This is a genomic window from Nonomuraea sp. NPDC050643 (genome assembly GCF_040654715.1).
Lineage (GTDB): Bacteria > Actinomycetota > Actinomycetes > Streptosporangiales > Streptosporangiaceae > Nonomuraea.
Window position 1 is genome coordinate 1 of record NZ_JBFAIM010000066.1, and the last position, 55,149, is coordinate 55,149.

At 71.0% G+C, this 55,149-nt stretch carries 51 protein-coding genes and 2 pseudogenes (1 of these 53 only partly in view); 29 read left to right on the forward strand and 24 right to left on the reverse strand.

From position 1 onward, the window contains the following. The coding region (locus AB0I15_RS52010; RefSeq protein ID WP_358114228.1) for a hypothetical protein at positions 1-203 on the forward strand (203 nt) is incomplete at its 5' end. 624 nt (positions 204-827) lie between these two features. Here AB0I15_RS52010 and AB0I15_RS52015 read toward each other — a convergent pair. Next, complete coding sequence (locus AB0I15_RS52015; protein WP_358114230.1) at positions 828-2,264, reverse strand: GAF domain-containing protein; 1,437 nt, start codon at positions 2,262-2,264, stop codon at positions 828-830. Between the two features lie 466 nt (positions 2,265-2,730). On the opposite strand from AB0I15_RS52015, the gene AB0I15_RS52020 reads away from it, so the two are divergent. The 5 genes from AB0I15_RS52020 to AB0I15_RS52040 all read left to right on the forward strand — a co-directional run bounded on the left by AB0I15_RS52020 (position 2,731) and on the right by AB0I15_RS52040 (position 6,712). Beyond that, positions 2,731-3,081, forward strand: a complete 351-nt coding sequence (locus AB0I15_RS52020; protein WP_139629532.1) for a YbaB/EbfC family nucleoid-associated protein — start codon at positions 2,731-2,733, stop codon at positions 3,079-3,081. A 2-nt stretch (positions 3,082-3,083) separates the two neighbouring features. After that, positions 3,084-3,683, forward strand: coding sequence for a recombination mediator RecR (gene recR, locus AB0I15_RS52025; RefSeq protein WP_358114232.1), 600 nt, complete (start codon positions 3,084-3,086; stop codon positions 3,681-3,683). After that, a complete protein-coding gene (locus AB0I15_RS52030; RefSeq protein WP_358114235.1) occupies positions 3,676-4,206 on the forward strand; it encodes a DUF5063 domain-containing protein in 531 nt (176 codons plus the stop codon). Before recR ends, AB0I15_RS52030 begins: the two co-directional genes overlap by 8 nt. 176 nt (positions 4,207-4,382) lie before the next feature. Then, positions 4,383-5,657 carry an aspartate kinase gene (locus AB0I15_RS52035; RefSeq protein ID WP_358114238.1) on the forward strand — a complete coding sequence of 425 codons (1,275 nt, stop codon included), beginning with the start codon at positions 4,383-4,385 and terminating at the stop codon, positions 5,655-5,657. Further along, positions 5,654-6,712, forward strand: a complete 1,059-nt coding sequence (locus AB0I15_RS52040) for an aspartate-semialdehyde dehydrogenase (protein ID WP_358114241.1) — start codon at positions 5,654-5,656, stop codon at positions 6,710-6,712. The genes AB0I15_RS52035 and AB0I15_RS52040 overlap by 4 nt, the downstream gene beginning before the upstream one ends. Positions 6,713-6,782: 70 nt before the next feature. Here the strand turns inward: AB0I15_RS52040 and AB0I15_RS52045 are convergent, their stop codons facing one another. Beyond that, positions 6,783-7,742: a hypothetical protein gene (locus AB0I15_RS52045; RefSeq protein WP_358114244.1), complete on the reverse strand. Its 960-nt coding sequence runs from the start codon at positions 7,740-7,742 to the stop codon at positions 6,783-6,785. A 174-nt stretch (positions 7,743-7,916) separates the two neighbouring features. Here AB0I15_RS52045 and AB0I15_RS52050 point away from each other — a divergent pair, with 174 nt between their 5' ends. The 4 genes from AB0I15_RS52050 (at position 7,917) to AB0I15_RS52065 (ending at position 11,472) form a co-directional block, all read left to right on the forward strand. Next, positions 7,917-8,585: a TetR family transcriptional regulator gene (locus AB0I15_RS52050; RefSeq protein WP_358114246.1), complete on the forward strand. Its 669-nt coding sequence runs from the start codon at positions 7,917-7,919 to the stop codon at positions 8,583-8,585. Between the two features lie 82 nt (positions 8,586-8,667). Next, on the forward strand, positions 8,668-9,627 hold the full coding sequence (locus AB0I15_RS52055) for an LLM class F420-dependent oxidoreductase (protein WP_358114249.1): 960 nt from the start codon (positions 8,668-8,670) through the stop codon (positions 9,625-9,627). Between the two features lie 3 nt (positions 9,628-9,630). Then, positions 9,631-11,049 (forward strand): amidase, encoded by a 1,419-nt coding sequence (locus tag AB0I15_RS52060; RefSeq protein WP_358114252.1) that lies wholly within the window; start codon positions 9,631-9,633, stop codon positions 11,047-11,049. A 57-nt stretch (positions 11,050-11,106) separates the two neighbouring features. Beyond that, positions 11,107-11,472, forward strand: a complete 366-nt coding sequence (locus tag AB0I15_RS52065) for a YkvA family protein (protein ID WP_358114255.1) — start codon at positions 11,107-11,109, stop codon at positions 11,470-11,472. On the opposite strand, the gene AB0I15_RS52070 is transcribed toward AB0I15_RS52065, so the two are convergent. The 4 genes from AB0I15_RS52070 to AB0I15_RS52085 all read right to left on the reverse strand — a co-directional run bounded on the left by AB0I15_RS52070 (position 11,469) and on the right by AB0I15_RS52085 (position 14,892). After that, a complete protein-coding gene (locus AB0I15_RS52070; protein WP_358114258.1) occupies positions 11,469-12,665 on the reverse strand; it encodes an amidohydrolase family protein in 1,197 nt (398 codons plus the stop codon). The two genes, AB0I15_RS52065 and AB0I15_RS52070, sit on opposite strands and share 4 nt — an antisense overlap. Positions 12,666-12,819: 154 nt before the next feature. Further along, the gene (locus AB0I15_RS52075) at positions 12,820-13,563 is read right to left on the reverse strand and encodes a tyrosine-protein phosphatase (protein WP_358114261.1); all 744 of its coding nucleotides are present in this window, start codon (positions 13,561-13,563) and stop codon (positions 12,820-12,822) included. Between the two features lie 9 nt (positions 13,564-13,572). Next, positions 13,573-14,373, reverse strand: coding sequence for an SURF1 family protein (locus AB0I15_RS52080; RefSeq protein WP_358114264.1), 801 nt, complete (start codon positions 14,371-14,373; stop codon positions 13,573-13,575). 51 nt (positions 14,374-14,424) lie between these two features. Further along, the gene (locus AB0I15_RS52085) at positions 14,425-14,892 is read right to left on the reverse strand and encodes a helix-turn-helix domain-containing protein (protein WP_358114265.1); all 468 of its coding nucleotides are present in this window, start codon (positions 14,890-14,892) and stop codon (positions 14,425-14,427) included. A 59-nt stretch (positions 14,893-14,951) separates the two neighbouring features. On the opposite strand from AB0I15_RS52085, the gene AB0I15_RS52090 reads away from it, so the two are divergent. The 3 genes from AB0I15_RS52090 (at position 14,952) to AB0I15_RS52100 (ending at position 17,138) form a co-directional block, all read left to right on the forward strand. Further along, positions 14,952-15,467: a GNAT family N-acetyltransferase gene (locus tag AB0I15_RS52090; RefSeq protein ID WP_358114268.1), complete on the forward strand. Its 516-nt coding sequence runs from the start codon at positions 14,952-14,954 to the stop codon at positions 15,465-15,467. After that, entirely contained in the window at positions 15,464-16,060 is a 597-nt protein-coding gene (locus AB0I15_RS52095) for a TetR/AcrR family transcriptional regulator (RefSeq protein ID WP_358114271.1), read from the forward strand. The genes AB0I15_RS52090 and AB0I15_RS52095 overlap by 4 nt, the downstream gene beginning before the upstream one ends. A 103-nt stretch (positions 16,061-16,163) precedes the next feature. Next, positions 16,164-17,138 (forward strand): NAD(P)-dependent oxidoreductase, encoded by a 975-nt coding sequence (locus tag AB0I15_RS52100; RefSeq protein ID WP_358114274.1) that lies wholly within the window; start codon positions 16,164-16,166, stop codon positions 17,136-17,138. A 3-nt stretch (positions 17,139-17,141) separates the two neighbouring features. Here AB0I15_RS52100 and AB0I15_RS52105 read toward each other — a convergent pair whose 3' ends face one another. Then, positions 17,142-17,444 carry a hypothetical protein gene (locus AB0I15_RS52105; protein WP_358114277.1) on the reverse strand — a complete coding sequence of 101 codons (303 nt, stop codon included), beginning with the start codon at positions 17,442-17,444 and terminating at the stop codon, positions 17,142-17,144. Positions 17,445-17,596: 152 nt separating this feature from the next. On the opposite strand from AB0I15_RS52105, the gene AB0I15_RS52110 reads away from it, so the two are divergent. Continuing rightward, positions 17,597-19,012 carry a class I SAM-dependent methyltransferase gene (locus tag AB0I15_RS52110; RefSeq protein ID WP_358114280.1) on the forward strand — a complete coding sequence of 472 codons (1,416 nt, stop codon included), beginning with the start codon at positions 17,597-17,599 and terminating at the stop codon, positions 19,010-19,012. Positions 19,013-19,284: 272 nt separating this feature from the next. Here the strand turns inward: AB0I15_RS52110 and AB0I15_RS52115 are convergent, their stop codons facing one another. The 3 genes from AB0I15_RS52115 to AB0I15_RS52125 form a co-directional block, all read right to left on the reverse strand. Beyond that, entirely contained in the window at positions 19,285-22,341 is a 3,057-nt protein-coding gene (locus AB0I15_RS52115; protein ID WP_358114282.1) for a BTAD domain-containing putative transcriptional regulator, read from the reverse strand. Between the two features lie 255 nt (positions 22,342-22,596). Next, entirely contained in the window at positions 22,597-23,241 is a 645-nt protein-coding gene (locus tag AB0I15_RS52120; RefSeq protein WP_358114285.1) for a GNAT family protein, read from the reverse strand. Between the two features lie 141 nt (positions 23,242-23,382). Then, a complete protein-coding gene (locus AB0I15_RS52125; RefSeq protein WP_358114288.1) occupies positions 23,383-24,669 on the reverse strand; it encodes a pyridoxal phosphate-dependent aminotransferase in 1,287 nt (428 codons plus the stop codon). Positions 24,670-24,748: 79 nt separating this feature from the next. On the opposite strand from AB0I15_RS52125, the gene AB0I15_RS52130 reads away from it, so the two are divergent. Genes AB0I15_RS52130 through AB0I15_RS52140 form a run of 3 tightly spaced genes read left to right on the forward strand, consistent with a single transcriptional unit; the run spans position 24,749 to position 27,513 of the window. After that, on the forward strand, positions 24,749-25,780 hold the full coding sequence (locus AB0I15_RS52130; RefSeq protein ID WP_358114291.1) for a LysR family transcriptional regulator: 1,032 nt from the start codon (positions 24,749-24,751) through the stop codon (positions 25,778-25,780). A gap of 36 nt (positions 25,781-25,816) precedes the next feature. Further along, positions 25,817-26,488 (forward strand): ribonuclease HII, encoded by a 672-nt coding sequence (locus AB0I15_RS52135; protein WP_358114294.1) that lies wholly within the window; start codon positions 25,817-25,819, stop codon positions 26,486-26,488. Positions 26,489-26,529: 41 nt separating this feature from the next. Further along, positions 26,530-27,513: an LLM class flavin-dependent oxidoreductase gene (locus tag AB0I15_RS52140; RefSeq protein ID WP_358114297.1), complete on the forward strand. Its 984-nt coding sequence runs from the start codon at positions 26,530-26,532 to the stop codon at positions 27,511-27,513. A gap of 33 nt (positions 27,514-27,546) precedes the next feature. Here the strand turns inward: AB0I15_RS52140 and AB0I15_RS52145 are convergent, their stop codons facing one another. Together AB0I15_RS52145 and AB0I15_RS52150 are read right to left on the reverse strand one after the other, a co-directional pair. After that, the gene (locus tag AB0I15_RS52145; RefSeq protein WP_358114300.1) at positions 27,547-27,933 is read right to left on the reverse strand and encodes an SCO5389 family protein; all 387 of its coding nucleotides are present in this window, start codon (positions 27,931-27,933) and stop codon (positions 27,547-27,549) included. Positions 27,934-28,056: 123 nt separating this feature from the next. Beyond that, complete coding sequence (locus AB0I15_RS52150; RefSeq protein ID WP_358114303.1) at positions 28,057-28,986, reverse strand: ATP-binding protein; 930 nt, start codon at positions 28,984-28,986, stop codon at positions 28,057-28,059. 62 nt (positions 28,987-29,048) lie between these two features. On the opposite strand from AB0I15_RS52150, the gene AB0I15_RS52155 reads away from it, so the two are divergent. Beyond that, complete coding sequence (locus AB0I15_RS52155; protein ID WP_358114306.1) at positions 29,049-29,528, forward strand: tetratricopeptide repeat protein; 480 nt, start codon at positions 29,049-29,051, stop codon at positions 29,526-29,528. Here the strand turns inward: AB0I15_RS52155 and AB0I15_RS52160 are convergent. Next, entirely contained in the window at positions 29,525-30,826 is a 1,302-nt protein-coding gene (locus tag AB0I15_RS52160) for an LCP family protein (RefSeq protein ID WP_358114308.1), read from the reverse strand. The genes AB0I15_RS52155 and AB0I15_RS52160 overlap by 4 nt on opposite strands. Before the next feature lie 190 nt (positions 30,827-31,016). On the opposite strand from AB0I15_RS52160, the gene AB0I15_RS52165 reads away from it, so the two are divergent. Together AB0I15_RS52165 and AB0I15_RS52170 are read left to right on the forward strand one after the other, a co-directional pair. Continuing rightward, positions 31,017-31,745 (forward strand): class I SAM-dependent methyltransferase, encoded by a 729-nt coding sequence (locus AB0I15_RS52165; protein ID WP_358114311.1) that lies wholly within the window; start codon positions 31,017-31,019, stop codon positions 31,743-31,745. Positions 31,746-31,786: 41 nt separating this feature from the next. Continuing rightward, on the forward strand, positions 31,787-33,220 hold the full coding sequence (locus AB0I15_RS52170) for an MFS transporter (RefSeq protein WP_358114314.1): 1,434 nt from the start codon (positions 31,787-31,789) through the stop codon (positions 33,218-33,220). On the opposite strand, the gene AB0I15_RS52175 is transcribed toward AB0I15_RS52170, so the two are convergent. Next, positions 33,198-34,172, reverse strand: coding sequence for a polyprenyl synthetase family protein (locus AB0I15_RS52175; RefSeq protein ID WP_358114317.1), 975 nt, complete (start codon positions 34,170-34,172; stop codon positions 33,198-33,200). The genes AB0I15_RS52170 and AB0I15_RS52175 overlap by 23 nt on opposite strands. Before the next feature lie 79 nt (positions 34,173-34,251). Between AB0I15_RS52175 and AB0I15_RS52180 the strand changes: the two genes are divergently transcribed. Together AB0I15_RS52180 and AB0I15_RS52185 are read left to right on the forward strand one after the other, a co-directional pair. Then, the gene (locus AB0I15_RS52180) at positions 34,252-34,764 is read left to right on the forward strand and encodes a flavoprotein (RefSeq protein WP_358114319.1); all 513 of its coding nucleotides are present in this window, start codon (positions 34,252-34,254) and stop codon (positions 34,762-34,764) included. A 45-nt stretch (positions 34,765-34,809) separates the two neighbouring features. Next, the gene (locus AB0I15_RS52185) at positions 34,810-35,754 is read left to right on the forward strand and encodes a serine hydrolase (protein ID WP_358114322.1); all 945 of its coding nucleotides are present in this window, start codon (positions 34,810-34,812) and stop codon (positions 35,752-35,754) included. 12 nt (positions 35,755-35,766) lie between these two features. Here AB0I15_RS52185 and AB0I15_RS52190 read toward each other — a convergent pair whose 3' ends face one another. Beyond that, entirely contained in the window at positions 35,767-36,720 is a 954-nt protein-coding gene (locus tag AB0I15_RS52190; protein WP_358114325.1) for a zinc-binding dehydrogenase, read from the reverse strand. Positions 36,721-36,806: 86 nt separating this feature from the next. On the opposite strand from AB0I15_RS52190, the gene AB0I15_RS52195 reads away from it, so the two are divergent. Next, positions 36,807-37,403 carry a TetR/AcrR family transcriptional regulator gene (locus tag AB0I15_RS52195; protein ID WP_358114328.1) on the forward strand — a complete coding sequence of 199 codons (597 nt, stop codon included), beginning with the start codon at positions 36,807-36,809 and terminating at the stop codon, positions 37,401-37,403. Here AB0I15_RS52195 and AB0I15_RS52200 read toward each other — a convergent pair. Continuing rightward, a complete protein-coding gene (locus AB0I15_RS52200) occupies positions 37,384-38,253 on the reverse strand; it encodes a LysR family transcriptional regulator (RefSeq protein ID WP_358114331.1) in 870 nt (289 codons plus the stop codon). The two genes, AB0I15_RS52195 and AB0I15_RS52200, sit on opposite strands and share 20 nt — an antisense overlap. A 71-nt stretch (positions 38,254-38,324) precedes the next feature. Here AB0I15_RS52200 and AB0I15_RS52205 point away from each other — a divergent pair, with 71 nt between their 5' ends. Beyond that, a complete protein-coding gene (locus AB0I15_RS52205) occupies positions 38,325-39,203 on the forward strand; it encodes a 4-hydroxy-tetrahydrodipicolinate synthase (protein ID WP_358114334.1) in 879 nt (292 codons plus the stop codon). Here the strand turns inward: AB0I15_RS52205 and AB0I15_RS52210 are convergent. Then, positions 39,165-40,310 (reverse strand): FAD-dependent monooxygenase, encoded by a 1,146-nt coding sequence (locus tag AB0I15_RS52210; RefSeq protein ID WP_358114337.1) that lies wholly within the window; start codon positions 40,308-40,310, stop codon positions 39,165-39,167. The two genes, AB0I15_RS52205 and AB0I15_RS52210, sit on opposite strands and share 39 nt — an antisense overlap. An 83-nt stretch (positions 40,311-40,393) precedes the next feature. Here AB0I15_RS52210 and AB0I15_RS52215 point away from each other — a divergent pair, with 83 nt between their 5' ends. Together AB0I15_RS52215 and abc-f are read left to right on the forward strand one after the other, a co-directional pair. After that, the gene (locus AB0I15_RS52215; protein ID WP_358114340.1) at positions 40,394-40,834 is read left to right on the forward strand and encodes a MarR family transcriptional regulator; all 441 of its coding nucleotides are present in this window, start codon (positions 40,394-40,396) and stop codon (positions 40,832-40,834) included. Between the two features lie 157 nt (positions 40,835-40,991). After that, positions 40,992-42,593, forward strand: a complete 1,602-nt coding sequence (gene abc-f, locus AB0I15_RS52220) for a ribosomal protection-like ABC-F family protein (RefSeq protein ID WP_358114343.1) — start codon at positions 40,992-40,994, stop codon at positions 42,591-42,593. 58 nt (positions 42,594-42,651) lie between these two features. On the opposite strand, the gene AB0I15_RS52225 is transcribed toward abc-f, so the two are convergent. From AB0I15_RS52225 to AB0I15_RS52235, 3 genes are read right to left on the reverse strand one after another with little or no spacing between them, the layout of a single operon-like run. Then, positions 42,652-47,553, reverse strand: a complete 4,902-nt coding sequence (locus AB0I15_RS52225; protein WP_358114346.1) for a DNA repair ATPase — start codon at positions 47,551-47,553, stop codon at positions 42,652-42,654. Continuing rightward, complete coding sequence (locus tag AB0I15_RS52230; protein ID WP_358114349.1) at positions 47,550-49,643, reverse strand: flotillin family protein; 2,094 nt, start codon at positions 49,641-49,643, stop codon at positions 47,550-47,552. The genes AB0I15_RS52225 and AB0I15_RS52230 overlap by 4 nt, the downstream gene beginning before the upstream one ends. Next, positions 49,643-50,194: a hypothetical protein gene (locus tag AB0I15_RS52235; protein ID WP_358114352.1), complete on the reverse strand. Its 552-nt coding sequence runs from the start codon at positions 50,192-50,194 to the stop codon at positions 49,643-49,645. The genes AB0I15_RS52230 and AB0I15_RS52235 overlap by 1 nt, the downstream gene beginning before the upstream one ends. 134 nt (positions 50,195-50,328) lie before the next feature. Here AB0I15_RS52235 and AB0I15_RS52240 point away from each other — a divergent pair, with 134 nt between their 5' ends. Then, the gene (locus AB0I15_RS52240) at positions 50,329-51,252 is read left to right on the forward strand and encodes an NADP-dependent oxidoreductase (protein ID WP_358114355.1); all 924 of its coding nucleotides are present in this window, start codon (positions 50,329-50,331) and stop codon (positions 51,250-51,252) included. On the opposite strand, the gene AB0I15_RS52245 is transcribed toward AB0I15_RS52240, so the two are convergent. Further along, complete coding sequence (locus AB0I15_RS52245; RefSeq protein WP_358114358.1) at positions 51,242-52,141, reverse strand: aminoglycoside phosphotransferase family protein; 900 nt, start codon at positions 52,139-52,141, stop codon at positions 51,242-51,244. The two genes, AB0I15_RS52240 and AB0I15_RS52245, sit on opposite strands and share 11 nt — an antisense overlap. Before the next feature lie 113 nt (positions 52,142-52,254). Here AB0I15_RS52245 and AB0I15_RS52250 point away from each other — a divergent pair, with 113 nt between their 5' ends. After that, on the forward strand, positions 52,255-53,100 hold the full coding sequence (locus AB0I15_RS52250; protein WP_358114361.1) for a hypothetical protein: 846 nt from the start codon (positions 52,255-52,257) through the stop codon (positions 53,098-53,100). A 16-nt stretch (positions 53,101-53,116) separates the two neighbouring features. Here the strand turns inward: AB0I15_RS52250 and AB0I15_RS52255 are convergent, their stop codons facing one another. After that, on the reverse strand, positions 53,117-53,995 hold the full coding sequence (locus AB0I15_RS52255) for a 1,4-dihydroxy-2-naphthoyl-CoA synthase (RefSeq protein ID WP_358114364.1): 879 nt from the start codon (positions 53,993-53,995) through the stop codon (positions 53,117-53,119). 36 nt (positions 53,996-54,031) lie between these two features. Further along, entirely contained in the window at positions 54,032-54,364 is a 333-nt protein-coding gene (locus AB0I15_RS52260) for a metalloregulator ArsR/SmtB family transcription factor (protein WP_043615149.1), read from the reverse strand. Positions 54,365-54,450: 86 nt separating this feature from the next. On the opposite strand from AB0I15_RS52260, the pseudogene AB0I15_RS52265 reads away from it, so the two are divergent. Further along, positions 54,451-54,552: pseudogene (locus AB0I15_RS52265) on the forward strand (DUF3073 domain-containing protein); the annotation flags it as partial. A gap of 115 nt (positions 54,553-54,667) precedes the next feature. Here AB0I15_RS52265 and AB0I15_RS52270 read toward each other — a convergent pair. Then, positions 54,668-55,149: pseudogene (locus AB0I15_RS52270) on the reverse strand (cytochrome P450); its annotated part runs 442 nt beyond the window's last position; the annotation flags it as partial.

Consider the following 55,149-nt stretch of genomic DNA (forward strand, 5'->3'; position numbering starts at 1 on the left):
GGGGGGGGGGGGGGGGGGGGGGGGGGGGGGGCGGCGGTGGCGCGGCATGGCCGGCCGCGGTCCCGGGCCGCAACAAGGGCGTCGACGTTGATGAGGTAGACCCGCTGAACGACGCCGACGCCGATGTGGACGCGGTCTCCGGCATGGCTCTGCTGGAACGGGAACTCGGCGCCCAGGTGATCGGCGAGATCGACCACGCCTGAGCCGGCCGTGCGCGGGCGGATGGCCAGGGGTATGGCGGGCACTGTGCTTGGACGGGCCTCCGACAAGAGGGCGGCACGTCAGGTGAGGGCAGGTCATCGGTCATGGGATCTGGCCTGCAAGGGGTGGCCGACGGTTACGCGGGCCGGTGGTGGGGCTGATCCCTTCTCCGGGCGGGCCACGCTGAAGGTGGACGGCACGGGTGGATGTGGTGCGCGAGGACGGCCGACTCGGCAGCAGCGTGGTGTGCGGAGGCCGACGACCCGGCAGGCGCGTGGTGCGCGAGGGCGGACGGCCCGGCTCGTGCTCAGTGGGCGGGAGTGGAGGCCCGGTAGGCGGGTGATGCGCGTGGGTGAGGGTCCGGGCAGGTGCGTGGGTGGGCGAGGGTCGATGGGCAGGGTGCGGTGTGTGAGGGCGTGGGACGAAGACGCTTGCGCCTGTCTCGGTCGACGATGGGGAGCGCGCTGAGGGGGCCACGGCACCACTCAGCCGGGCAACATGGCGACGTCACGGTCTCAGCCCGGGCGGCCGAGGGGCGTTGAAGTGAGGGCCGGTCGGGACGACGGCGGGGAGTGCCCTCCCGTGCACCGCCGTACAAGATGCTGTTAGAAGTGCGGTAAGAGCCGTTACGCGAGCAATCGAGAGCGGGCGGCGGCGGAGCGTGGGTCGGTCGGGGAGAGGGTAGTGAGGCGCTCCAGGACCTCGTAGTCGTCGCGCCCGTTGCACGTCTGCGCATACGCCCACAGATCGTCAGGCGCCCCCCGCCGCAGCAGGCACGCCCGCACCTGGGCCTCGAGTTCGTCCCGTTCGCGCCGGATCTCCGGCGACTCCGACCGCAGCAGCAGCGGCCCCGGGTAGGCGCGGGCCAGTGAGGCCGGGTCGTTCGCGGACAGCAGGCCGCGCAGCTCCAGGAAGTCGGCCTCGATCGGGCACGTCAGCCGGTACGGCTTGGCCGCGATCGCGTCCCCGAGCTGGGCCCGCAGCCGGTGGATCTCGGCCCTGATCGTCACCGGGTTGCCGTCGTCCCCGTACAGGTGGAAGGAGAGCTGCTCGGCGGTCAGGCCGTGGGGGTGCAGGGCCAGGAGGGCGAGGATCTCGGCGTGCCGCAGGGACAGCGGCCGGTCGTGGTCGCCGAACGTGGCCGAGGGCGGGCTCTCTCCGAGGAACGACAGCGTCAGGGTGGGCGGCTCGGCCGACGACGAGGGGCGCAGGAGGAAGCCGTCGGCGAAGGGCTCGAGCAGGGCGACGGTCCCGTCGCGCAGGATCAGGCGCCGGCCGGTGAAGCGCGCGTGCTCGCCCAGGTGGACGCGGGTGCCCAGCTCGCCTGAGGGGTCGCCCGAGATGATCCGGCCGGTCGCCGACAGCAGGATGCCGGGCCGGCCGCGTAGCGCCTCGTAGCGGCGCCTGAGGCGTTCGTCGCGTTCGTGCATGCGCAGGGCGAGCTGCGTCTCGGCCAGCTTGGCCGTGGCGGCGACGAGGGCGACGGTGGCGGGGTGCAGGCTGCTGGCCGTGCCGCTGACGTCCACGCAGCCGATGACCCGGCCCGAGTCGGGGTCGGTGATGGGCGCGGCGCTGCACGACCAGATGTGCAGCACCCGCATGAGGTGCTCCTCCGAGTAGACGTGTACGGGCCGGCCCGTCGCCAGGGCGGTGCCGATGCCGTTGGTGCCGACGCTGGTCTCGTTCCACTGGTGTCCGGCGGCCAGGCCGACCTGGTCGGCGCGCCGCATGATCGAGTGACTGCCCTCGCGCCAGAGCACCCTGCCGTCGCCATCGGTGACGATCATGACTTGGCGGGTCTCGCCCGCCAGTCCGGACAGCGTCTGGGCGAGCAGGGGCAGGAGCGGCTGCAGGGGGTGGGTCCGGCGGATGTCCCTGATATGCGAAAGGTCGTAGACGAGTGGGGCACTCTTGCCTTCTGGGTCGATCCCGGCGTCCAGCGAGCGGCGCCACGAGGCCTTGATCAGGTGGCGGGGAGACGCCGGCCAGGCATGGCCGGTGGCCGCGGCTTCGTGCGCTCCGCGTAGAAGGCGGGAGTACGCGTCGAGATGGGCGTAACTCATCGGTCACTCCAAGTAGTCAACTAGAGCATCCGTCGTGCGCGCCATCTGCGCAACCCGTTCGGGGGGATTGCAGAGGGTGATTGAATGAACGCAACGTGTGTGCAACGTTCCTCTGCGTAGCGTCCCGGATCAACGCGTCGGCGTGGTGCGGCCGCTCCGCCGACGTGGTGGCCGGGTCTCGGACGCTGGAGGGGGGCCGAGACCCGGCCAAAAACCGCGCCCGACCTGAAGGGCGCGGAAACGATGACTCTCCGGTGACAACAGACCTCGATCACGACATGAGAACCAGGCCAGGACAACCGTTCCGAGAGGGAAACGCGCGACCACGGGCGACGCGCGGGGTGGGACGAGCGTCCAGGACAGCCAGCCCGTGTACGAAACGTGGGGACACCCCAGTACATGACTCCGCTCAAACACCGTAGGCTCGTGGCAGTCAAGAACGCGGAGCCACGAGGAGCGCACGACGGTGAACCCAGGGGATGTCAACCTGCAGCAGCTGCTGGAGCAGGCCCAGCTCATGCAGCAGCAGCTTGTGAGCGCCCAGCAGGAGCTCAACGACGCGCAGATCGAGGGCTCATCTGGCGGTGGCCTGGTCACGGCCGTCGTCAACGGCTCTGGCGAGCTGCTGGAGCTCAAGATCGACCCGAGCGTGATCGACGCCGGCGACGCGCAGGACACCGCCGACACGATCGCCGACCTGGTGATCGCGGCCGTCCGCGACGCCGTGCGCGCGGCCGCCGACCTGCAGCAGGAGAAACTCGGCCCGCTCGCCCAGGGGCTGGGTGGCGGCGGCCTCGGACAGTTGCCAGGGTTCTAGGCATGTACGAGGGGGTCGTCCAGAACCTGATCGACGAATTGGGCCTGCTGCCCGGCGTCGGTCCCAAGAGCGCGCAGCGGATAGCGTTCCACCTGCTGGCGGCCGATCCGGCCGACGTCAAACGGCTGGCGCACGCACTGCTCGAGGTCAAGGAGAAGGTCCGCTTCTGCCGGGTCTGCGGAAACGTGGCCTCCGAGGAGGAGTGCCGCATCTGCCGTGACCCGCGTCGCGACACGCACGTCATCTGCGTGGTCGAGGAGTCGAAGGACGTCGTGGCGATCGAGAAGACGCGCGAGTTCCGGGGCACATACCAGGTGCTCGGCGGCGCGATCAGCCCGATCGACGGCATCGGCCCCGACGACCTGCGCATCCGCGAGCTCATGACCCGCCTGGCCGACGGCAGTGTCACCGAGCTCATCCTCGCCACCGACCCCAATCTGGAGGGCGAGGCGACGGCTACCTACTTGGCCCGTCTGGTCAAGCCGATGGGCATCAAAGTGACACGATTGGCCAGCGGTCTGCCTGTGGGCGGTGACCTCGAATACGCCGACGAGGTGACCTTGGGCCGCGCGTTCGAAGGACGGAGGCTGCTGGATGTCTGACCAGTGGAGCGCGCTGGCGGAGGAGATCGCCGGGCACGCGACGAACTACGTGGACGGCCTGACCAGGGTCGCGGGCGGCGAGGGCGGCGACGCCATCTGGTCGCTGCTGCTGGTGGAGGTCGCCCAGGTGAGTCTGGCGGGCGCCAAGCTCGGCGCCAACCAGGACGTCATCCTGGCCGGCAACTACGAGCCGCCGATGAGCGAGGACCCCGACATCGACAGCGTCCGCACGGCGCTGGCCGAGCGGCTCGAGGCCGTCGACGACTACGCCGAGGTGTTCGACCCGTACAAGGACACCGCGGTCACCCCCTACCGGCTCTCCGACGACCTGACCGCGGTCGCCGCCGACCTCATCCACGGGCTGCGGCACTATCACGCGGGCCGGCCCCACGAGGCGCTGTGGTGGTGGCAATACTCCTACTTCAACACCTGGGGCAACCACGCGGGCGCGGCGATGCGCGCGCTGCAGGCCCTCGCGGCGCATTCGCGCCTTGACGTGGCCGAGGAGACCACCACGGTTTGATCGTCCACATAGTGGTCCAGTGAGAAATCTGCCAGGCGGCCCGCCGCCATGGCCCCGACCTGGGAAAAAGCACAGGACGGCAGGTCGGAGCGCAGGTTTCTCGCTGGTACGTGCCATCAGGCGCATGAGAGGCCCCCAGTAGACTGGCACCTCACAGTCCAAACCGGGAGACTCTCGTGGCGCTCGTTGTGCAAAAGTACGGTGGTTCGTCCGTCGCCGACGCGTCCTGCATCAAGCGGGTCGCGCAGCGGATCGTCGCGACGAAAAAAGCCGGCAACAACGTGGTCGTCATCGTCTCCGCCATGGGAGACACGACGGACGAGCTGCTCGACCTGGCCGAGCAGGTGTCGCCGCTGCCCCCGGGCCGCGAGCTCGACATGCTGCTGACCTCGGGCGAGCGCATCTCGATGGCCCTGCTCGCGATGGCGATCGCCAACCTCGGCCACGAGGCGCGCTCGTTCACCGGCTCGCAGGCCGGCGTGATCACCGACTCCACCCACGGCAAGGCGCGCATCATCGACGTGACGCCCAGCCGCATCCAGGAGGCCATCGACCAGGGTCACATCGCGATCGTGGCCGGCTTCCAGGGCGTCTCGCAGGACACCAAGGACATCACCACACTGGGCCGGGGTGGCTCCGACACCACGGCCGTGGCGCTGGCGGCGGCGCTGAACGCCGATGTGTGCGAGATCTACACCGACGTCGACGGCATCTTCACTGCCGACCCGCGCATCGTGCCGGCGGCTCAGCAGATCCCCAGGATCTCCTACGACGAGATGATGGAGATGGCGGCCTGCGGCGCGAAGATCCTGCATCTGCGCTGCGTGGAATATGCTCGCCGTTTCGACCTGCCGATTCACGTACGCAGCTCTTTCAGCACCAAGGAAGGCACGTGGGTCGTCTCCGACCCTTACACCGAAGGAACCGAGATGGAGCAGCCGATCATCTCCGGCGTCGCGCACGACCGGAGCGAGGCCAAGATCACTGTTGTCGGGGTCCCCGACAAGGTCGGCGAGGCTGCCTCGATCTTCAAAACGCTGGCCGACGCCGAGATCAACATTGACATGATCGTGCAGAACGTCTCGGCCGCGGCCACTGGGCGCACGGACATCTCGTTCACGCTGCCCACGGCCGACGCCCAGACGGCGCTGACGTCGCTGAAGAAGATCCAGGCCCAGATCGGTTACGAGTCGCTGCTGTTCGACGACCAGATCGGGAAGGTGTCGCTGATCGGCGCAGGCATGCGCTCGCACCCCGGCGTCACCGCGACGTTCTTCGCGGCCCTCGCCGACGCGGGGGTCAACATCGAGATGATCTCCACCTCGGAGATCCGCATCTCTGTGATCGTCGGGCAGGACGGTGTGGACGTGGCCGTGGCGGCCGCCCACCGTGCCTTCGATCTCGACGCCGACCAGGTCGAAGCCGTGGTGTATGGAGGTAGTGGACGATGAGCAGGCCTACTCTCGCCCTGATCGGGGCCACCGGTGCCGTGGGCACCGTCATGCGCGACATCGTGTCGACGCGTGCGGACATCTGGGGCGAGATCCGTCTCGTCGCCTCCCCGCGTTCGGCGGGCAAGGTGCTCCAGGTCCGGGGCGAGGACATCGTGGTGCAGGCCCTCGCGCCCGAGGTGTTCGACGGCGTCGACGTGGCCATCTTCGACGTGCCCGACGAGGTGTCGGCCGTGTGGGTGCCGATCGCGGCCGAGCGCGGCGCCATCGCGATCGACAAGTCGGGGACGTTCCGCATGGAGCCGGACGTGCCGCTGGTCGTGCCCGAGGTCAACCCGCTCGACGCGCGTGAGCGGCCGCGCAACATCATCTCGACCCCCAACTGCACGACGCTGTCGATGATGGCGGCCATGGGCGCGCTGCACGCCGAGTTCACGCTCACCGAGCTGGTCGTCGCCTCCTACCAGGCGGTTTCGGGCGCGGGTGTGGCGGGTTCGGCGCGGCTCTACGACGAGATCGAGGCGCTGGCCGGTGACCGCACGGTCGGGCAGGCAGCGGGCGACGTACGCAAGGTGCTGGCCAACAAGCTGCCGGAGGAGTCGCCGTTCCCGGCGCCCATCGCGTTCAACGTGGTGCCGTGGGCCGGCTCCAACAAGGGTGACGGCTGGGCCTCCGAGGAGCTCAAGCTCCGCAACGAGTCCCGCAAGATCCTCGGCATCCCGGACCTGAAGGTCTCCGCGACCTGTGTCCGCGTGCCGGTGATCACGACGCACTCCCTGGCCGTGCACGCGCGGTTCGCACGCGAGATCACGGTCGCCGACGCGCACCGCGTCCTGGAGGCGGCGCCGACGGTGGTCCTGATGGACGACCCGGACAACGGGATCTACCCGACGCCTCTCGACGTGGTGGGCACGGACCCGACCTATGTGGGCCGTGTCCGTCAGGCGATCGACTTCCCGAACACGCTCGATCTGTTCGTGTGCGGTGACAACCTGCGCAAGGGTGCGGCGCTCAACGCGGCGGAGATCGCCGAGCTGGTGGCGGCCGAGTTCTGATCCTTGGTGGTGTGACGCCGTGCGTCTCGTGCGGCGTCACACCTCTTGCCGGTGCGGCGCCGTGGCCCTGTCACCGGAAGAGGATGTCCCAGTGGTCGCTCTCGTCGGCGAACGTCGTGCCTGAGGGCGATTTGTAGAGGGCGGCTCCGTCGCTGCGCACCCCGGCCTTGTCATGGTTCTTCATGATGTGCCGGTCGATGCAGGCGTTGTGGGAGATGTCGAGCTTGTAGCCGTTCCCGTGGCTGAAGTGGCCGGGAGCGTGGCCTCTCTCCGTGCCGCCCGTCACCATGATCGGACAGCCGCTCACCCGCTTCAGCTCGATGGCCTTGGCGACCGTCCTGGTCCGCACGGAGTCGAGCGACGTGCAGTGGTGCATGTGCTTGCTCGTGCAGTTGCCGGTCGACTTCGTCTTCAGCCCCGCGCTCTTCAGCCAGCCGTTGGCCGTGCGGTGGGACATGTGGACGGCCTGCCTGGGCATGACCCGCGTCAGATCGACGTGAGCGCGCTTGTGAGCGATGAGCGGCCGGGCCTGAGGCATCTTGGTGACTCTGGTGTGCACGGGGCTCCGTTGCGGCTTCTCGGCCGCTGAGCGGGCCTTGAGCCGCCGCTCCTCCGCCACGTCCGCCGAGTGGGCCGTGAGCCGCTGCTCCTCCACCAGGTCCGTGTGGTCCTCCTCGACGGCGTTGGGCCGTTCGCGGATCACCTGCGCCCGGTCCTCGCGGTACACGGGCCACTGCGAGTCGCTGATCGGCCAGTCCCGCATGGCCATGAGCCGCTCGCGGGCCTCCATGAGCCGCTCGAACGCCCAGGGTCCGGCCAGGCGGGGCCCGACCTCGTAGGCGTCGGAGAGCGCCGCGGCCATGGCCGCCCGCTCCCAGTACGCCGGGCCGTCGTCCCAGCCGCCGGGACCGGCCTCGTACAGGCTGCCCTGGACCGTCGACCCTTCGGGGTGGGTGGCGGCGGAGGCGGCCGAGGCCAGCGCGATTATGGTGATCTCAATGCCGAGGAGCGCGACTACGATGAGGCGCACTGTTCCACGTATCCACATGTCGATGCCTTTTCGCGGAAATAGCCCTTCCGCCTGAAACGACAATCCCACCTTTCACAGGAGATAACTCATGCCGCAGGTGCAACTTTGCCCTGTGGCGGTGATCACCGTGCGGCTCCATGACCTAACCTCACTCCACGACGTAAAGTGACGAGCGTGGCCGAAGCCCGGAACCGAGGAGCGGAGAGCACCCGAGAGGTCATCGTCGAGACGGCCTTGCGACTGTTCAGAGAGCGGGGCTTCGACGCGACCACGATGCGCGCCATCGCCGCTGAGGCCGGAGTGTCGGTGGGCAACGCCTACTACTACTTCGAGAGCAAAGAGGCGCTGATCCAGGCCTACTACGACCGTGCCCAGGCCGAGCACGAGGAGGCCTGCAGGGAGTTCCTGGCGACGGAGGCGGCGTTCGCGGCCAGGCTGAGCGGGGTGCTGCGCGAGTGGGTGCGCGTGTCGGAGCCGTACCACGAGTTCGCGGTGAAGTTCTTCAAGCACGCGGCCGAGCCGACCAACCCGCTGAGCCCGTTCAGCGAGCAGTCGTCGCCGGCGCGTGAGGCGTCCATCGCCATCTACCGCCAGGTCGTCGAGGGGTCGCGCGACCGCATGAACGCCGAGCTGCGCGAGGAGCTGCCCGAGCTGCTCTGGCTGCTGTCCATGGGGATGGTGCTGTTCTGGGTGCATGACACGTCGCCGGGGTGCGCGCGGACCTACCGGCTGATCGAGGTCACGGTGCCGCTCGTCGATCGGCTGGTCGGGCTGTCGCACCTGCCGGGGCTGCGCGGGATCACGAAGGACTTCATCGCCGCGGTTCATGAGTTGCGCGCATAGGAGAACATACCGAGCGGTTGGTACGGTGGGACGCGTGTGGCGGCCGGCCTCGGGTCGCCGTGTCAGGCGCTGGAGGGCGTGAATGACGCAGAACTGGGGGATGACCATCCCCTTCTACGACCGCTCACTGTCGAACTCACGGGAGCTGATCGAGGAGCTGCCCGGGCTCGGATACACCGACGTGTGGTCGGCCGAGGTCAACGGGGCCGACGGCTTCGTGCCGCTGGCCATGTCCGCGCAGTGGGCGCCGGGGGTGAGGCTGGGCAGCGCCATCGTGCCGGTCTCGACGCGCGGCCCCGGGCTGCTGGCCATGTCCGCGGCCACGCTGGCCGACCTGGCGCCGGGGCGGTTCGTGCTCGGCATCGGCGCGTCCTCGCCGGCCATCGTGGAGCGGTGGAACGCGGGCACGTTCGCCAAGCCGTACGCGCGCACCCGCGACACGCTGCGCTTCCTGAAGAAGGCGCTGGCCGGGGAGAAGGTCTCGGAGGCGTACGAGACGTTCGAGATCAAGGGCTTCAAGCTGGAACGCGCCCCCAAGACGCCGCCCAAGATCGTGCTGGCCGCGCTGCGCCCCAGAATGCTGCGCCTGGCCGCCGAGGAGGCCGACGGGGCCATCACGAACTGGCTCTCACCTGACGACGTGCGCAAGGTCCGGGCGGAGATCGGCCCCGGCACCGAGCTGATCGCCCGCCTGTTCGTCTGCGTCAGCGAGGACGCCGACCGAGTGCGGGAGCTGGGCCGGTGGATGCTGGCGAGCTACCTCACCGTCCCCGTGTACGCCGCCTTCCACGACTGGCTCGGTCGCGGCGAGGTGCTGCGCCCCATGCACGAGGCGTGGGCGGCCGGCGACCGGCAGGCCGCGCTCAAGGCCATCCCCGACGAGGTGGTCGACGCCCTGATCGTGCACGGCGACGCCGCCACCTGCCGGGCCAGGATCCAGGAGTACGTGGCGGGCGGGCTCGACACTCCCGTGCTCGCCCCCATCCCGGGCGGCGAGATCTCCATCGACCAGGCAGTCCGGGATCTGGCGCCGAAGGGGTAGACCATGGACGAGGTGCTGAGGCTGGACGCGGTCGGGCAGGCGCGGGCGGTCAGGGACGGCCAGGTGTCGGCCCGTGAGCTGGCCGAGACCGCGATCGCGCACATCGAGGCCCACGACGGCGACCTGAACGCGGTCGTCCACCGCCGTTTCGAGCGGGCGCTGGCCGAGATCGACGCCATCCCGCCGGACGCGCCCTTCCGTGGGGTGCCGATCCTGCTGAAGGATCTCGGGTGGCGGGAGGCGGGCGAGCCCTACAGCGCGGGCTCGCTCGTCCGCGACGGCGTCGAGAACGCGGCGGACGCCTATGGTGTCGTGCGGCTGCGGGAGGCCGGGTTCGTGCTGCTCGGGCGGACGAACACGCCCGAGTTCGGCAGCACGATCACCACGGAGCCGGTGGCGTTCGGGGCGACGCGCAATCCGTACGACGTGGCGTACTCGGCGGGTGGTTCGAGCGGCGGGTCGGCCGCCGCCGTGGCCGCCGGGATGGTCGCCCTGGCCACCGCCAGCGACGGCGGCGGCTCGATTCGCGTCCCCGCGTCCATGTGCGGCCTGGTGGGGCTCAAGCCGACGCGCGGGCGTGTGAGCATGGGGCCGGTCATGGGCGAGGGGTGGAGCGGGTTCTCGTGCCCGGGGTTCGTCAGCAGGACCGTACGCGACACGGCCGCGGCGCTCGACGTCGTCGCCGGGCCGTACCCGGGCGACCCGTACGCCGCCCCCGCCCTGCCCGGCCGGCTGGCCGACGAGGTCGGCAGGGACCCGGGCAGGTTGCGGATCGGGTTCCTGACCACGCACCCCCGGGGCGACGTGCCGGAGGTGCCCGAGCTGACCGAGGCCGTCACCGGGGCCGCCGCGCTGCTGGAGTCGCTCGGCCACGACGTCGCGCCCGGCGGCCCCGAGGCGCTCGGCGACCCGCGCTTCCCCGAGCACTTCGGCGCCATCGTGGCCGACAACCTGGCCGCCCACGTGGCGGCCCTGGGCGAGCTGCGCGGCAAGCCGGTGGAGCTCGACGAGCTCGAACCGCGCAACGCCGCCATGGTGAACGCGGCACGCCGGCACAGCGCCGCCGACCACATCCTGGCCACACAGTGGGTGGACGGCTTCCGCCGCCGCATGGCCGGGTGGTGGAGCGCCGGCCACGACCTGCTGCTGGCGCCGTCGATGGGGGTGGCGCCGTTCCCGCTGGGCTGGATCCCGCCCGACGACCTCAGCGTGGCGTTCGGCAGGACCGCCTACGTCGTCTCCTACACCTCGCCCGTCAACGCCACCGGGCAGCCGGCCGTGTCGCTGCCGCTGCACACGAACGCGGCGGGGTTGCCGGTGGGCGTACAGCTCGTGGCGGCGGCCGGGAGGGAGGACCTGCTGATCCGCGTGGCGGCGCAGATCGAGCGGGCCAGGCCCTTCGAGCACACGGCCCTGCGCTAGGAACTCGTGGCCCGGCTGACGCGTTATGTCGTGAAAGCCCGGGGTAAGGGAGATCACATGATGGCGAAGGCAGCACGGGCAGCGGCGGCGTTGCGGACCTACCGCGAGGTGACCAAACCCGGATCGCCCGGTCTCATGACCCGGGTCCGGGCGATCCCGCGCATGGTGGGCGCGGTCATGCGCGGGCGCTACGCCGGCATGGGCAAGGGCAAGCTCGCCATGCTCGGCTTCGGCGTCCTCTACATCCTCTCGCCGATCGACGTCCTGCCCGAATTCCTGATGGTCATCGGCGTGGCCGACGACTTCGGTGTCTTCCTGTGGCTGATGTCGTCGCTGCTCGGCGAGAGCGGGCGCTATGTCGAGCACGAGCGGAGCATCATCCAGGGCCGCCTGGAAGACCAGGGGCGCCTGGAAGAACGCTAGATCTCCTCCATCCGCAGCCAGGCGCGTGACGGGAGCGGGTGGCCGAACAGGCGGGCCGCGTTGCCGTAGGCGACCCTGGCGATGTCGGCGGGCGGGAGCGTGCCGAGGTTGCGGGCCACCGACTTCTGCGTGTCGGGCCAGGTCGAGTCGGAGTGCGGGTAGCCGCTCTCCTGCAGCACGTGGTCGAGCCCGACCGCGAGCCGCACGCCCGACAGGGCGTGGTCGTCGAGCGTGCCGAAGAAGAAGTTGCGGCGCAGCACCTCGCTCGGCTTGAGCCCGCCCTCCCACGACGCCTCACCGGCCACCGGGTGGTCGAGGGCGTAGTCGGCGCGCTCGGCCAGCATCGGCAGCCAGCCCACGCCGCCCTCGACGATGAGGATGCGCAGCGACGGGAAGCGCAGCGGCAGCCCGGACCAGAGCCAGTCGGCGCAGGCGAACATCGCGCTGGTCGGCATCAGCGTGGTGATGGCCTCGATGGGTGTGTCGGGCGAGGGCACAGGAGACCACGACGAGTCACCGGTGTGCAGGCAGACGACGGTGCCGGTCTCTTCGCAGGCGGCGAAGAACGGGTCCCAGTGGCCCGAGTGGATCGACGGCAGGCGCAGCCGCGTCGGGAACTCGGGGAAGACCACGGCCTTGAAGCCCCTGGCGGCGTTGGCGCGGATCTCCTTGGCGGCCACGTCGGGATCGGGCAGCCACGGAAGCTGCAGGCCGATGATCCGCTCGGGGTAGGTGCCCGCCCAGACGTCGATGTGCCAGTCGTTCCATGCCTTCACCAGGGCCAGGCCCAGCTCCTGGTCGCGGGTCCTGGCGAACGGCATGCCCGACTGCCCGGCCAGCATGCCGGGGAAGCAGAGAGCGGCCCAGATGCCGGCGACGTCCATGTCCTCGATGCGTGCCTCGATGTCGTGGCAGCCGGGGCGCATCTGGTCGAACCTGACGGGTTCGAGCGTCCACTGCTCTCTGGGCAGTCCCGCGCCCACGTCGATGCCGGCGCACGGGTAGGTGGCGCCACCGTAGCGCCAAACCTGATGACCCGCCTCCGTCTCGACGACCTTGGGCGCGACCTCAGCGTATTTCTCCGGCAACCGGTCTTCGAACAGGTCGGGAGGCTCGATCAGGTGATCGTCGGCAGAGATGATCACATAGTCGCGCCGCCTGGGGTCAGGGTCGGGGAGCAGCGGCGTAGTCACGCACGTAACCGTACGACGGCGGGATAACGTCGAACAAGCTGCGACGTATCCGTTGGGTATCCGAGATCTTCTGACCCGGGACCGCCGGGAGGGGGTTGGCTGGCGATCCCGGGAGGAGGAGGCCCGCTCGCGCAGGGACGGGCCCGGTCGCCCTCTACCCTTCTGAGATCTGTTCAGTCAGCAAATGGGCACGAAGTTCGGCGATGCTCTCGGCGGAAAGCTGGAGCACCTGCGTGACGTATCCCTCGATCGAGCCGTGCCGGGCCGTGAGATCGGTCAGGAAGAACCGCATCGCCTCGGCGGGGGCCAGACCGAACCCCGGCCACAGGGGCGCGCCCGGATGCCTGCGGCTCCAGTCGGCGATGAAGCGCTCGGTGGCCAGGCCGGTGAGCGCGTAGTCCGCCACGATGTCGTCCTCGTCCACGCCGGCCAGCGACAGGACCAGCGCGATGAGCACGCCGGTGCGGTCTTTGCCGGCGGCGCAGTGGACGGTCACGGGGGCGTTGTCGGCCCTGGCGATCGTCTCCAGGGCGATCCGGAGGTTCTCGACGCCGTCCTCGGTCACCTCGAGGTAGCGGTCGGCGAGATAGCGGCCGATGCCGCGTTCCTCGCTGAAGGCGGCGGTGTCCCACCGGCGTCCTTCGATGGGCAGGTTCTGGTAGTGCTGCCCCTCGGTCGCCGGGACGCGTCCGGCCTTCTCGACCTCATAGGGGTGCCGCAGATCGATGATGCTGCGGACGCGCAGCGCCTGGAAGGCCGGCAGGTCGTCACCGGCCAGCCAGCCGAGGGAGTCGGCCCGGTAGAGCCGCTGCCACCTGACGGTGCGCCCGTCCTTGGCGGCATATCCACCTACGTCGCGGAAGTTGGAGAGGTTGGTGAACTCAATGTGGCGGATCACTCTCCAACCTTAATTGGCGGCGGTCGGCGCCTCCTGGGGCGCTGAGGCGTCAGACGCCTCCTGAGCCTTCCGCTCGGCGACCTCCCGTCGGATCAGCAGGCCCCAGCCGAAGACCGCGATGCCGATGAACAGCCACCACTGGACGCCGTAGGCCAGGTTGAGCCCGCCTCCCGAGCCGACGTCGGGCGCGGGCACCGGCGCGGGCGCGGCAGCGGGCTTGGGCTGCTGCTCTGTCAGCTCCACATAGCCGTCCACGAGCCGGTAGGGGAGGCCTTTCCCGATCTCGTCGGGGTTGATCAGTAGCACCTGGCCGGCCGGCAGCCCGGGCCGGTTCCTGATCCCGCTGGACTCCTCGGTCTCGCCCAGCCGTAGCCGCCCAGTGACATTTACCTGGCCGGTGGGCGGGGCCGGCACATCGGGCGTGGCGTCGGCGGTGGCGCCGGCCGGGACCCAGCCCCGGTTCACGATCACGGCCGTGCCGGCGCCGGTGACGAGCGGGGTCAGGACGTAGTAGCCGTTGTGGCCCTCCTGGGGGCGGCGGCGTACGAGGAGGGCGTGGGAGGGGTCGTACGTGCCCGCGACCGTGACCTTCCTGAACCGGTCGTCCTCGCGGACCGGCCGCCCCGGGCCCGCCAGCCGGTCCAGCGGCACGGGCGCGGCCTCGATGTTGGCGGTCACCCGCTCGCTGTTGGCCGACCGCTCCTCGAACCGCCCGAACTGCCAGCGCCCGAGGAACACGAAGGCGGGAATGACCAGCAGCACCACCACGTGGAGCGCGACCCATCGGGGCGTCAGCAGGAACCGGTACACGCCTCCAAGAGTAGGCACCGGGAGCGGTGCCCCTTGACGCGACCGCCCTGCTCAGGCGCTCCTGAGCTCCGCGCCGCCCCCCGGCACCGGCGTCACCTCGCGCGGCCCGGCCACGTCGTGGCCGTCCGAGCAGTGGAAGCGCAGCCCGATGGGGGCGCCGCAGTCGCGGTGGGTGAGCAGCACGGGCGGGCCGTGGTCACCCGTCAGATATTTGTCGCCCCAGTGCATGAGCGCGACCAGCAGGGGATAGAGGTCGCGGCCCTTCTCCGTGAGGCGGTATTCGTCGCGCTGCCGCTGCCCCGGCTCACGGTAGGGCTCCTTGCGCAGCAGGCCCTCGTCGACCAGCCGGGCCAGACGGGCGCTCAGCACCTGGCGGGGGGCGCCGGTGTTCGCCTGCATGTCGGCGAACCTCCGTACGCCGCTGAACGCCTCGCGCAGCACGAGGAAGGTCCACTTCTCCCCGACGATGTCCAGGGTGCGCTCGATCGAGCAGTTGGTCACCCGGAAGGGAACGTTCATTTTTGCATTATACCTAAGTTCGATTGACAGACTCAGCCTTCGGAGGGCACGCTGAGTCTATGCATGGAACTCAGATCCGCCCGGTCCGCCCTGGGGACGAGGAACGGATCAGAAGCTTCCTGGCCGGGCTGTCGCTGCACACGCAGACGCTCCGGTTCTTCACCGGTGTCAGCAGGCCGGCCCCGGGCCTGGTGCGCGCGCTGCTGACCCTGGACGAGCGCCGCGACGCGCTCGTGGCCACCACGGACACGGGCGAGATCGTCGCCCACGCCATGAGCTTCAAGGGCGGCTGCACGGACGTGGAGATCGCCGTGGTCGTGGCCGATCAATGGCAGGGCCGCGGGCTCGGCCCTCGGCTGGTCGACACCCTGCTGATCAGGGCATCCGTACGAGGGGCCAGGACCGTGGGCATGGACGTCCTGGGGGAGAACCGGCGCGTGCTGAGGCTCGTCCGCCGGCTCTGGCCCGACGCCGAGATGAAGGTCACGTCGGGGTCGGTGGCGGTGACCGCTATGATCGATCAGGCTGGCCTATTTGCGGAACAACGTTCTGGTACCACACCATTGACAGCGTGAAGAGTGTCAAGAACGGACGCGACGGCCGGACCCGGATCATCGAGGGCGCCCTCCGCCGATTCAGCCAGGACGGGGTGTCGGCCACCACGCTGGCCAGCCTCCGTGAGGAGAGCGGCGTCAGCGTCGGCAGCTTCTACCACCACTTCGCCAGCAAAGAGCACGTCTTCGGCGTGCTGTACGGGGAAATCATGACCGCCTACCAGAGCGCGTTCCTCGCCGAGCTGGTCAGCCATGAGGAGGCCCGCGACGGCATCGAGGCCGTGGTGGCCTTCCACATGCGATGGGCGGGGGAGCACCCCGAGCGGGCCAGGCTGCTGATCGGGGAGCGCCCGCCGCGCAAGCACGAGCCGGGCGGCGCGGAGGTGGCGGAGGAGCGGCGCGCCTTCTTCCGCAAGGTCTCCGACTGGTGGCGGCCGCACATGAAGAACGGCCAGCTCCAGCCCGTCCACCCGACCATGTGCTACGTGCTGTGGCTGGGCCCGGCGCAGGAGATGTGCCGGCTGTGGTTCGCCGGGGCGCACACGCCCACCGACGAGGAGATCAAGGGGCTGGGCGAAGCGGCCTGGCAGAGCCTGCGCCAGCCCACTCCATGACGAACAGCCCGCGCCGGCCCGCCCGGAAGGTCGGCCCGGGGCCCTGTCCCGCCTGCGCGGGGAGCAATGATCTGGGCACCGTCTGTGGTGTTATTGTCCAAATGTGAGACGACCTCGGGCGCTGGTACTGCCCACCTTGCCGGAGAGCGCGCTCGCCCGCCTGGGCGAGGTCGCCGACCTGACCGAGGTTCCCGCACGACCGAGCCTCGGCTTCACCGACGAGCAGCTCGCCGATCTCGTCATCGAGACCGGCGCGACCGTGCTCATCACCGACGGCGACCAGGTGCGCACGTCGGTGCTCGGGCTGCACCTGGACGTCGTGGCCAGCATGAGCCCGCCCACGAGCGTGGACCTGCCGCTGGCCGCCGAGCGCGGGGTGACCGTCCTGCACGCCGCCGGCCGCGATCCGGAGTCGGTCGCCGAGCTGACGCTGGCGCTGATGTTCGCGGTCAGCAGGAACATCGTCACCGCCGACAGAGAGGTACGCAGGGGGCGCGTCTACCACGACAAGGTCCCCCCGGCCCAGCGCCACCGCGGCCGGCGGCTGACCGGCAGGACGTTCGGCATCGTGGGCCTCGGCGGCGTCGGCAAGGCCATGCGCTGGCGCTGTGAGGGCCTGGGCATGCGGGTGATCGTCTGCGACCCGTTCGTGCCCGAGGCCACCCACACGCTGCCCGCGCTGCTGGCCGAGGCCGACGTGGTCTCGCTGCACGTGCCGCTGACCGAGGAGACGAGGGGCCTGTTCGGCTACACCGAGTTCGGCGCGATGCGCCCCGGCTCGATCTACCTCAACACCTCGCGCGGGGCGCTGCACGACCTGACGGCGCTGGTCGACGCGCTGCAACAGGGCCAGGTGGGCGGCGCGGGGCTCGACCACTTCGAAGGCGAGTGGCTCGACCGGGCCCATCCCCTGACCCGGCTGCCGAACGTGGTGCTCACGCCGCGGCTGGGCGAGGCCACCGGGGAGAGCCGGCAGGAAGTGGCGGAGAAGCTGGTGGAGGACATCGCCCGGATGCTGCGCGGCGAGGCGCCCGCTCATGCGTACCGGACGGACGCGCGGGTGGCCGGCACCGCGTAGGGGTCAGGCGGGCTGCCGGATCCGCGTGGGCACGCGCCAGCTCGCCCGGTCGAGGGAGATGTCGAGGCGCAGATCGCCGCGGTGCCGGCGCAGGCCGGGCACCCTGACACGGTCGTGCACGTCGAACCGGCCGTGCGAGGGATAGCCGAAGCCCAGCTCGCCGGGCAGCACGCGCAGGTCGTCACGGTTTCCGCAGCGCGGGCACGTCCACGACACCAGGTCCATGCCGCGGTTGTAGTCGGAGCAGGCGCTGAAGTATTCGTCGGGTCCGAACCGGGACTCGCAAGCCAGGCAAGGGATCAGCATGAGGCCCGCTCCTCGGGATGACGTGGTGACTTCCCTAGAGATACCGTGCCCCACTTGTTCCCCGCTTGCAGAACGCTTGGGTACTTACGTAACAGTATGAGCACTGTCGGTATCAGATCATGCGCGGGCGTCGGCGGTGAAAGGATGGCCTTGTGGAACGACTGCGCCATCATCTCCTCGAAACCGGATACACGATCGACGGCGTCCGTGAGCGCCTGGGCAGCATGGCCGCCACTGCCCTGGCCCGCGAGGAGCTGGTCCCGGCCCTGCGCGCGACGGCCGACGGCGACCCGCTGGCGACGCTGATCAGACTGTGGTGGCTCGGCGTCCCCGTCCCCGCCAAGGCCGTGCCGGCCGCAGTGCTGGCGCCGGTGCTGGAGTCGGGGCTGGTCGCGGCCGACGGCGACCGGATCAGCGCGACCGTGCACCTGCAGCCCTGGGAGACCGGCGGCTACCTGGTCTCCGACAGGAAGGTCCGCCCCGGCGACCCGGCGCTGCGGTCCGACCACGTGGTGGGGGCCGGCGGCGCCTCGGCCAACCTGGCCCAGCTCGTCACCCGCCGTCCGGTCGAGCGCGCGCTCGACCTGGGCACCGGGTGCGGCGTGCAGGTGCTGCACCTGGCCGGCCGGGCCGGGCACGTCGTGGCCACCGACCTCAACCCGCGCGCCCTGGAGCTGGCCCGGGTGAGCTGGGAGTTGTCCGGGGTCTCGGGGGTCGACGCGCGGGCGGGGTCGATGTTCGAGCCGGTCGGTGACGAGCGGTTCGATCTCGTCGTGAGCAACCCGCCGTTCGTGATCGCGCCGGCGCGGGAGGGGAGGCTGACCTATCGGGAGTCCGGGGGCGAGGGCGACTCCTTCTGCCGCGACCTCGTACGCCGGGCGCCCCGCCACCTCAACCCCGGCGGCCAGGCCCACTTCCTGGCCAACTGGCTGCACGTCGAAGGCGAGGACTGGCACGACCGCGTGGGCGGCTGGCTGCGTGAGACCGGCTGCGACGCCTGGGTGGCCCAGCGCGACGTGCAGGACCCGGCCGAATATGTCGAGCTGTGGCTCAAGGACGCGGCCGAGCAGGGCACCCGGGCCTACGCCGAGCACTACGACCGCTGGCTGGCCTGGTTCGACGAGCACAAGGTCGAGGGGATCGGCTTCGGCTGGATCACCATGCGCAACTCCGGCACGCTCGACCCGGTCGTCCGCGTCGAGCACCTCGCGCACCAGGTCGCGCTGCCGGTCGGCGACTACGTCGACTCCGTGGTCGACGCCATCGCCGCCGCGCACCGGGCCGAGGGGCTGGACGGGGCGCTGCTGCGTACCGCTGAGGGTCTGCTGGACGAGCGGATCGGGCTGCCGGGCGCCGAAGACCCCATCCGCATCGTCCTGCGTCAGACGCAGGGGCTGCGCCGCAGCAGGGAGGTCGGCACGGTGGAGGCCGCGCTGGCCGGCGTGTGCGACGGCGAGCTGGCGCTCGGGCCGTTGCTCAACGTGATCGCCGAGCTGGTCGGCGACGGTGAGATCCCCAACTCCGACGCGGTCCGGCCCCTCATCGCCGAGGGTTACTTCCTGCTTTAATCGCCCGTTGATTCGACGTTGACCCCTCGGGTGCAGGCTCTGGGGCAAGACACGGACCTGGGGGGTTCGAGGGCCGTGTCAGGTCCGGCCGGCCGTCTGAGTGAGGCGGCTAGCCACCGCGCGGAGCATCCGGATAACCGGGCCCCCTAGCGACGCGTGGCGGCATGGATGGCCGGCCGGGCTGAAAACCATTGATCACGAGCATTCGTGACTCCCGAAGGACAGCCTTGATCAACCATGTGTGGATGACACGTCTGGACGACGAGCTGTACTCAGGACTCGACGACGGACCCGTTGAAGGGCCCATTGACGGGCCCGTTGACGGGCCGATCGACGGGCTCATCGAGGGGGAGAGCGTCGAGCAGGACTTTGAGGTCGCCGGCCTCGGGAGCGCCGAGGCGGGAGAAGATCTCAAAAGCCTGCCGTAGGCAGTCGAGACTCCTCGACGTGCTGCCGAGACCGCGCAGCGCCTTGCCGAGCACCGTGAGCGACAGCGCCTCGCCGTACGGATGACCGATCTCGCGGGAGACCACCAGGGCCTCCTCGGCGTGACGGACGGCGTCGGGGTAGCGCTCGGCGGCGATGAACGTCTCGGCCAGCCTGGAGCACACCCGCTGCTCCCAGACCCGCTGCTTGCTGGCCCGGAAGAAGGCCAGGCACTCGGCGTGGTGGTGGACGGCCTCGGTCAGGCGGCCGACCCGCGACAGCACGATGCCCAGGTGGTAGCGGGCCCTGGCGGTGCCGGCGCCGCTGCCGATCTCGGTGAAGATGGCCAGGCCCTTCTCCGCCGCGGCGATCGCGTCCTCAGGACGGCCCAGGCCCAGGTGGTCGCGGGCCGAGTAGCTGAGGACCAGCGCCTCTCCGGCCGGTACGCCGTTCTCGCGGTAGAAGCGCATCGCCGCGTCGAACAGGCCGAGCGCCTCGGTGTGGCGGCGCTGCCGGCCCACGACGACGGCCAGGGCGTTGAGCACCTCGCCGGTGACGATCTTCTCGTGCCGGGCCACCGACAGCTCGTGCACGATCCTGAAGTGCTCCTCGGCCTCCTTCAGCCGGTTGCCGGCGAACAGCACCCGGCCCAGCACGTAGCGGGCCCGCAGCTCGCCGGCCTGGTCGCCGAGGCCCTGCGCGGCGGCCAGCACGGCGCGCGTGCCCTGGTCGAACTCGCGGATGTGCGTGCCGGCCTCCAGCAGCGGCTCCATCGCCACCAGCAGGTCGGCGGCGGGCAGCAACTGGTCGTCGGCGCGCGCGGAGGAGGCGGCCTGGTTGATGGCCGCGAACAGCGAGTCGCCCTCGGCGATCAGCCAGGCCACGGCCTCGTCCACGCTGGTGAAGGCGCGCCCGCCGCAGACGACCACGAGGTTGGCCGGGATCATGCTGCCCTCGTAGGCCAGCCTGTGCGCGGACTGCGTCGAGGCCAGGTAGAAGCCGAGCAGCCGGCGCAGCGCGAGTGTCCGGGCCTGGGGGCGCTCGGCCTTGTCGAGTGCCCGCCGGGCGAAGAGCTTGAGCAGGTCGTGGAAGCGGTAGCGGCCCGGCGCGGGGGCTTCGAGCAGGCTGGCGTCCACCAGGGACTCCAGCACCTCCTCGGTCTCGAACCCGCTCGTCCCCAGCACGGCGGCCGCGGCGTCGGTGGAGATGTCGGGCCCGTTGGGCAGCGACAGCAGCCGGAACGCGCGGGCCTGGGCGGCCTCGAGCTGACCGTAACCGAGCGCGAACGTGGCCTCGACGGCCAGGTTGCCCACCCGCATCTCGTCGAGCCGGCGCTGCTCGTCGGCCAGCCTGGGCACCAGCGAGGCGACCGTCCACGAGGGGCGCGCGGCCAGCCGGGCGGCCACGATGCGCACCGCCAGCGGCAGGAACCCGCAGACGGCCACCACGTCCATGGCGGCGCCGTGCTCGGCCGACACCCGCTCGGCCCCGGCTACCGACGAGAACAGCGACAGCGCCTCGTCCGGCTCCATCACGTCGAGGTCGATGAGCTTGGCCGAGGGCAGGTCGGCCAGTTTGACCCGGCTGGTCACGATGGCCGCGCAGCCCGGCGTGCCCGGCAGCAGCGGGCTGACCTGGCGGGCGTCGCGGGCGTTGTCGAGCAGCACCAGGATGCGGCGCTCGGCCAGGATCGAGCGGTAGAGCGCCGAACGCTCCGCCGGCTGGTCGGGGATGACGTCGGCCGGGATGCCGAGCGCGCGCAGGAAGCCGCCCAGCACGGACTCGGGCGCGGTGGCCTCGTCGGTGTAGCCGCGCAGGTCGGCGTAGAGCTGGCCGTCGGGGAAGACGTCGTCGACCAGGTGGGCGACGTGCACCGCCAGCGTGGTCTTGCCGACGCCGCCGATGCCGGAGATCGCCGCCACCGGCACGCCCTCGGAGGACGACTGGGCCGACAGCAGCGTGCGCAGGCGTACCGCGATCTCCTTGCGGCCGGTGAAGTCGCTGACGGCGGCGGGGAGTTGCGCGGGCCGGGGCAGCTCCAGCGCGGCGGGCGGCTGCTCCTCCTCGTCCGCGGGCTCCTCGGACGGCTCCTCGGCGGCGGTGGCGGTGGCGGTGGCGGAGAGCGTGGGGTCGGCGGCCAGGATGCGCTGGTGCAGGGCGGTCAGCTCGGGACCGGGCTCGATGCCCAGCTCGTCGACGAGCGCCTCGCGCGTCTCGGTGAAGACGTTGAGGGCGTCGCCCTGCCGCCCGCAGCGGTAGTAGGCCAGCATGAGCTGGGCGCGCAGCCGCTCGCGCAGCGGGTGGTCGGCGGTCAGCGCGATCAGCTCGGACACGATCTTCGCGTGGTTGCCCAGCTCGAGGTCGACGTCCATGAGCGTCTCGATGACGCTGATGCGGCGCTCGATCAGCCGGTCGCGCTGGTGCTCGGAGTAGGGCCCGACGGTTCCGGCCAGCGGCTCGCCCTCGAACAGCGACAGGGCGTCACGCAGGGCCGCGGCGGCGGCGGAGAGCCGGCCGGCCTTGCGGGCGGCCTCGGCGTCGTGGATGCCGCGCTCGAAGCGCACCAGGTCGAGCGCGTCCTCGGGCAGCCGCAGGGCGTAGCCCCGGCCGATGGAGGTGAGCAGCTCGGGGCGGGAGCGGGCGGGTCTGTCGGGTTCGAGCACGGTGCGGAGCCTGGAGACGTAGGTGCGCAGCGCGCCCAGGGCCCGCGGCGGGGCGTCCTCGCCCCACACCGCGTCGATCATCTCGTTCGGGGTGACCGCGCGGCCCTCCCGCAGGAGCAACATGCCGAGAATGGAGCGCTGCAGCGGGGTGCCCAGGTCGAGTTCCTGGCCATCACGCCACGCGCGGACAGGACCGAGCACGGCGAACCGCAGCCCGCCCTCAATGCTCTGACCAGCCATGCCGTCTGTCTCCAAGCCAATGGAACGATTTGTTACCAAATGATAGATCCATGTTTGCTCGTCACCTAGATGTGGGCTGATCGTTTACCGAGACGTTGATCCGCCTTTGATCGGGTGTTGAGTACGCCCCTGGATGCTGATGGTCGGCCAGGCATGACGCGCATCGCGGGGGCGTGTGTCATGTAGAGCGGATGCAGGCGGGAAAAAATACAGGCCCCGCCCTGAATGTGGGCGGGGCCGTCGGTGAACGGGTTCTCAGGCTGCCTCGACCAGTCCGAGTCTCATGGCCAGCCGATCGCGTACGGCCGGCCATTCGGAGTTCAGGATCGAGTAGAACGCGGTATCTCGGACCGTATTGTCGGCGCCTCGGCTATCCGCTCGCCGCACCCCGTCGAAGTGTGCGCCGAGAGCCTCGATGGCGGCCCGGGACTTGGTGTTGCGTACATCTGCCTTCAGGGTGATGCGGTGGACGTTCCACGTCTCGAAGGCGTGCGAGAGCATGAGGAACTTGCTCTCCCGGTTGACCCCGGTGCCCTGGGCGCAGGCGCCCAGCCAGGTGTAACCGATGTCGGCCACGGACGGAATGTCGCCCACCGCGCCACGTGTGCCCGGAGGCCAGGGCATGGGGCCCTGCCAGTACTCCAGGTGCATGAGACGGGTGGCACCGACCACGCGGTCGGTGTTCAGCCACCGGATGGCGAAGGGCAACGTGCGGCCCTCCGCCTGCTCAGCCATCGCGGCCTCCACATAGGAGACCATCTCGTCCCGGCCATTCGGGACCCGGGTGAAGCCGTAGGTGGAACGGTCTTCACCCGCCGCGGCGACGAGGTCATCGACCGCCGCGAGGCTGAGAGGTTCCAGGCGCACGGAGCGCCCGGACAGGGTGACAAGAGCGGGCATGTGCACATGATGAGGGGAAGCGAGGGCGCACGTAACCAGGCAGTTAGGAAGATCTTTTACCGGATTCTGCGGACTGGTTGTTTCCGCAGGTCAGAGCCCCCTTTTGGGGGACGGTAAACCGGCTCTTGGGCAAAGATTCGCCTAACCGTGACATGGCGCTGGGACGAGCGCGGAGAGGCGTTCGCGCACCGCGCCGTGGCGCACCAGCGAGAGCTCCTTCAGGCCCATCGACAGGTAGTCGAGATTGTCCGCGATCCACGGCAACTGGAGCGGGTCGTCGCTGGTGAGAGCGGCCTGTCGCTCCTCGGCGGTGTCGCCGTAGAGCAGGCTCACCGCCACGCGTACGCGGGCGTACGCGGGGTCGTCGCCGAAGGCGTGTCCGGGCAGGACTCCGATGCCGTGTTCCTCCAGAAGGATCTTGGTGATCTCGGCCGACCCGCCGAGTCGCAGATGGCTCAGGTCCGGATAGAGGTAGAAGCCGCCCTGAGGGATCGGCACGCCGGCGCCGATCTCCACGAACCGGTCGCGTACGGCCCGCGCGACCGTGCCGTGCAGCCGGCGGCTGCGGGCGATGCGGTCGGTCAGCTCGGGCGGATCGCCGAAGGCGTAGGCCGCGGCCTCCTGTACGGGCGCCGCGGGCGCCGACCAGATCTCGCTGGCCACCGCGAGCAACCGCCGGCGCAGCGCGTGCCCGTCCTCGGGCAGCCTGGCCACCCCGATCCGCCAGCCGCCCAGCGCCAGGCTCTTGCTCAGCCCGGTGGTGATGATCGTGCGCTCGGGCGCGAGATCGGCCGGCGAGGTGTAGGGCAGGTCCGGGTCGTGCAGCAGGTCCCGGTAGATCTCGTCCGAGATGATCATCAGGTCGAGCTCGCGGGCGAGCCTGACCAGGCGGCTGATGGACGACGGCGTGGCCAGCCGGCCCGTCGGGTTGTCGGGCAGGGTGACCAGCACCGAGCTGACCGTCCTGCCCTGCGCCCTGGCCCTGCGGACTTCGGCGGCGACCAGATCCGGGTCGGGCACGCCACCCTCTCCTGGCGGTGCGGGCACCAGGATGGGGCGGGAACCGACGAGATCGGCCTGCGCGGCGTAGCTGACCCAGCTCGGCATGGGCAACACGATGTCTCCGCCGATCGCCAGGAGCAGGCCGTACAGCAGCGACTTGCTGCCGGGGCCGCTGACGACCAGGTCGGGGTCGGTGATGAGCCCACGTCGTGTCCAGTAGCCCGCCGCCGCGGTCCGCAGTCCGGACGCCCCCGCGACCGGCCCGTAGCCGTTGCGCTCTGATGCGGCGGCCAGCTTGTCGCGCAGTGCCGGGTGGACGGGCAGACCTGCCTCCCCGAAGGCCAGGTGCACCACGCGCTCCCCGGCGCGCCGTCTTCGTTCGATGTCCTCGTTCGCCGCCAGAGTGGCGGACAGAGTCACGCTCATGTTGGTCACCTTCCCAGCGTGGTTGGATGAAGGCATCAGGACAAGCGAGGCTTTTTGTGGGTAGGCATAAGGAAGACTGATGCTCGAATTGCGGCGGTTGGTGCTGATCTGCGAGTTCGCCAGAAAGGGCAGCATCGCGGCGACGGCGGAGTCGCTCGGTTACAGTCCTTCGGCCGTCTCGCAGCAACTCGTGGCGCTGGAGCGCGAGACCGGGACGGCCCTCATCGACAGGACGGCGCGCAGCGCCGAGCTGACCGACGCGGGCCGCCGGTTGGTCGTGCACGCCGAGCGCATCCTGTCGATGGTCGAGGAGGCCGAGTCCGACCTGTCCGCCCACGCGGGCACGCCCGCGGGACGAGTCGTGGTCACCGCGTTCCCGACGGCGGCGGTGGCGTTCGCGCCCGCGCTCGCCCGCTCGCTGCGCCGCCACACGGAGCTGACGCTCCGGCTCGGGCAGAGCAGGTCGGGGCGCGGCATGCGCGAGGTGCAGTCGGGGGAGGTGGACATCGCGCTCGTCGACGACTGGTACGGAGGCGTCCGCGACAGCGAGAGCCTGCGCGTGTTCCCCCTCCTGCGCGACCCTCTCGTGCTGGTGGTGCCGCGCAAGCACCGCCTCGCCGACCCCGACGTGCCCCTGGACCTGCGCGAGCTGCGGAACGAGCCGTGGATGGCGACCCCCGACGGCGAGCCCTCGCGGCTGGCGGTGGACCGGCTGCTGGTGGACGTGGGTGGCACCCGGCCGACACCGTGGGAGTTCGAGGGCCTGGGGACGATCCTGTCGCTCGTCGCCAAGGGCATCGGCATCGCCGCCGTCCCGGCGCTCGCGCTGGCCGCCGGGGTGCGGGGGCTGGCCGTGCGGCAGTTCCCGGGCAACCCGGTGGGGCGCGAGGTGCACGCGGTCGCCCGCGGCTCCAGCGTGCACCGGCCGTCGGTGTCGGTGACCCTGCGCGCGATCCACGTGGCCGCCCGCTACATCGCGGCCGACCTGGATCCGGTACGCCCGGCGGACCGCGCCAGGGAGACCCCGCGCGGCCAGGACGACCCGCTGGCCGAATGGCCGGGCAAGGCGCTGCGGTCGATGGGGGACGTGGGCCGCTCGTTCGGCGAATGAGGTGACACCTCGTCCGACGCGATAACGTCTGCGCCTATGGCGCCGACGTACGAGATCGAGCACCTTCTGCTCGCCCAGCCGAGCATCCGCACGGTGGCGGGGGTCGACGAGGTGGGCCGCGGCGCCTGGGCGGGGCCCGTCACGGTCTGCGCCGTCGTCACCGACCTGTCCGAGCCGCCCGCCGGGCTGACGGACTCCAAGCAGGTCTCCGCCGCCAGGCGCGGGCCGCTGGCCGCCGAGCTGGACGGCTGGGCGGCCGGCGTCGGCTTCGGCGAGGCCACGCACACCGAGATCGACACGCTGGGCATGACCGAGGCGCTGCGCAGGGCCGCCCGCCGGGCGCTGGAGTCGCTGCCGGTGCGTCCCGACGCGGTGATCCTCGACGGCAAGCACGACTACATCGGCCCGCCGTGGCCGGTGCGCCTGGAGGTCAGGGGCGACGCGGCGAGCATCTCCGTGGCCGCCGCGTCGGTGCTGGCCAAGGTGCGGCGCGACGCCTACATGGCGACGATCGGCTGCCACGCGTACGGCTTCGCCGAGAACGCCGGCTACCCCTCGCCCATCCACCAGGAGACGCTGGCCGAGCTGGGGCCGACCGCGCACCACCGGCTCTCGTGGTCCTACCTGGACGACCTGCCGAAGTGGCGGCACCTGAAGCGGCATCGCGACCCCCTCGCCGGCGAGGGGCAGGCCACCCTTTTCGGCTGAACAGGCTCCATAAGCCCAGGTCATCGGCCATCATCGGGTGCGTGCGAATCGGGGTCTTCATCGTCGCGGCGCAGTTTCCCGGCCAGGAGCCGGGGCGGGTGCTCGCCGATGCCGTCGAGCTGATCGTGGCGGCCGAGGAGGCGGGGTTCGACGACGCGTGGATCGCCGAGCACCACTTCATGTCCTACGGCGTGTGCCCGTCGGCCACCACGCTGGCGGCGGCGGCCGTCGGCAGGACCTCGCGGATCGGGCTCGGCACGGCCGTCAGCGTGCTGTCCACCTGGCATCCCGTGGCGCTCGCCGAGCAGGCGGCCATGCTGCACCACCTGTCCGGCGGGCGGTTCACGCTGGGCGTGGGCAGGGGCGGGCCGTGGGTGGACCTGGAGGTCTTCGGCACCGGGCTCGACCGGTACGAGCGGGGGTTCGAGGAGTCGCTCGACGTCCTGCTCGGCGCGCTGTCCGGCGGCGGTTCGGTGGCGGCCGACGGGGAGTTCTTCCGGTTCCGGGAGGTCGCCATGGTGCCCGGGGCCCGGCTGCGGCCGGTGGTCGCGTGCACCTCGGAGTCGACCGTGGGGCTGGCGGCGGCGCGCGGGCTGCGGATGCTGCTGGGGATGCACGTCGGCGACGCGGACAAGGCGGCCCTGATCGCCGGCTACGCCGCACGGGGCGGGACGGCGAAGGGGCACGTGGCGGCCGGGGTGGCGTACGTGGCCGACTCGACTGCCGCGGCGGTGCGGGATCTCAAGGGGTCGATGCCGCGCTGGATGGGGCCGGGGCTGGCGGGATATGTGCCGGTGGACGGGCGGCTTCGGGGGTCACGTGACGTGCCGGCGTACGTGGAGCTGCTGAGCCGTATCCATCCGGTCGGCTCGGCGGAGCACTGCGCCGAGACCCTGCGCCGCACCTCGGAGGTCGCCGGGATCGAGCACTTCATCGTGATGGTGGAGGGGATGGGCGAGCACCGGCGGACCCTGGAGAACATCCGGCGGTTCGGGGCCGAGGTGCTGCCGCTGCTGCCCGAGTGACCGGCGGGCCGGGGAACGGCCCGCCGGCAGGGTTCAGCAGTCCACCAGTTCGGGTTTCTGGTTGAGGATCTGAGCCCGCGGGGTGACGAAGTCGGCCAGGGCCTTCGTCGCCGCCGGGTCGAACACGGCGACCCGGTGGCAGTTCTGGAAGGCCAGGCGGACGCCGAAGTAGCGCTCCAGCGCGCCACGCATCGAGTCGCTCGCCAGGCAGCGCAGGAGCTGCCCCCGAGCCTCCTCGGACGGCGGCGGCACCTGGTTGTCGGCGAACTCGGCCCCGCTGTGCTCGCGTTGCTTGACCAGCTCGCTGATCAGCGACCACGCGTAGGGCAGGGAGTCGCGGACGCATGCGATGAACGTCGCGTCGTCCACGTCACCGACTCTGGCCTGGTCGAGCAGATCGTTCGGAACGGTCAGCGACATGCTGTCTCCTCTCGAAGGGGTCGAATATGACGCTAAATACGGAAAGGGAGGCGCTCCAGATGCCTGGCGGGCACAGTCGTGTCGTCAGGGCGCGTGCTCAGGGGCCTCGATCGGTGTGTTCGGTCAGGGGCCGTAGACGAAGTCCGGGTCGATCTGCTCAGACAGGTCGGTGCCGGTCCTGTCGTTGCCCCAGGCGCGGGCGTTGCGCAGGTGGAACTCCGCGGTCTGGCGGCCGAAGCGGGCCCAGTCCTTGTCCTGCTCGTCGAGGGTCTTGCGGAGCACGGCCAGGGCGTCGGCGTTGGCCGGTTCGAGGTCGTCGAGCGTGAAGTGGCGGCCCTGCTCCATGGCGCGGACGGCGGTGGAGTGCTCCATCCAGGTGAGCAGGTCGTCGCCCACGTGCTCGCGCAGGAAGTCGACGTCGGACGGGCCGTGCACCTTGTTGCCGACCACGGCGAGCGCCACGTCGTACTTGGCGGCGTAGTCGCGGTACTGGTGGTAGACGCTGACGCCCTGCCTGGTCGGCTCGGCGACGAGGAAGGTCAGGTCGAACCGGGTGAACAGGCCGGAGGCGAAGGAGTCGGCGCCGGCCGTCATGTCGACCACGACGTATTCGCCCTGGCCGTCGATCAGGTGGTTGAGCAGCAGCTCCACCGCGCCGACCTTCGAGTGGTAGCAGGCCACGCCCAGGTCGTCCTCGCTGAACGGGCCCGTGGCCAGCAGGCGCAGGCCGTCGGGGGTGGTCAGGGCGTAGGGGTCGGCGGCCAGGTCGTCGAAGCTCAGCAGCGTGGAGCCGCGGCCGGGCGGGGTGGTCTTGACCATGGCGTCGGCGGACGGGATGCGCGGGTTCGTGCCGCGCAGCCGGTCCTTGATCTCGGTGAGGTGGGCTCCGAGCGGCTCGGGCTGCCGGTCGAGGCCGAGCACGAGGGCCAGGTGCTGGTTGATGTCGGCGTCCATGGCGACCACGGGGCCGCCCTGGCTCGCCACATGCCTGGCGAACAGCGCCGACATCGTCGTCTTGCCGCTGCCGCCCTTGCCGACGAACGCCACTCTCACGAGCCGCTCCCATTGAGTATGAAAACCGTTTCCGTTTCAGATCATCATGCCACACTGGGCGCATGCGCGAAGAGGAATTGGCCCACGCCGTGCGGCTACGGGAAAAGGGTGAGAAGGAAGAGGCCCGGCGGCTGCTGGTCGGTCTGGCCAGGCGGCATCCTGGCGACGCCGAGGTGGCCTACCAGACGGCCTGGGTGCACGATTCGCTCGGGCTCGAGGCCGAGGCCGTGCCCTACTACGAGAAGGCGCTGGCGGGAGAGGGCCTGACCGCCGAAGACCGGCTGGGGGCCTGGACGGGATACGGGAGCACGCTGCGGGTGCTCGGGCGCTACAACCAGGCGCTGGAGATGTTCACCAGGGGGCTGGGCGAGTTTCCCGGCGATCCGGCGCTGCGCACGTTCAAGGCGATGACGCTGTACAACCTCAAGCGGCCCCAAGAGGCGGTCTCGATGCTGCTCAAGGTGATCGCGGAGTCGGACAAGGCGGGCGGCTACCAGCGGGCCATCGGCTACTACGCCGACAACCTGGACGAGAGGGTCTAGCCGCAGGCCGAGTCGAGGTTGATCGGGGCGTCGGGGCTGGGCGAGGGCGTGTGCGCGGCGGTCTTCGTCGAGGGGCGATCGTCCAGGGCCTCCGCGACCTTGCCGCGGATCAGGTGCCAGTCGGGGTCGGCGGTGCTGATCAGCGGGGGTACGAAGCTGAGGCTGCGCATCTTGGCGTCCTTGACCTTGTCGGCCAGGTTCACGACGGCGGGCAGGAGGTCCTGGGGCAGGTCGGTGGAGATGGCCCGCTTCGTGGCCGCCGCGAGGCGCTCGAAGCTGTTGAGCACGGTCATCGGGTCGGCCTGCTTGGCCACGGCGTTGAGCAGGCACTTCTGGCGGCCCATGCGCACGTAGTCGTCGCTGTCGGTGCGCGAGCGGCCGTACCAGAGGGCCTCCTCGCCGGACAGCTTGCGGGTGCCGGCGGCGAGCATGCCCTCGCGGTGCCGGCCGTAGACGATGGGCTCCTTGATGGTCACCTGTACGCCGCCCATGGCGTCGATGATCTCCGCGAAGCCCTTCATGTCCACCATGGCGTAGTAGTCCACGTCGATGCCGAGGATCTCGCCGATCGTCTGCTTGATCAGGGTCGGGCCGCGCTTGCCCTTCTCCGCGCCGGGCACCATGTCCGGGTGGTCCTCGGCGAACTGGAAGACCTCGTTGAGCAGACCGGGGGTGCCGGGGCCCGCGCCGGTGAAGCCCCACGGGAAGCGTGCCCTGGCCGGGCCGTCGGGCATCCGGACCTGCTGCAGGTTACGCGGGAGGCCGAACAGGGTGGTCGCGCCGCTTTCGACGTCCACGCTGGCCACGGTCATGCTGTCGGTACGCACCCCGGGCCGGCCGGGCGCCGAGTCGCCGCCGAGGAGCAGGAAGTTGACCCGGTCGGCGCCGTTCCACGGGTCCTGGGCCATGACGGGGGCGGTGCTGCCGGGCCTGAACAGGGTGTTCACGACGTCGCGCGACAGGTAGGCGAGCCGGGTGGCGTACGCGGTCGGGGCCAGGACGAGCGCGCAGAGGGCGATGGTGAGCGTGGTGGTCAGGAAGCGGCCGACGGCGTCCGAGCGCGCGGGGCGTACGAGGAGGAAGGACCAGACGATCACGCCGGTCCAGATGAGGGCGATCGCCACCAGGGCGGCGGTGAGCACGCTGAGCCAGCGCGGCTGCACGGCCAGGGACAGGAGGTTGACGCTGAACGCCGTGAACACGGTCAGCACGCCGGCCAGCATCAGCACGTAGGCGGCCATCAGTGCCAGCCCGGTTTTGCGGCGCTCGGCGGCCAGGTGCGCCACTCCCCACAACACCGTCGAAGCGAGTGTCAGTGCGATGCTCGCCCCCAGGCCAAAATTTCGCTCTCTTCCCGTCATGCCTGGTCAAACCCCCATTGCGTGCCCATCCAAGCCACCTTAGTAACGGGTTGTGCGTGATTGGCGGGGCGAAGGGGAAGGTTTTGGTCAATTCCCCGTCAAGACCACCTTGAGATATAACGTGAATGTGCGCAAGCGACACGGCAGGTACGGGTTCGACGCGCCCTGGGCCCTGGCCGGTCTGCTCTTCGGAGCGGCCGTCCTGCTGGCCCTGGCGGTGCTCTCCTTCACACTCGACATCCTCCCCGCGGGAATCGCCTTCCTCTTCGGCTCGCTCTACACGCTGGCCAGCGCGACCAGCTACGTCTACACGACGCGGCGCGGCAAGTTCGCGGTCTGGGCCGAGGAGCTCGAGCGGCTGGAGGGCGGCGAGCGGCTGCTCGACCTCGGCTGTGGCAGGGGAGCGGTGCTGCTGCAGGCGGCCCGGCGGCTGGAGCGCGGCCGGGCGACCGGCATCGACCTGTGGCGCTCGCGGGACCAGCCGGGCAACGGCGAGACGGTGACCCGGACGAACGCCGAGGCGGAGGGCGTCTCCGAGCGCGTGGAACTCGTGACGGGCGACATGCGTGACCTGCCCTTCGGCGACGAGGCGTTCGACGTGGTCGTCTCCAGCCAGGCCGTGCACGACATCCCTGCCCAGGACGGGCGCGAACAGGCCGTCCGCGAGGCGCACCGGGTGCTGCGGCCCGGCGGGCTGATGCTGATCGCCGACTTCCGGCACACCCCCGCGTACGAGGCCACGCTGCGCGGCCTCGGCGTCGTGGACATCCGGCGGCGCGACGCCGGATGGCGGTTCTGGCACGGCGGCCCCTGGCTCCGCACGGAGATCCTGGAAGCCAGGAAACCTGCCGCATAGGCCACGTTTGCCGCCCGCTCGCGGGGTATCCACATGACCTTATGAGCGACGTCGGAACCGGGACCATCAGCACGAAAGTGCCCGCACGGCTGGACCGGCTGCCGTGGTCCCGCTGGCACTGGATGATCGTCATAGGTCTCGGCACCGTCTGGATCCTCGACGGGCTCGAGGTCACCATCGTCGGCAACCTCTCCGCCCAGCTCGCCAAGCCGGGCAGCGGCCTGGACATCACCCAGGCGCAGGTCGCCGGCCTGGCCGCGGCCCTCTACGTGGCCGGCGCCTGCTCGGGCGCATTGTTCTTCGGCTGGCTGACCGACAGGTTCGGCCGCAAGAAGCTGTTCATCATCACGCTGCTCGTCTACCTGTTCGCGACGCTGATGACCGCGTTCTCCTTCAGCGCGTGGTGGTTCTTCCTGTTCAGGTTCCTGACGGGGTTCGGGATCGGCGGCGAGTACGCCGCCATCAACTCCGCCATCGACGAGCTCATCCCCAGCCGGCACCGCGGCCGCATCGACATCATCATCAACGGCAGCTACTGGCTCGGCGCCGCCGGCGGCGCGCTGCTGACCGTGCCGCTGCTGAACGACCTGCCGGTCAACATCGGCTGGCGCGTCGCGTTCGGCCTCGGCGTGGTGCTGGGCCTGGCCATCCTGCTGGTCCGGCGGAACGTGCCGGAGAGCCCGCGCTGGCTGTTCATCCACGGCCGGGGCGAGGAGGCCGAGAAGATCGTCGGCGAGATCGAGCACCAGATCGGCAAGGACGACCTGCCCGAGCCCGAGAAGTCGATGACCATCCACCAGCGCAAGTCGATCGGGTTCGTCCAGATCGCGCACACCATGGTCGCCCGCTACCCCAAGCGGACGGTGCTGGGGCTGTCGCTCTTCGTCGGGCAGGCGTTCCTCTACAACGCGATCACCTTCGGGTACGCGCAGATCCTGTCGACGTTCTACAACATCGACACCCACACCGGTTACTACTTCGCGGTCATCGCGGTCGGCAACTTCCTCGGCCCGCTCCTGCTCGGCCACCTCTTCGACACCGTGGGCCGGATCCCGATGATCTCGGCCACCTACATCGTGTCCGGCGTGCTCCTGCTGGGCACGGCCTGGCTGTTCAACCAGGGCCTGCTCGACGCGGTCACGCTGACGGCCTGCTGGTCGGTGGTGTTGTTCGTGGCCTCGGCGGGGGCCAGTTCGGCGTACCTGACGGTCAGCGAGATCTTCCCCATGGAGACCAGGGCCATGGCCATCGCGTTCTTCTTCGCGGTCGGCACGGCCGTCGGCGGCATCGCCGGACCGCTCATCTTCGCCTCGCTGGTCGAGACCGGCAAGCTGGGGGACACCGCGCTGGCGTTCACCATCGGCGCGGTGGTGATGATCGCGGCCGGGCTGGTCGAGCTGTTCCTCGGGGTCAAGGCCGAGCGCAAGGGGCTGGAGGAGATCGCCGAGCCGCTCACGTCCGCGAAGACCGCATGACGCCGGTGGCGGTCAGGTGCGCCTGCCCCGCCACGCGGTCGATGTACGCGCCGGGCAGGCCGTACAGGATGGAGGCCATCTCCCGGTCGTGGAGCACGGGCAGGGCGGCCAGCGCGTCGGAGGCCAGGCCCCGGCAGTACGCGATCGTGCGCTCTGCCATCCGGCTCGCCCGCAGCTCGCGCAGCACCTCGTCCGCCGGCCCCGACACGTCGACCCCCGACAGGATCACGGGCAGGGTGTAGACGCCCTGCCGCAGGTCGTTGCCGGCCGGCTTGCCGAGCTGCTCGCTGGTGGCGGTCAGGTCGAGCAGGTCGTCGAGGATCTGGAAGATCAGCCCGAACTTCTCCCCATAGGTCGCCATCCGCGCCCGGTCCTCCGCCGAGGCGTGCGCGCACACGGCCGCCACCAGGCACCCGGCCCTGAAGAGGGCGGCCGTCTTGCCGGTGATGGACCTCAGCGCGCTCTCCTGCGTGCGGGCGGCGTTGAACAGCTCCGCCGTCTCCAGGTACTGCCCCTCGGCCAGCTCCACGACGGTGGCCGCCAGCACCTCCGCCACCGGCCTGGACACCGCCGTGATCGCCGCCAGCCCGGCCCTGGCCAGCATGAAGTCGCCGATCACCAGCGCCTTGCCGTCGCCCAGCTCGGCGTTGAGGGTCCTGGCGCCGCGGCGCTCGGTGGCCCGGTCCATGAGGTCGTCGTGCACGAGCGAGCCGGCGTGGACGAGCTCGACGCAGGCGGCGGCCGTGATCACCCGGCGGTCGGGGGCCTTGCCGAGCGCGATGGCGGTGGCGAGCGTCATGGCGGGGCGCAGTCGTTTGCCGCCCGCCGAGACGATGCGCCCGGCGCCCGCGTTGATGCCGGGCAGCGCCGACGAGCCGCTCAGCCGCTTGACCTTGGCTTCGACCTTGGCCAGCCCCGCGGCGACGGCCGGGCTGCGCAGTAGTTGATCCATGCCGTCCAGCCTGCTCGGCCGCCGCTGTGCCGAGCCTGAGAGACCCTGAGGAGGCTCTCAGCGGTGAACAATGTCGGGTGTGAGCGAAGAATCCTCGGAGGAGGTCCTCTATCTCATCGTCTGCGCGGCGGGTGCGGCGGCCGACGTCGGCCGGCTGGTCGCCATGGCGCAGGAGGCGGGCTGGGTCGTGCAGATCGTGGCCACGCCGTCGGCGCTGGACTTCATCGACGTGGGGGAACTGGAGCGGCAGACGGGGCGGCCGGTGCGCAGCCGGTACCGCAAGCCGCACGAGCCGAAGCCGCCCAGGGCCGATGCGATGATCGTGGCGCCGGCGACGTACAACACGATCAACAAGTTCGCGCTGGGGATCGCGGACACGTACGCGCTGGGGGTGCTGGCGGAGGCGCCGGGGCTGGGGATCCCGGTGGTGGTGCTGCCGTTCGTCAACAGCGCCCTGGCCGCGCGTACGCCCTTCCGGCGCAGCGTCGAGGATCTGCGGGCGGACGGCGTACGGGTGGTGCTCGACGCGGACCACTCCGAGTCCTATCCGTGGGAGCGGGCGCTGGCCGAGCTTGCGTCTGACACCGTGTGAGGCTTTATGCCAGGATGTGCCGACTTTGGGAGGTACATCGTGGAAATGGCTGAGCGGGTCGATGAGGTGCTGCGGTCCGGCGTGGCGCCCGGTTTCCATGGGCTCGTCGTGATGCGGGCCGGTGAGGTCGTGATCGAGCGGTACGGTGCCGGGCCCGACCACCGGCTCGGGGAGCCGCTGGGGCACGTGGAGTTCGGGCGGGACACGCTGCACGACCTCCGGTCCGTGACCAAGAGCGTCGTCGGGCTGCTGTACGGGATCGCGCTGGGCCAAGGGCTGGTGCCGGAGCCGGGGGCGGGCCTGGTGGGTCAGTTCCCGGAATATCAGGATTTGGTGGGTGACGCGGGGCGGGCGCATCTCACCGTCGAGCATGCCCTGACCATGACCTTGGGGCTCGAGTGGGACGAGAGCGCGCCCTACACCAGCCCCGCCAACAGCGAGATCGCCATGGAGATGGCCCCCGACCGGCACCGCTACGTGCTGGAGCGGCCGGTCGTCGAGGAGGCGGGCAGGCGGTGGCACTACTGCGGCGGGGCGAGCGCGCTGCTCGGCGGGATCATCGCCCGGGGGGCCGGCCGGCGGCTGGAGGAGTACGCCGATGACGTGCTCTTCCGGCCGCTCGGCATCGGGTCGTTCGAGTGGGTCACGGGCGGCCACGGGCTGGCGAGCGCGGCGGCCGGGCTGCGGCTGCGGCCGATCGACCTGGCCGCCGTCGGGCAGCTCGTGCTCGACGGCGGGCGGGACATCGTGCCCGGTGCGTGGCTCCGGGAGGCGCTGCGCCCCCATGTCGCGATCGCCGACGGCTGGGAGTACGGCTACCAGTGGTATCTCGGCACCGGTGAGCGCCGCTCGGTCGAGGGCATCGGGAACGGCGGGCAGCGCTTGTTCGTGGCGCCCGAGGAGGGCCTGGTCGTGGCGGTCACGGCGGGAGACTACGACATGGGGGCCGACAGCGCGACGGCCGTGCTGGACGCCGTCGTCGGCCGATAGTCGCCTCGGCCCTCAGGAGGCGAGCAGGACGCGGCCCGTGAGCGCGCGGCTCTCCAGGAGGCGGTGGGCTTCGGCGGCCTGCTCGAGGGGGAGGGTGCGGGCGATGGTCGCGGCGCTCCGGCCCGTGGCGAGCCTGGTCAGCAGCTCCCGGTAGTGCGTGCCGAAGACCTGTCCGGCCCAGGCGGGGCCGCTGCAACCGGTGACCGTCACGCCGTGCTCCATGAGGTCGGCGGCGGTCACGGCGGCGGGTTCGCCGCTCAGCAGGCCGTAGTTCAGCAGGCGGCCGGTGCCGGGCGTGAGGTGGTCGAGCACCTGCCTGGCCGAGGCGCCGCCGATGGCCTCGAAGGCCACGTCCACGTCGGGCAGCTCGGCGGGCCAGCCGGGCCGCCCATGGTCGAGTACGGTGTCCGCGCCCAGCTCGGCGGCCCGTTCGCGCTTGACGGGCGAGCCCGCGGTGGCGATCACCCGTGCGGCGCCGAACTCCTTGGCGTGCCGTACCAGGAAGGTGCCCACCGAGCTGGTGGCGGCCTCCACCAGGACCGTTTCGCCGCCGGTCAGGGCGGCGCGGTGGAGGAGGGCGAGGGCTATCGAGCCGGGGGCCGCCGCCGCGAGCGCCTCGGCCGGGGCCACGCCGTCGGGCACGGGGCAGGTCATGGCAGCGGGGAGGGCGACGTATTCGGCGTATGCCCCGGTTCCGCCGGTCACCCCGACGATGGTGGTGCCGAGCAGGCTCTCGTCCACCCCGGGGCCGACCTCGATCACCTCGCCGGCGGCCTCCGCGCCGAGGACGGCGGGAAGGGTCAGGGGGAAGGGGAACGTGCCGGCCCGGATCTGCGTCTCGGCGTAGCTGACGCCGACGACCTGGGCGCGGATGACGACCTGGCCCTCCGCCGCGGCCGGGCGTGGCAGGTCGGCCGGCCGCAGCAGTTCGGGGGCGCCGGTTTCCGGCAGGACGATCGCGCGCATGGCGAGTTCTCCTCAATTAAGTGAACCAGTGGTCCAGTTAATATATGGACCACTGGTCAACTTTGTCCATGGGAAAGAATGACCGGATGGAACGTCGAGAGCGGGCCGACGCCGCGCGCAACAGGCAGGCGATCCTGCGGGCGGCCGAAGACCTGCTGCGGCGGCACCCGCCCGAGCAGGTCTCCGTCGAGCGGGTCGCGGCCGCCGCCGGCGTGGGCAAGGGGACGGTCTTCCACCGGTTCGGCAGCCGTACCGGGCTCATGCTGGAGTTGATGTCCGAGCGGGCGCGCGAGCTGGAGCAGGCCGTGGTCGAGGGGCCGGCACCGCTCGGGCCTGGTGCGGAGCCGGAGGAGCGGCTGGTCGCGTTTCTGGCGGCGGCGGCGGCGCTGGGTGCGCGCAACGGCAACCTGATGGCGGCGATCGAGCACGCCGCGATCACCAGGAAGACCGGCGCCGAGCAGCCCAGGGAGGCCAACCCGATCTACGTGTTCTGGCACCGGCACGTGTCCGGGCTGATCGCCGCGGGGCGGCCCGACGTGGACGCCGCGCAGATCGCCCACATGCTGCTCGGCACCCTGCACATGGAGCCGATCGCCAGCCAGTTGCGGGCGGGTGAGCATGAGCGGCTCGCCGCCGCCTTCGCCCAGCTCGTCAGGGGGCTGTTCAGAGAGGCAGGTGGGTGATGGCGGCGTGGAAGGCGGCGATGGCCGCTCTGATCGCCGGATGCGCGCCGTTGCCCCTTCTGAACGCCGCCAGCGTGCGGCGGCTCAGCGGCAGGCGCGTGAGCGTCACCCCGGGCGGTGGGCCGATCGCGGCCAGGCGGGGGACGAGCGCCACTCCCTGACCGGCGGCGGCGAAGGCCAGCACGGTGTCGAAGTCGTCGATGTGGTGCCGCACGCGGGGCTCGAACCCGGCCGCCTGGCAGACCCTGATCGCCATGGTGTGGCAGAGGGTGCCGGGCTTGTTCGTGATCCACGTGTCGGCGCGGGCGGCGGCGATCGAGGGGCGGTCGGTGAGGTACATGGGCTCGCTGAACAGCGACTCGGTCTCGATCGAGGCGTCGGTGACCGGCGGGACGAAGTCGTACTCGTGCACCAGGGCCACGTCCAGCTCCCCGGCCCGCAGCGCGGCCGAGACGTCGGCCGGGTCGATCTCGCTGATCATCGGCTCCAGCCCCGGATGCGCGCCGGTCAGGTCGGCGAGGGCGGGCGGCAGGAGCACGCGGGCGGCCGTGGGGAACGCGCCGATCCGCAGGGGTCCCGAAGGGCCGCCCCGCGCGGCGGCCAGGGCCGCCGACGCGCGTTCGAGCTCCTCCAGCACGGCCTGCGCGTGCTCCACCAGAAGGTGCCCCGCCGGGGTCAGGGACACCGTGCGGCCCGTACGTTCGAGCAGGGCCACGCCCGCCTCTCGCTCCAGGGCGCTGAGCTGCTGGGACACCGCCGACGGCGTGAACGTCACCGCCTCCGCCACCGCGGCGATCGTGCCGCGCCTGGCGAGTTCGCGGAGCAGGTGGAGCTTGCGTGGGTCGAGCATAAGCTCAGCTTAAGCTCGATCGAAGAAATCCGCGCTGGACCTAATGGGTCCGGGCACGTCAGGCTCGAAGCATGTTGAGAGGAATCCACGTACCGCTGATCACACCGTTCGACGCGTCGGGCGAGGTGGCTCTGGACGCGATCGAGAAGCTCGCCTACCAGGCGCTCGACCAGCGGGCGGCCGGGCTGGTCGCGCTGGGCACGACCGGTGAGGTGGCCGCGCTCGACCCCTCGGAGCGGGCGCGGATCATCGAGGTGTGCGCCCGGGTCTGCGCCGAGCGGCAGAAACTGCTGACGGTGGGGGTGACCGGGAACGACACGCGCTCCACCGCCCGCGCGCTCCGGGAGTTGCCCGAAGGGGTCGGGGCGGCGCTGGTGACGGTGCCGTACTTCCTGCGGCCCGGTGAGCGGGGGGTCGTCGCGCACTTCGAGGCGCTGGCCGAGGAGACGCCGGTGCCGCTGGTGGTCTACCACATCCCCTATCGCACCGGGCAGGCCGTCGGCGCCGCGACGCTGCGGCGGATCGGCGCGCATCCGATGATCGCCGGGGTGAAGTACTCCGCCGGCGGGATCGACCAGGACGCGGTGGACCTGCTCGGGGAACTCCCCGCGGGGTTCGAGGTGGTGGGCGGGGACGACCTGTTCATCTCGCCGCTCCTCGCCCTGGGCGCCGCGGGCGGGATCCTCGCCTCGGCCCACCTGGAGACCGGGAGCTTCGTCGACCTGGTCGACGCCTGGCACGCGGGCGACGCCGCGCGGGCCAGAACGCTCGGGCACCGGCTGGCCAGGCTCTCCGCCGCGCTGTTCGCCGCGCCCAACCCCACCGTGATCAAGGGCGTCCTGCACGCCCAGGGCCTGATCCCGACGCCCGACGTGCGGTTGCCGCTCGTGCCCGCCGACCCGGAGGCGGTGTCACAGGCTCGCCTGATAGCGGTACATCCAGGCCAGTGACTCCTGGCTCGCGCCTTTCCTGAGGAAGATCGGCAGCATCAGGTCGCGGAAGACCCGGGCGACCGGGCCCGCGGCCTTGCTGTTGCTGATGGTCCTGGAGTAGGCCACCACCCGCTCCACCCTGGGCCGCCGCTCGGCCTCGAAGCTCGCGAACGCCTCCTCGTGCCCCTTGCCGTCACGCAGGCACCTGGCCAGCACGATCGCGTCCTCGATGGCCATCGACGCGCCCTGGCCGGAGCTCGGGGAGGTCGCGTGCGCGGCGTCGCCGGTCAGCAGCACCCGGCCACGGTGCCACACGGGCACCGGTGGCAGGTCGTGGATCGGCAGGCCCGGTTCGACCTCGCTGCGGCGGATGAGCTCGGCCGAGAAGCCGGCGTCGCCCTCGAACGCCTGGATCAGCGCCGGCTTCCAGTCCGGGGGCACGTCGCCGAGCTTCCTGGGCAGGTTCGCGAACCACCAGGTCTGGCCCGACTCGGTCACCGTGTGGCCGAAGAACGCGCGCTTGCCGAAGACCATGTTGTACACGCCCGGTTCGCCGGTGAAGCCGGCGTCCTCAACGATGCCGCCGAAGCTGTAGAGGCCGCTGTAGCGCGGGGCGGGGGCCTGCGGGTCGAGGATGGAGCGGGTGCGCGAGTGCACGCCGTCGCAGGCGATCAGCAGGTCGCCGGTGGCCTGCGTGCCGTCCTCGAACCTGGCCGTCACGCCGCCGGGGCCCTCGTCGTACGAGACCAGGCGCTTGCCGTACGCGATCCGGATACCGCGTCGCTCCGCCTCGCTCCGGACCGTGCGGTAGAGGTCGGAGCGCAGGACCGTGTGGCTCACGGTGCCGTCGTCGAGTCGCAGGCCGTTGGCGACCTCGCCGAGCCGCTTGCCCGTGCCGCTCCACATGACCATCCTCGGTGTGGGGATGGCACTCTCCAGCACCTTCTTGTGGGCGCCGAGCGCGCTTAAGGCGGCCAGGCCGTTGGAGGCCACGTTCAGGAACGAGCCCACGCCATCGGCGCCCCGAGCGTACGCCTCGTGGATCTCCGCCTCGATGCCCACCTCGCGCAGGGCCATCGCGGTGGCGGGGCCGCCGATTCCACACCCTATGATCAAAACCTTCATGATGGTAACCTTTCGTTCGGTCGAACGAAATATATCCAGAGGTGAGGGAAATGTCGAGAGATATTTCGGATAGGCGAAATGATTTGCTGGAGGCGCTCGCGGTCGCGGGGCGCGAGAACAGCAACGCCGCCGTGATGTACCACAGCGCGATGGGCGAGCGGCTGGGCCTGGGCATGACCGAGGAGAAGACGCTCGACCTGCTGCAACGCCTCGGGCCGCTGACCGCCGGCGAGATCGGGCAGCATGCCGGGCTGGCGCCGGCCACGGTCAGCGGGCTGATCGACCGGCTGGAGGCCAAGTGGCTGGTCCGGCGCGTGCGCGACACCAAGGACCGCCGCCGGGTCATCGTCGAGATCAACTACGAGCAGCTCGCCGGGTTCGCGGAGCTGTTCGAGCCGTTCGTGGCGGCGCTGGCGCGGCTGTACGAGCGCTACACCGACGACGAGCTCGAAGTGATCCTCGACTTCCTCACCCGGTCCGCGGCCGTGCAGCGGGAGGCCACTCAGGCACTCGCCCCGGAATAAGGGATGGACAAGGAGCCGGGTTACGGGCTACTTTCTCCGTCGATATGGGAACTCTGTGATTCTCGCGCCGAGGCCGCGCACGCGTTGAGCTGATCGCTCCGCCTGCGCCGCCTCGTTCTGGTCGGATTCCGCGCCGAGAACAGGAGGTGGCCCCTTCATGCGTACCGTTGCCCAACTGGCACTTACCGAGATCACCAAGCGCTACGACACCCGCGTCGTCCTGGACCGCGTGTCCTTCACCGTCAGACCCGGCGAGAAGATCGGGGTGATCGGCGACAACGGGTCGGGCAAGTCCACGCTGCTCAGGCTCATGGCGGGCGTCGAGCGGCCGGACAACGGCGAGCTGACGGCGCTCGCGCCCGGCGGCATCGGCTACCTGCCGCAGTCGCTGGAGCTGCCACCGCACGCGACGGTGGCCGACGCGATCGACCTGGCCCTGGCCGAGCTGCGCGACCTCGAGGCCCGGATGCGGGCCGCCGAGAGCTCGCTCGAACCGGCGGGCCTGGACTCCTACGCCAGGCTGGTGGCGGAGTTCGAGACCAGAGGCGGTTACGCGGCCGACACGCGGGTGGACGCCGCGCTGTACGGGCTCGGGCTGCCGGGGCTGGACCGGGCGCGTCCCGTCGCCACGCTCTCCGGCGGCGAGCGCTCCCGGCTGGCCCTGGCCGCGACCCTGGCGGCGGAGCCTGAGCTGCTGCTGCTCGACGAGCCGACCAACGACCTCGACGACGAGGCCGTGGCCTGGCTCGAACGGCACCTGCGCGACCACCGCGGCACCGTCGTGGCGATCACGCACGACCGGGTGTTCCTGGAGCGGGTGACCTCGACCATCCTCGAGGTCGCCGAGGGCCGGGTCCGCCGGTACGGCGACGGATACGCCGGCTACCTCGTGGCCAAGGCCGCCGAGCGGGCGGCCATGGCGCGGGCGCACGAGGAGTGGAAGGAGGAGCTGGCCCGGCACTCCGGGCTGGTCTCCGCCAACGCCGCCCGACTGGCCGCCGTGCCCCGCAAGATGGTCAAGGCGGGGATGGGCACCGGGGCGTGGCGGGCGCGCTCACGTGCGCACGGCGCGGCCGGGCGCGTCAGGCAGTCGCAGCAGCGCATGCGCCGGCTCGGCGAGCACCCGGCGCCGCCGCCGCCCGAGCCGCTGCGCTTCACCGCCTCCATCAGGGCCGACGTCGCGGGTGGTGAGGTGGCCGCGCTCGACGGGGTCCGCGTGGAGGGGCGGCTGCGGCTGGACGCGCTCACCGTACGGGCCGGGGAGCGGCTGCTCGTCGCCGGTCCCAACGGCGCGGGCAAGACCACGCTCATGCGTGTCCTGGCCGGCGAGCTGCGGCCGGACCACGGCACGGTGCGTCGGGCAGGGCGGATCGGCTACCTCAGGCAGGACGAGCCGGCCGGGCCGCCGCACCGCACGGTGCTGCGGGCCTACGCCCACGGGCGTCCGGGCACCCTCGACGAGCACGCGGACGCGCTGCTGGCCCTGGGACTGTTCCGGCCGTCGGAGCTGGGGCTGCGGATGCCGGAGCTCTCGTACGGGCAGCGCCGCCGGGTCGAGCTGGCCCGCCTGGTCAGCGAGCCGGTGGACCTGCTGCTGCTCGACGAGCCGACGAACCACCTGTCGCCGATGCTGGTGGAGCAGGTGGAGGAGGCGCTGACCTCCTACGGGGGCGCGCTGGTGATCGTCACCCACGACCGGCGGCTGCGGGCCGCGTTCACCGGCTCCCACCTGGAACTGGGCGTCAGCGCAACGGAGTGACGCTCGCCCAGCCCGCCACCAGCACGGCGAGCAGGATGGCCGGGGGTTCGGGCGCGTTTCAACCGCCGGACTCCTTGATGGCCGAGCCGACCTCGCCCACCCGGTCGGCGAGCAGGCCGATGGCGCCGACCGCTCGGGTCATCGGGTCGTCGTCCGCGCCCCCGAGCGCCTTGGCCTTGAGGTAGGCCGCCTTGACCGCCGTCCAGCGCTCGGCCTGGGCGGGGGTCAGGCGGCCGCGCAGCTCGGCCAGCTTGAGCAGGTTGGCCTCGGCGTCCGTGGTCAGCGTCTGCGCCTCGCCCGCGTAGTGGTCGTCGATCATCGCCTCCAGCTCGTCCTCGTTCATGGCGGGGACGATGCGTTCGGCCAGCTTGTTCATGTTCCGGTACGAGCCCTGCAGCCGGTACGGGGGCTCGGTCCTGGCCGCGTCGGACTGGGCGGCCGAGGCGATGTACGCCCGGTTGTTGGCCAGGACGACCTCCTGGACGCGTACCAGCTTGGCCAGGACGCTGAGGATCTGGTCCAGCTCCGGCTTGGTGTAGGGGTGCCTGAGCTGGTCCGCCCGGACCGTCGGGTCGCCCTTGGCCAGGCGTACCAGCAGCTCCACGTCCGCCCGGTCGCGGCCGGACAGGGGCGCGAGGACGGGGTTGGAGGTCAGGGCGTTGTCCACATAGCTCAGCGCGAACAGCTCGTCCCTGCCCGACAGCACGTCGCCCAGGTTCCACACGTCGGCCCGGTTGGCCAGCATGTCGGGGATGCGGAAACGCTGCCCCGACTCCGTGTACGGGTTGCCCGCCATGCACACCGCGAACCGCTTGCCCCGCAGGTCGTAGGTCCTGGTCCGGCCGTTCCACACGCCCTCGATGCGCCGCTGGGCGTCGCAGAGCGAGATGAACTTCTGCAGCAGCTCCGGCGAGGTGTGCTGGATGTCGTCCAGGTAGAGCAGGGTGTTGTTGCCCGTCTCCAGCGCGAACGAGATCTTCTCCACCTCCTGCCTGGCCGTCGCGTCGGGCGCGTCCGCCGGGTCCAGCGAGGTCACCTCGTGGCCCAGGGCCGGGCCGTTGACCTTGACGAAGACCAGGCCGAGGCGGCTGGCGACGTACTCCATCAGGGTCGTCTTGCCGTAGCCGGGCGGGGAGACGAGCAGCAGGAGGCCCATCTGGTCGGTCCGCTTGCCCGCGCCCGCCGCGCCGAGCTGTTTGGCCAGGTTGTCGCCGATCAGCGGCAGGTAGACCTCGTCGAGCAGGCGGTTGCGGACGAAGGCGCTCATGACCTTCGGCTTGTACTCCTCCAGGCGCAGCCGGCGGCGCTCGGTCTCGACCAGCTCGGTCCTGCGGCGCTGGTAGGCCCGGTAGGCCGGGACCCGCTCCTGGGCGAAGCGGCGGGTCCTGGTGAGGATCTCGTCCAGGCGGACGTCGAGCGTGCGGTCCTGGACGCGGGGGTGGGTGCCGAGCAGGCCGTGCACGGTCTCGGTGGTGGCGGCGCTGGAGTCGTGGCGGGGCAGGTCGCACACCTGTACGGCGACGGCCTCGGCCACCTCCGGGCCCTGGCGGAAGGCGGAGATCCAGGCGTGGGCGAGCTGGAGGCGCTCGGACAGGGGGACGGCTTTGAGGTCGTCCTCGAACTCGCGCGCCTTGGCGGGGCCGAGCGTGTGCCGGAACCCGTCGAGCAGGTCGCGCGCGGCCTTGCCGGTGACGAACCCGGCCGGCGTGGTGCCGAGCTCCTCGACCAGGTACTCGCCCGCGAGCAGCGCCCCGGCCACCACTCCCGCCGCACCGTCGGCGGCGGGGCCGGCCGCACTCGTACGGAGGTCCGCCAGGAACGCCGCGATCAGCCCGCCCAATTCGTCGGCCAGCGACCCCAGGGCCGGCGTGATGCCGAAGACCGTCCGGGCCCGCACCAGCGACACGGCCCTGGTGGTGAATGTTTTACGTGAAACCTCGTCCACCCCGAAGGCCCAGAAGAGCTGCGCCGCCGCCCGCGCCTCGGCCGGGTAGCGCAGCAGCCCCGCCCCCTCCCGCAACCGCACCAGCGTGTCGAGGATCGCCGTGGCGTCGTGGTCGTGGACCCCGCGCTCGTAGCCTTCGTCGTAGCGCGACTCCGCCGCCCGCCGGACCAGGTCCGCCAGGGGCGCGCCGGGCGTGGCCGAGTCGAGGAGGGAGGCGGCCAGGTGCTCGGCGCGGTAGACCTCCGGGGTCTCCGAGACCACGAGCTGGTTCCAGAAGGCCCGGGTGTCAGCGAAGGAGCCGGGGACGGGGGCGCGGTAGTCGGTGCCGGTGATCGCGAAGTACATCGAGACACGCTCATGGCCGGCGCCGTTGTCTCGTGCCTCGCCCTCTCCTCCGGAGTTCCGTTCCATGTGGGGCACCAGCGTCAGGTCGATCGGCTGGGTGTTGACGGCGAAGTGGTGGCGGCCCAGGCGCAGGGTCTCGCCGCCGTCCGAGAACAGGTCCAGGCGGTCGCGCAGCGCCCGGCCGGCCTCCTGCTGGGCCGACTTGACGCGTCCGTCCAGCTCCTCCGCGCGTACGGCGTCCCCGAGCGCCCGCAGCTCCCCGGCCGCCGAGCGCACCTTGGCCACCATGGGGTCCGTCGCGAAATACGTGTTGACCTCGTCCGGCGACTCCAGCGCCCCGAGGCGGCGGGTGATGCCGCCGAGGACGCGCTCCGCCGAGGCGAACACGCGGTCCGCGCGCCTGGCCAGGTCGTCGAGCTGGGTCTGCTTACGGGCCGAGAACGCCTCGTAGACGTCGTCCCGCTTGGCCGCGAGCTGCGTCGCGAAGTCGTCGAACTCGCCGAAGCGGGTCTCCAGGTTCTCGAGCTGGAGCAGCAGCCGGCCGAGCTGGTCGTCGCACTTGTCCGGTGTGTCCGCCATGGCCAGCGCGCCCGTGATGGCCTGGCCCAGCAGCGCGAACTCGGCCGCGAACGCGGCCCGGCCCTCCGTGCCGAGCAGCTCGCGGCGGCGGCCGTCCAGCACGGCCCTGGCCCGGTTCACGCCGGCGAGCACCTCGGCGATCCGGCCCAGGATGGAGGTGCGTACGGTGGCGTCGGCGATGTCCAGCGACCCCACGACCTCCGTGACCACCTCCAGCCCTTCCGCCTGCTCCGCCAGCCGGTCGGCCACTGGCGCGGCCTCGGCCACGGTCGCGATCGAGCCCGCGTCGGCGGCCAGGCGCTCGACGGCCGCGTGGTAGGCGGTGAACGCGTCCTGCCCGGACAGGAACGCCACGGCCCGCCTGCCCGCCGAGCCCAGCTCCTCGGCCACCGAGGCGGACAGCCCGTCCAGGGCCGCGAGGTCGATGTGGCGGACCTCGCGCAGCGTCACCAGGTGCCCCTGGGCGCGGCGCAGCGTGGCCAGCAGGGTGACCCAGGCGTCGGCGGTGGCCGGGCTGTCGGCGCGCGCCTCGCGTACCAGGTGGGTGGTCTGCTCGGTGGCCTCGGTGAGGGTCCCGGCCGCCTGGCGGGTGAGCTCCTCGACGTTCTCGTACTCGTCGAGGACCTGCTCGGCGGTGGCGCGCACGTCGGCGAGCGGGCCGCGCAGGCCGTGCTCGCCGAGCCAGTGGTAGGCGTCGAACGCGCGCGTGCAGGCGGCGATCAGGCCCTCGAAGGTGCCGGCCGACGGCGCCATCTCCTCGACCATGCGCGCCACGGACAGGCAGTCGGAGACGCCGCGGACGAGTTCGGCGTTGCCGATGCGCTCCAGCGGGCCCGTGCCGGCCGGTTGCGCGGCGGCGTAGGTGTCCGACACGTACGGCGTCTGCCACACCTGCATCGGGTGGACCCGGGTCGGCTCCTCGGAGGTGGCGCGGAAGACCACCATCGTGCCGTCGTCGAACAGTGAGTACCCGTGGCAGACGATGGGGTTGGCCACCTCCTTCCTGATCACGTTGTACGGCAGCAGCAGCGACCGCCCGTCACCCCTGGCGTGGAAGACGTACAGGACGTCCTCGCCGTTGGGGGAGCGCACCACCCGCTCGAACTCCAGGTCGGTCACGTCCGTGTCGAACGTCTTGCTGACCCCGGTCGCGAGGTAGTAGCCGCCGGGGAAGATCAGCCCCTGGTCCTCGGGCAGGCGCCGGCACGACTGACCGATCCCGTCGAGCCGCACGACGGCCTTGGTCCGGACGTTGAAGACCAAATGCCGCCGGTCCGTCTCCTTGTACGGCCTGATCCGCATCAGGATGAGCGGCCCCACCCGCGCGTACTCGACGTCGGCGTCCGCCAGGCTCTGCAGCGGCTCGGCCACCGGCTCGGCGTAGACGCCGGCTCCGGTCTCCGTGTTGTCCTCGATCTTGATGGTGAGGTCGCCGCCGACGGTCTCGACGAACACCTCGCCGCCGATGGAGATGTGCGGGTGCCGGCCGAGCACGTGGTCGTCGCGGGTGGTGGGCGTCCACTCGAAGTCGTGGGACGGGGGGAAGACGTGGTCCCGCTCCCCCCTGTTGTCCTGATATTTCGGGACACCGCCGTTGCTGACCGCCCACCGCAGCACCCGCGTGTCCGCCGGCCCCGTCTGGAACACGGCCAGCAGCCTGCCCTCGATCCGCCGCAACTGCTGGAGCCTGGTCTCCTTGTAGTAGCGGTAGAGCTCGGCGAAGTCCTTCCTGAACGCCGGGTCGTCCAGCGCCGCCAGCTTGTCGGCGTCGAACCGGAAGGCGTCGCCGTCGCGGGAGAAGCGGTGCACCGCGAACACGTCGGCCACGGTCGTCTCCGGCTTGAGCCCGATGAAGACGTTGTAGCCGAACAGCATCACGTCACCCAGGGAGACGATGTCCCTGGGGACGCAGTTGTTCTCGGTGCGGATCCGCTCGGTCCCCAGCAGGCGCAGCTCGGCCCCGCCGAAGACGCGCAGCCGCTCCTGGTTGACCGCCTCGGCCGCCGCCGCGAGGGCCTTGGCCTGGGTGTGGAGCCGGCTCCTGAGGACCTCGTACGTCCCGGCCTCCAGCTCCGTCGCGGTGGTGCTCACTTCGCCCCGGCCAGCGCCGCCACCGGCGAGTCGGCCACGCCGAGCCGCCGGGCGGTCTCGAGCAGCTCGCCGAGCGCCGACGACTGCGGGCCGCCGTCCTGGATGAGGCGCATGAGGAGGGCGGACACGGTCAGGTTCTTGAGGTCCTCGGTGCTCACGCCGCCGACCACGCTCGCGAGGTCGGCCGCCAGGCTGGCGTTGCCGTTGACGTACGGCGCCACGATCGCCCCGGCGACCTGCGAGTGGCCCACGAACCCGTCCACGACCTTGCCCGCGGTGATCGAGCCGACGACCTTGTCGAAGAACATCGTGTCGCCGCCGACGATGTCGATGTTGGCCTTGGCCAGGCCGGCGGCCAGCACGCTCGCCTGCGACTCGGCGACCTGACGCGACACGTCGATGTGCCTGAGCCGGATCTCCTTGTCGGCCTCCAGCCGCAGGCGGTACTCCTCGTGCGTCCTGCCGGCCTCGTCCAGCGCCGCCAGCGCAGCCGCCTTCTGCGTGAGGCCCTCGGCCTCGGCCTTCAGCTTCTCGCCCACCGCGGTGGCGCCGGCCAGAGCCATCGCCTGCTCGCCCGCGGCCCTGGCCTTGAGCCGGTCGCCCTCGACCAGCGCCATGGCCCTGGCGCCGTCGGCCTCGGCGGCCAGCTTCTCCTTCAGCACCAGCGCCTCCGCGCGGCCGACCTTCTCGATGGCGTCGGCGTCGCGCTCCTTGACCTGGATCTGCGCCAGCCCGCCCGCGGCCGACTCGGCCTGGACGCCTTCGGCCAGCCGGATCTTGGCCCTGGCGTCCAGCTCGGCGGCCTGCTGCCGGGCCTCGGCGAGCACGAGCTCCTCGCGGGCCCGGAACTTGGAGGCGGCCTCCGCGGCCTCGGCCGCCTTGATGCCCTTGACCAGGTTCTCCTGGGCCTCGGCCTCGGCGGCGATGATCACCTGCTGGCGGGTGCGCTCGGCCTCCTCGACCACGCGCAGCCGCTTGATGGACTCCTCCTGCTCGGCCACGGTCTTGTCGACCGCGATGCGCTCGCGGATCACCTCGGCGATCGCCCGCTTCTCGGTCTCGACCTCTTTGTCCTTGGCGATGCGCGACAGCTCGGTCTCCCGCTCGCGGGCGATGACCTCCAGCAGGCGGTCCTTCTCGATGCGCTCGGACTCGATGGCGATCACGCGCTCGCGGTTCTTCTCGGCCACCGCGATCTCGCGGGCGCGGTTCTCGTTCTGCACGCCGATCTGCTCGTCGGTCCTGATGTGCGCGCCCTGGGCGCGCAGCCGCTCCTCGGCCTGGACGCGGGCGATCTCCGCCTCCTCGCGGGCCTTGACGGTCTCGATCTCCCGCCGCTGCTTCAGCTCGGCGTCGGTCTGGCGGCGCTGCAACTCCAGGATGGCCTCGCGGGCGTCCACGTTCTGGCGGGTGATCTCCTTCTCCTCGTTGCGCTGGAACTCGTTCGTGCGCACGTGCTCGATGGCCGTCAGCTCGGTGATCTTGCGGATGCCCTGAGCGTCGAGGATGTTGCTCTTGTCGAGCTGGGACAGGGCGGTCTGCTCCAGGTAGTCGATGGCGGCGTCCTCGAGGCTGTAGCCGTTGAGGTCGGTGCCGATGATCCGGACGATCTCGTCGCGGAACTCGTCCCGCTTGGTGTAGAGGTCGACGAAGTCGAGGTGCTTGCCGGCCGTCTTCAGCGCCTCGGAGAACTTGGCGCTGAACAGCTCCTGCAGCGTCGTCTCGTCGCTGGCCCTGGCGGTGCCGATGGCCTGGGCGACCTTGATGACGTCCTCGGCGGTCTTGTTCACCCGGACGAAGAACGTGATCTTGATGTCGGCCCTGATGTTGTCCCGGCAGATGAGGCCGTCACGACCGGTCCGCTCGATCTCGATGGTCTTGACCGAGATGTCCATGATCTCGGCCTTGTGGACGACGGGCAGGACCACCGCGCCGGTGAACGTCACGTCGACCCTGTTGACCTTCGACACGATGAGCGCCTTGCCCTGTTCGACCTTGCGGAAAAGGCGGCCGATGACAACGAGCAGGCCAATCACGATGACCAGGATGACGGCGAGGAAAACGCCGAAGCCAGTGGAGATGACGTCCATCAGTGCTCACTTTCGTACGGCATGACCCAGAAGAATTCGCCGTCTTTGTCGTATTCGAAGATGAGTGCGTTGTCGCCGCGGGCGAGGCGGTCCTGTCCGGTCGTGCGCACCTGCACGACCGCGGACGAGCCGTCGGCGGCGGTGACCTCGGCCTGGCCGAAGTCGGACGTGGCGGCGCCGGTGCGGATCACGCACATCTGGCCGACGAAGTCGGCGCGCGAGTGCCGGTCCCCTTGCGGGAACAGCCTGCGCAGCCGAACCCGCAGGCCACGGACGGCGAGCCAGGCCAGGACCGGCGCGGCGAAGGGGACGGCGATCAGCGCGCCACGGCCCGCCACCTGGCTGCCGATCAGGCAGAGCAGCCAGGCCAGCGCGATCAGCAGCGAGATCGCGATCCCGGCGGGGACTCCCCCGAGTCCCAGCCACGCGGCGTCGTCCTCCAGCTCGAACAGGCCGGTGATGACGACCAGCCAATAAGCGGCGACCACGACGAGAAGAAAGGTGAAAACAACAGTCGGAAAACTTAATGCGGTGTGTAAGAACTCGCCCATCCCGCCCCAGTGTGCCCCGTCCCCCTGTGGTGTCCTGTCGGACTATATCTAGATAAAGGATGGGTAAAGGGAAAAGTTCCCGATTCGGTATCCGACTTGACCTCAAGTGCGCTTGAGGTAGCAGGCTCGGGTTCATGACGGAAGTGATGAGGGCCGCGGCGTTCACCGAGCCGGGCGGGCCAGAGGTGCTGAAGGTGATGGAAGTGCCCGTGCCGCAGGCGGGCCCAGGACAGGTACGGGTCCGCGTACGGGCCGCCGGTGTGCAGCCGTTCGACGCCGCCGTACGGGAGGGGTGGCTGCCGGCCTACCTCGAGGATCCCGGTTTCCCGCGGATCCCGGGCAACGAGTTCGCGGGCGTGGTGGACCAGGTGGGCGACGGGGTGACCGGAGTGGCCGCAGGGGACGAGGTGCTCGGGTTCTCGGCGTTGTTCGCCTACGCCGAGTGCATCGTGGTGCCGGGCACCTCCGTCACCGCCAAGCCCGCGGGCGTGCCGTGGGAGGTGGCCGGCGGGCTGACCTCGGGCGTGCAGACGGCCGAGCTGGCCATCGACCGGGTGGGCCTGGCCGACGGCGAGACGCTGCTCGTGCACGGCGCGGCCGGCTCGGTGGGCACGGCGGCCGTGCAGATCGCCAGGAGGCGCGGGGCCACCGTGATCGGCACCGCCCGCGAGGTCAACCACGACCACCTGCGCGAGCTGGGGGCCGTCCCGGTCGTGTACGGGGAGGGGCTGGCCGACCGGGTGCGCGCGCTGGCGCCGGGCGGGATCGACGCGGCGCTGGACGGGGCCGGCGGGCACGCGCTGGAAGTCTCGATCGAGCTGGTCAAGGAGCGCGGGCGCATCGTGACGCTGGTCGAGCATGTCAAGGCGGCGGCGCTGGGCGTGCGACTGGTCCAGGGGGAGCGCACGGCGGAGCGGCTCGGGCGTTACGCCACCCTGTACGCCGAGGGGGCCTTCGCCTTCCCGGTGCGCAGGACGTACCGGCTGGAGGAGGCCGCGGACGCGCACCGGGAGATCGAGTCCGGCCACGGCCAGGGCAAGGTCGTCATCACCATCTGACCCGCAGGGCCGACGCGATGGCGAGCTGGATCTCGCTGAGCTCGTCATCGCCGGCCCGCACGTCCCACAGGCAGTTCTGCAGCACCCGGCCGAACGTCCAGCCGGCCGCCCGCTGCCGGTCGAGGCCGAGACCGTCGACCATCAGGTCGAAGCGCCGCAGCACGTCGCCGGCGCCGGAGACCTCCTCCCAGCGGTTCCACAGCGCGGGCATCAGCTCGAACCCCGGGTCGCCGGCCAGCGGCTTGGGGTCGATGGCCAGCCACGGCTCCCGGTCGGCGGCCAGCACGTTCTCGTAGTGCAGATCCCAGTGCAGCAGCCGGTCGCCCGGCTCCGAGACGAGCTCGGCGACCGCCGAGGCGCACCACCGCAGCCAGTAGCGGTCCTCCTCGCGCGCCAGCCTGCCGAGCGCGTCGTCCACCTCGCCCAGCATGTCCCGCGCGATGTCGCCCAGTTGACGGAGGCCCTCGGGCGCGGGGTGGGTCACCAGCCGGCGCAGCAGGCCGGTCAGGACGTCGAGGGCCCGCATGACGTCGGGCACGTCGGCCAGGGACCGGTCGTCGAGCCGTTCGAGCAGCATGGTGCCGGTCTCGGGGTCGGCGTCGCGCAGCAGCACGGAGCCCTCGCCCGCCCAGGCGCGCAGCGCCACGGACTCGTCGGCGGTCTCCTCGCCCACGGGCTGGAGCTTGAGCACCGCCTCGGTGCCGTCGGCGCGGACGACGGGGAGCACGAGGGCGACCGCCCCGTGCCGTGTCCCGCCGTCCAGCCGCAGGTCCCACTCGTCGAGAAAGCGCTCGGCCAGCGCCGGCAGACCGGCGGCCCAGGCGCGCCCGGCCTCCCCGTCGTAGTGGATGTGCGACGCGGTCAGCGCTTCCGGCACCTTGATCCCCATGGCCCTCAGTCTGCCAAGGGTGGCAGGTCTAGGGCTTCCCCTTATCCGCACCCTGGGGCGCCCGCGAAAGGGCCGTGCCTACGCTGACAGCCCCATGGACGGAGGGGATGGCCATGACGACGATCGTGTTCATCCACGGGCGGGGCCAGGAGGGCAAGGACCCCGGAGAACTGCTGAAGGAATGGCGCGCCGCGCTCTGCGCCGGGCTCGGGGTCGCGGGGCTGACCACGGCGGCGGTGCTGCCGTACTACGGCAACGTCCTGCACCGGGTCACCGCCGAGGCCGCCAGGCGCGCCGACGTGCTGGAGCACCTGCCCGCCGACGGCGCCGAGGAGATGCCCTTCCACCCCTTCCTGCCCGAAGAGGTCGGGGAGCTGGAACGCGACCTGCTCGCGGACCTGGCCGGGAGCGCGGGCGCCCCGCTCGCCGTGGCCATGGGCATCAGCGACGCCCTGTCGTGGACGCTGGCCCGCCGCATGCTCACCTGGCTCTCCAGGCGCACGAGCGTCGACAAGGAGATCATCAAGGTCTTCCTCCAGGACGTCGCCGTGTATCTCTCGCACGGCAGGCAGCCGGTGCTGAACGAGGTACGCCGCGCCCTGCCCACCGCGGGCGACCTCGTCCTGGTCTCGCACAGCCTGGGGACGGTGGTGGCCAGGGACCTGCTCGTGGACGACGCCCTGCGGCGCCGGGTCGTGCTCTGGGTGACGGCCGGCTCGCCGCTCGGGCTGCCCACGATCCAGCGCAACCTGCTGGCCAAGGGCATGAAGCATCCGGGCGTCGAGTGGCTGACCACGTACGACGTCAACGACGTGGTCGCGCTCGGCCACCCGCTGGAGCCAGCGTGGGGCACGCCGCTGCGGCAGGTCGAGGTCCAGAACCACGACACGCCGCACGCCATCGACAGCTATCTGGGCCACCGCACGGTCGCCGGCCCCATCGGCGGCGCCTGCCGCTGACCCGCCCGGAGCCCGGTCAGTAGTGCCAGGGGAAGGGCGACCAGTCGGGCTCGCGCTTCTCCAGGAACGAGTCGCGCCCTTCGGCCGCCTCGTCCGTCATGTACGCCAGCCGCGTCGCCTCCCCGGCGAACACCTGCTGACCGACCAGCCCGTCGTCGAGCGCGTTGAAGGCGAACTTCAGCATCCGCTGCGCCGTCGGCGACTTGCCGTTGACCTTGCGGGCCCACTCCAGCGCGGTCGTCTCCAGCTCCTCGTGCGGCACCACGGCGTTGACCATGCCCATGCGGTGGGCGTCGGCCGCGGTGTAGGTGTCGCCGAGGAAGAAGATCTCGCGCGCGAACTTCTGCCCGACCTGCCGTGCCAGATAGGCCGACCCGAACCCGCCGTCGAAGCTGGCCACGTCGGCGTCGGTCTGCTTGAACCGGGCGTGCTCCGCGCTGGCCAGCGTCAGGTCGGCCACCACGTGCAGGCTGTGCCCGCCGCCCGCGGCCCAGCCGGGGACCACGCAGATCACGATCTTGGGCATGAACCGGATCAGGCGCTGCACCTCGAGGATGTGCAGGCGGCCGGTGGCGGCGGTGCCGTCGGCGTACTGGTAGCCGTCCTTGCCCCTGATGCGCTGGTCGCCGCCCGAGCAGAAGGCCCAGCCGCCGTCCTTGGGCGACGGCCCGTTGCCGGTCAGCAGCACGCAGCCGACGTCGGTGCTCTGCCGGGCGTGGTCGAGCGCGCGGTAGAGCTCGTCGACGGTCTGCGGGCGGAAGGCGTTGCGCACTTCCGGGCGGTTGAACGCGATGCGCACGGTGCCCTGATCGACCGCGCGGTGGTAGGTGATGTCGGTGAAGTCGAATCCTTCGACCGACTGCCACGCCTTGGGATCGAACAGCTCGGAGACCATGGGCGAGAGCCTAACGGATGTGTCGTTCAGCGCTTTCTAGGTGACCTCCGCTCGCAGCTCGGCGAGTAGTTCTCCCTGGTCAGCGAGCATGTCGGTCAGTATGCGCCGGGCGGCGCCCAGCAGATCGGCCAGCTCGGGTGTGGCCAGTGTGTAGACCACGGTGCTGCCCTCGCGGATCGCGCTGACGATCCCCGCCCTGCGAAGGACGGCCAGTTGCTGGGACAGGCTCGAGGCCTCGATGTCGATCTGGGCCAGTAGATCCCTGACGGGCAGCGGCCCTTCCTGGAGTAGCTCCAACACTCGGATGCGAGCGGGGTGGCCGAGAGTTCGGAAGAAGTCGGCCTTGGCCTGGTAGACCTCCACGTGCATATTGCCAGACTAATCCAGCGCAGTTGCATAATTCTTCAAGTCGTAACGTTGTTGGATAGCATGACAGCGGGGACTAGGGAGTAGCCATGGGCCGAGGAAGAGCCAAGGCGAAGCAGACGAAGGTCGCTCGCCAGCTTAAGTACACCAACCACAACATCGACTACGACCGGCTTCGGGAGGAGCTTGGCGCGGACACGCGACACGAGGAGATCTACCCCCCTGCGCCGTCCGAGCAGGAGTCCGAGCGCGGGCGATGACGCGGGTCAGTCTCGCGGGTGCGAGGGTGACGTTCTTCAGCCGCCTGGCCTCCGGCGCCTGATCGGGCGCCGTGAGCTCCAGGCGGTGCAGCACCTCGCGGCTGATGACGCGCATCTCGAGGAGCGCCGGTAGCGCTCCTGCGCAGAAGCGCCGCCCGCCGCCGAACGGCATCCAGGCCCTGCTCTGGTGCCCCTCCAGGAAGCGCTCGGGACGGAACTCCCCGGGCGCGGGGAAGGCGGCGGGGTCACGGGCGGGCAGGTCGTCGAACGCCTCCCGCACGTGGTCGAGCCCGGACGGCCGGGCGGCGGACACCTCGTCCCTGAGCCGTTCAGCCAGCCCGGTCCTGCGGAACTGGCCGCGCCGGTGGTCGGCCAGGACACGACGGGCCACGCCGTACAGCCACAAGCGGGCGGCATCGCCATCGGGGACGTCGGCAATGCGCCGCCAGGCGGTGCGGAACGTCTCAGAGATCACGTCCGCCGTGTCGTCGGGCGAGCCCGTACGGCGGGCGGCGTACTGGTGGATGG

Excerpts from the sequence above, each read along its gene's own strand:
- recR (WP_358114232.1), top strand. The coding sequence starts at position 3,084 with ATGTACGAGGGGGTCGTCCAGAACCTGATCGACGAATTGGGCCTGCTG.
- AB0I15_RS52245 (WP_358114358.1), bottom strand. The coding sequence starts at position 52,141 with ATGGGGATCAAGGTGCCGGAAGCGCTGACCGCGTCGCACATCCACTAC.
- AB0I15_RS52085 (WP_358114265.1), bottom strand. The coding sequence starts at position 14,892 with ATGAACGTTCCCTTCCGGGTGACCAACTGCTCGATCGAGCGCACCCTG.
- AB0I15_RS52115 (WP_358114282.1), bottom strand. The coding sequence starts at position 22,341 with ATGGCTGGTCAGAGCATTGAGGGCGGGCTGCGGTTCGCCGTGCTCGGT.
- AB0I15_RS52195 (WP_358114328.1), top strand. The coding sequence starts at position 36,807 with ATGGAACGTCGAGAGCGGGCCGACGCCGCGCGCAACAGGCAGGCGATC.
- AB0I15_RS52030 (WP_358114235.1), top strand. The coding sequence starts at position 3,676 with ATGTCTGACCAGTGGAGCGCGCTGGCGGAGGAGATCGCCGGGCACGCG.
- AB0I15_RS52105 (WP_358114277.1), bottom strand. The coding sequence starts at position 17,444 with ATGCTGATCCCTTGCCTGGCTTGCGAGTCCCGGTTCGGACCCGACGAA.
- AB0I15_RS52065 (WP_358114255.1), top strand. The coding sequence starts at position 11,107 with ATGATGGCGAAGGCAGCACGGGCAGCGGCGGCGTTGCGGACCTACCGC.
- AB0I15_RS52170 (WP_358114314.1), top strand. The coding sequence starts at position 31,787 with ATGAGCGACGTCGGAACCGGGACCATCAGCACGAAAGTGCCCGCACGG.
- AB0I15_RS52190 (WP_358114325.1), bottom strand. The coding sequence starts at position 36,720 with ATGCGCGCGATCGTCCTGCCGGAAACCGGCGCCCCCGAACTGCTGCGG.
- AB0I15_RS52055 (WP_358114249.1), top strand. The coding sequence starts at position 8,668 with ATGACGCAGAACTGGGGGATGACCATCCCCTTCTACGACCGCTCACTG.
- AB0I15_RS52200 (WP_358114331.1), bottom strand. The coding sequence starts at position 38,253 with ATGCTCGACCCACGCAAGCTCCACCTGCTCCGCGAACTCGCCAGGCGC.
- AB0I15_RS52120 (WP_358114285.1), bottom strand. The coding sequence starts at position 23,241 with ATGCCCGCTCTTGTCACCCTGTCCGGGCGCTCCGTGCGCCTGGAACCT.
- AB0I15_RS52250 (WP_358114361.1), top strand. The coding sequence starts at position 52,255 with ATGACGACGATCGTGTTCATCCACGGGCGGGGCCAGGAGGGCAAGGAC.
- abc-f (WP_358114343.1), top strand. The coding sequence starts at position 40,992 with ATGCGTACCGTTGCCCAACTGGCACTTACCGAGATCACCAAGCGCTAC.
- AB0I15_RS52260 (WP_043615149.1), bottom strand. The coding sequence starts at position 54,364 with ATGCACGTGGAGGTCTACCAGGCCAAGGCCGACTTCTTCCGAACTCTC.
- AB0I15_RS52205 (WP_358114334.1), top strand. The coding sequence starts at position 38,325 with ATGTTGAGAGGAATCCACGTACCGCTGATCACACCGTTCGACGCGTCG.
- AB0I15_RS52185 (WP_358114322.1), top strand. The coding sequence starts at position 34,810 with ATGGCTGAGCGGGTCGATGAGGTGCTGCGGTCCGGCGTGGCGCCCGGT.
- AB0I15_RS52015 (WP_358114230.1), bottom strand. The coding sequence starts at position 2,264 with ATGAGTTACGCCCATCTCGACGCGTACTCCCGCCTTCTACGCGGAGCG.
- AB0I15_RS52240 (WP_358114355.1), top strand. The coding sequence starts at position 50,329 with ATGACGGAAGTGATGAGGGCCGCGGCGTTCACCGAGCCGGGCGGGCCA.
- AB0I15_RS52155 (WP_358114306.1), top strand. The coding sequence starts at position 29,049 with ATGCGCGAAGAGGAATTGGCCCACGCCGTGCGGCTACGGGAAAAGGGT.
- AB0I15_RS52255 (WP_358114364.1), bottom strand. The coding sequence starts at position 53,995 with ATGGTCTCCGAGCTGTTCGATCCCAAGGCGTGGCAGTCGGTCGAAGGA.
- AB0I15_RS52130 (WP_358114291.1), top strand. The coding sequence starts at position 24,749 with ATGCTCGAATTGCGGCGGTTGGTGCTGATCTGCGAGTTCGCCAGAAAG.
- AB0I15_RS52235 (WP_358114352.1), bottom strand. The coding sequence starts at position 50,194 with ATGGGCGAGTTCTTACACACCGCATTAAGTTTTCCGACTGTTGTTTTC.
- AB0I15_RS52145 (WP_358114300.1), bottom strand. The coding sequence starts at position 27,933 with ATGTCGCTGACCGTTCCGAACGATCTGCTCGACCAGGCCAGAGTCGGT.
- AB0I15_RS52175 (WP_358114317.1), bottom strand. The coding sequence starts at position 34,172 with ATGGATCAACTACTGCGCAGCCCGGCCGTCGCCGCGGGGCTGGCCAAG.
- AB0I15_RS52230 (WP_358114349.1), bottom strand. The coding sequence starts at position 49,643 with ATGGACGTCATCTCCACTGGCTTCGGCGTTTTCCTCGCCGTCATCCTG.
- AB0I15_RS52135 (WP_358114294.1), top strand. The coding sequence starts at position 25,817 with ATGGCGCCGACGTACGAGATCGAGCACCTTCTGCTCGCCCAGCCGAGC.
- AB0I15_RS52090 (WP_358114268.1), top strand. The coding sequence starts at position 14,952 with ATGCATGGAACTCAGATCCGCCCGGTCCGCCCTGGGGACGAGGAACGG.
- AB0I15_RS52060 (WP_358114252.1), top strand. The coding sequence starts at position 9,631 with ATGGACGAGGTGCTGAGGCTGGACGCGGTCGGGCAGGCGCGGGCGGTC.
- AB0I15_RS52040 (WP_358114241.1), top strand. The coding sequence starts at position 5,654 with ATGAGCAGGCCTACTCTCGCCCTGATCGGGGCCACCGGTGCCGTGGGC.
- AB0I15_RS52125 (WP_358114288.1), bottom strand. The coding sequence starts at position 24,669 with ATGAGCGTGACTCTGTCCGCCACTCTGGCGGCGAACGAGGACATCGAA.
- AB0I15_RS52210 (WP_358114337.1), bottom strand. The coding sequence starts at position 40,310 with ATGAAGGTTTTGATCATAGGGTGTGGAATCGGCGGCCCCGCCACCGCG.